The organism is Flavobacterium saccharophilum (assembly GCF_900142735.1).
Taxonomy (GTDB): domain Bacteria; phylum Bacteroidota; class Bacteroidia; order Flavobacteriales; family Flavobacteriaceae; genus Flavobacterium; species Flavobacterium saccharophilum.
In genome coordinates this window covers 1-57,671 of the sequence record NZ_FRBY01000007.1, presented here as the reverse complement: position 1 = coordinate 57,671, position 57,671 = coordinate 1, and the positions used below count along the sequence as shown (strand labels likewise).

The following is a 57,671-nucleotide window of genomic DNA, read 5'->3' as shown; positions in this document are numbered from 1 at the left end:
AGTTTTACGAATAGGACCAGCGGCCATATTATATTTCACGTCAATTTTTCCTTTTTTTCCTGGCTGAATTGCAGCTGCAGGTTTGGTCACAATAATAGAGCTTACCGTAGATTCGGCGCCTAAAATTAATAGCGGCGCATCTCCAGTGTTTGTAAATTCGAAAGAACGAACGGCATTATCACTCTTAGAAATTTTTCCATAATCAATTGTATTGTCCTGAGCCGAAAATTCAATTTTCGGGCCATTTTGTGCGTAACCTATTGCACTAAACAATACGATTGCAATAAAAGAGGCAACATTTTTCATTTGAAATTGTTTTAAATTGTAAGTAAATATACATTCTTTTAATTAACACACAAATTTATAATTCGCTTTTTATAGTGTCTTTAATTATTTACTTTTGCTGTCAGTTATAATTACAAAAATTGAACCAAAGTGAATTTCTGACATAGTTACTTGTTTAACAGTAGTTAGGAATATTAAATTAAAGAAATAAACATATCCACGATAAAATGACAATTCCAGCACAATTTGACGCTAAAACGATCGAGAATAAATGGTATGATTACTGGATGAAAAATAATTATTTTCATTCGGAGCCAGATCATAGAACACCTTATACAATTGTAATTCCACCGCCAAACGTGACAGGAGTCCTTCACATGGGGCATATGTTGAACAATACAATTCAGGATGTTTTAATTCGTAGAGCGCGTCTTAAAGGTTTTAACGCTTGCTGGGTTCCGGGAACGGATCACGCTTCAATTGCGACCGAGGCTAAAGTTGTAGCAAAATTAAAAGCAGAAGGAATCAATAAAAATGATTTAACCCGTGAAGAATTTTTGGCACATGCCTGGGAATGGACCGATAAGTATGGTGGAGTTATCCTTGACCAACTTAAAAAGTTAGGAGCTTCTTGCGACTGGGAAAGAACCAAATTCACGATGGATCCTGATATGTCGGCATCCGTAATTAAATCGTTTGTTGATTTATATAACAAAGGTTTAATCTACAGAGGATACCGAATGGTAAACTGGGATCCTGAAGCCAAAACAACTTTATCTGACGAAGAAGTAATTTACGAAGAACAACAAGGAAAATTATTTTTCTTAAAATATAAAATTGAAGGTTCAGAAGATTTCTTAACGATTGCAACAACACGTCCTGAAACTATCTTCGGGGATACAGCAATCTGTATCAACCCAAATGATGAGCGTTTTACGCATTTAAAAGGAAAGAAAGCGATTGTTCCTATTTGCGGAAGAATAATTCCGATTATTGAAGATGAGTATGTTGATGTTGAATTCGGAACCGGATGTTTGAAAGTAACTCCGGCGCATGACATGAATGACAAAACGCTAGGAGAGAAGCACAATCTGGAAATCGTTGATATTTTTAATGAAGATGCTACATTAAATAGCTTTGGATTGCATTATCAGGGAAAAGATCGTTTTGTAGTTCGTACTGAAATTGCAAAAGAATTAGAAGAAATTGGAGCTTTGGCGAAGACCGAAATCCATTTAAATAAAGTAGGAACATCTGAAAGAACCAAAGCGGTAATCGAACCAAGATTATCAGATCAATGGTTTTTGAAAATGGAAGATCTGGTAAAACCGGCAATCCAATCGGTATTGGTTGATGGTGATATTAAATTGCATCCAAAACGTTTCGAAAACACTTACGCGCATTGGTTAAACAATATACGTGATTGGAATATCTCTCGTCAATTATGGTGGGGACAACAAATTCCGGCCTATTATTATGGAGACGGAAAAGAAGATTTTGTAGTTGCAGAAAACATCGAAGAGGCGCTAGTATTAGCAAAAGAAAGAACCAACAACCAACAACTAACAACCGACAACCTTAAGCAGGATGTTGACGCATTAGATACCTGGTTCTCCTCTTGGTTATGGCCAATGTCTGTTTTCGGTGGAATAATGGATCCTGAAAGTGCAGATTATAAATATTACTATCCAACGAACGATTTGGTAACAGGTCCGGATATCTTATTTTTCTGGGTGGCGAGAATGATTATTGCAGGTTATGAATATGCTGGTGAAAAACCATTTACAAATGTATATTTGACTGGTTTAGTTCGTGATAAACAACGTCGTAAGATGTCTAAATCATTAGGAAATTCTCCTGATCCTTTAGATTTGATCGAAAAATTCGGTGCCGATGGTGTTCGTGTAGGATTGCTTTTGAGTGCTTCTGCAGGAAACGATATTATGTTTGATGAAGAATTATGTAACCAAGGAAAAGCGTTCTCAAACAAAATTTGGAATGCCTTTAAATTGATTAAAGGTTGGGAAGTTTCTGAAACGATTCCACAACCAGAATCATCAAAAGTGGCTATCGAATGGTATGAAGCGAAGTTGCAGCAAACCTTAGTTGACATTGAAGATAACTTCGAGAAATATAGAATTTCAGATTCGTTAATGGCGATCTACAAATTAGTTTGGGATGATTTCTGTTCTTGGTTTTTAGAGATGATCAAACCGGCATACCAACAACCAATTGATAAAGCTACATTTGATAAAGCAATTGAAATGTTAGAAAGTAACTTGAAGTTACTACATCCTTTCATGCCTTTCTTAACGGAGGAAATTTGGCATTTAATTGCTGATAGAATCCCAGAAGAAGCTTTAATTGTTTCAACCTGGCCAGAATTAAAACCGTTTAATGCGAACTTGATTTCTGATTTTGAAAGTACAATTGAAGTAATCTCTGGAATCAGAACGATTAGAAAAGATAAAAATATTCCGTTTAAAGATGCTATTGAATTGAAGGCAATCAACAGCGAGAATCTTTCGACTTATTTTGATTCAATCGTAACGAAATTAGGAAATATTTCAGTTTTCGAATATGTTTCAGCTAAAGTGGACGGAGCATTATCTTTCCGTGTAAAATCAAATGAATATTTCATTCCTATCTCAGGAGGAAATATTGATGTTGAAGCTGAAATCGCAAAACTGACTGCAGAGTTGGTTTATACGCAAGGTTTCTTAAAATCGGTTCAGGCAAAATTGTCGAACGAGAAATTTGTTGCCGGAGCACCTGAAAAAGTTTTGGCTAACGAAAAACAAAAAGAAGCTGATGCCTTGGCAAAAATTGCTACTATTGAACAGAGTATTGCGGGATTGAAATAAGAGTCAATTACGTTTAAATATAAAATCCCAATGCTGAATTTCAGTTTTGGGATTTTTTTATTTTTCGTAAAAAACATCTTTAAGATAAAAAACGGTATCAATAAATTTTAAAACGCCATTTTCTGTTAAGACATTTTCATCGTGGAGATCTTCAAGAATAATTCCTATATCAGGATTGTAATAATCGTTGTTTTTAGTGTTGAGAAAGCCATTTGAAAACATGAATTTTTTAACTAATTCTAAATCGGTTTTTTCGGTTGCTTTTACAAAAGGTTGCTCAACAACTGCGTAAATTATATTTTCATTTTTATAAAATCCTATTAGATTATAAGCAGTATCAGGGAAGAAAAAATTATTTAAGAGTAAGTTATTGAAATAATCTATCCATGAATTATAGTAAATAGAATCATTTAATTTTATTACATTTTTTCCATCTTTTAGATATACTTTTTGCTCAGCACCTTCAGAAACATAGTTTTCAATGTTAATATCTAAAATCCAAAGATTGTTTTCGGTTGCAAATTTTTCTAAGGTTTCTGCTTCTTGTTTTTTGAAGTGCTTGAACTTTTTAGCCATTTCGCTTGAGCTTTTGCTTCTGCTAAGGTAACCGGTTGCTGCTTGGATAATTGTTCCATGCTTAACTTTGCTCTTTCCTGAAATGATAAGTTGTAATTCATGTTTCATATTGTAAAATGTAAAAGTATTACATTTTATTAAGTTATCAAAAAATCTTAAAAATTTGTAGTTTAATAATTACAAATTGTCATTTCTTTTCCTCTTCAAAATCAAAAACAAAGGATAAGAAATAATCGTAATTCCAACAATAATTACAAAGCTTTTAGGATCACTGAAAATAAAACCAAGTAGTAAAGCTAAAGACGCGATAATAGCCAAAATAGTAGTCCATGGATACCAAACCGAACGATAGGGACGGGGTAAATCAGGTTCCGAATTTCTAAGTTTTATCAGGGAGCAATACGCTAATCCCCAAACAATAATAGAAGTAAAGGCCGCAAATGAAAATAGGACTTCAAACGAACCAATACAAATCAAAAATAAACTGAATACAGAGGAAACCAAAAGTGCCGTAATTGGAGTACCGCCTTTGTTTACGTTAGTTCCTTTTTGAGTAAAAAAACCATCGCGGCTTAAGCCATATAAAATTCGCGGCGGAATCATCATGAAAGCATTCAGAATGCTGATTAAAGAGAAAATAGATATTACCGTTACGATAACAGCGCCATTTTTTCCGAAGATAATATTGGCAACATCGGCTGCAGCCAAATTTGATTTTGCTACGTTTTCAAGTGATAAAACATGAAAAAAAGCAACGTTTACCAAAACATAAATGGCAATAACCAGAAGCACACCACTATATAATGATTTGGGAATGTTTTTACTTGGATCATCATTCTCCTCAGCAAAAAAGCAAACGCTGTTCCAGCCGTTATAAGTTCCGATGATAAGCTGTAAGGATTTAAAAAAGCTAAATATAAGTCCAAGTTGAAAGGCTGCATTGTCTTTAGGAATCGGTGCTAGTTGTACACCCGAATACATAAAACAGGCTACGACTAAACATACAAAGCAGATAACTTTAAGGAAACTTGTTATTTGTTGAATAGTACTTCCGTTTTTTACGCCGCTTAAATGTAACAATACAAAAGCAATCAAAAGAGAAATCGCTATTACAGTAGAATAACTTTCTAAGCCGGGAAACAAAATGATCAAATATTCGCTTATAACAATACAGTAAAAAGCAGGCGGAATGGCATTGGTAATATAATCAAACCAACCTGATAAAAAGCCGGCATAATCGCCAAAAGCCCTTTTGATATAATTGTAAGATCCTCCAGCTTTTGGAAGCATTGTAGCCAATTCTGCATAAGAATTAGCACCAATTAAAACATATATTCCACCAAAAAGCCAAGAAGCAATAATAAGCCAATAATTATCTAACATTCCGGCTATTGTTCCCGGTGTTCGCAGAATTCCGACTCCAATTGTTCCTCCAATTAATACGGCAATGTTAAAACTTAATCCGAGTGTTTTTTTTAATTGGTTCTGTTTGGAATCTGACATAGAATTTTGTTTTGTTGAAATTGAAATGCTTTGTGCAAAAGTAAAGATATTTAAAGCAGTCTCCTCTATGAAAATAAAAAACCTCGTCTATTTCTAAACGAGGCTCTTTTTAAAATCTAATTCAAAATTTTAGAATTTGTATCGCAAGCTTGTCATAATCTGACGAGGCGCAATAGGGTTCACACTATAATTTTCGTGAACGGTGTAATTTAATTCGTTTGTTATGTTTGATAGTTTACACAAAATCGAGATTTTTTTCCAGGTATAACCAGCTGAAACATCAATTGTCGTGTAACCTTCTAATGGAATTTCTCTGTCCCAGATTCCTCCTGGCTTTGTCGAATCATATTGACTGTTCCAACCACCAATTCTATCTCCAATATAATTTCCGATGGCACCTACAGACACACCTTTTAATAACCCCTCTTGTAAAGTATAAAAGAAACTTAAATTTGCAGTGTTTAAAGGTGTTCTTGCTACACGGTCACCTTCAATAAAACTTCCGTTTAATCCTGATGTTTTAGTATAACGCATGTCATTATAGCTGTATCCGGCGATTACGCTTAAGCCTTCAACTGGTTTAGCTGTAACGTCAATTTCGACACCCTTACTTTTTGTTCCACCACTTAATATTTTTATGTTTGTATCTGTGTTAGGCGTTCCATCCGCTTTAAATTCGGCCATTTGAGCTAAATTGCTATTTGTAATTTGATAAACTGTAACATTTGTACTTAATAATCCTTTAAGGAAATCTGTTTTAATACCTGCTTCTACCTGATCAATAATAGAAGGTTTAATAGGTTGTAGATCTGCAGTTGTTCCTGTATTTGGCGTAAAAGAGTTAGAATAACTTCCAAATAGCGAAACATCTTTAGTTGGCTGATAAATTAATCCGGCTTTAGGCGAAAATGCGTTATCTAAACGTTTTGGAGTAACAGTTGGTATTGCATTTTCAGGCGCTACAGTTTGTTTTCCTCCCGTGAAAGTTTCTTTGTAAGTGCTTACTTCAGATTCCTGCCAAGACCAACGAACACCGGCAAGTACTTTGAATTTTTCAGTAATAGAAATTAAATCCTGAAAATAAACCCCAAAACGATTGGTGTCTGTTTTTGCTATTTGTGTTGCACGGTCTGTAGTTGGAATATCTTTTCTTTGATTATTTGGATCGAAAGTAAAAAGATTTATAGTATCGTAAAGAGTTGGTCCGTAAACTGGTAAACCATCTTTTGTACCTGTCTGAACATATTTTTCATCGAATGTATAAGTATATGCTGTGGCAAATGAATTCTCCCAGTCAGCCCCGGTAAAAATTTGATGTTTTACAGATCCCGTATTGAAATCCCCCTGTAAACTCAACTGATCTCCTAATATTTGCTCCAGGTTTTTATTCTTCGCTAATCCTCTGTTCCAATCACCAGGAGTTGCGTAAGTATCTAAGTTTGATAATTGAGCAGTAGAATTACTTCCTCTATTATAGCTTTGGAAAGAAGAGTTGAAATTTAATTTCCAGTTTTTGTTAAAATCGTGATTTAATAATAAAGATGCACTGGCAGATTTAGTTGTACCGTTTGACCATAATGATCCGTAAAAAGCATTACGTGGCAAGTCTAAAATTTCTTTTCCGATAATTCCAGTACCAAAATCAGGAGTCCAATCTGCAGATAAATAATCTCCCTGAAGTGTTATTTGTGTCTTTTGAGTGATATCAAAAAGTAAAGATGGATTAATGTATAAACGTTCATTTTTTACAACATCTCTAAAACTTTCTGAGTTTTCATATGATCCATTAATTCTAAAAGCAATAGATTTAGTTAATGGACCATAAAAGTCAATAGATGGCTTGTAAAAAGCATAACTACCCATTTGCATTGATATTTCACCACCACTTTTGAATGATGGAGTTTTGGTTACAAGATTAAGGATTCCACCCGGAGCGACATTTCCAAATAGCAATGCTGAACCACCTTTAAGGAATTCTACTTTGTCTAAACCAGAAACATCAGGTATAGAACCGGCATTATAACGAAAACCATTTTTAAACATATTATTGGCAGACATGTCGTATCCTCTTGAGAAAAAAGACTCCTGCGCACCACCTCTTGCAGAACTTACATAAACACCATTTGCATTTTTTAAGACCTCACTTAACCTGATAGCTTGTTGTTGTTCGATAATTTCAGAACCAATAACTTGTATCGCTTGTGGATTATCCATTGGTTTTAATCCAGAACGAACTGCCGTTACAGGTTTTGGCTCTCTTGCTTTAGTAACAATTACCTCATTAAGAATTTCTCCTTTTTTATTTTTTACAGTATCATTTAAAGTAGTCGTATTTTCTGCACTTGTGTATTCCTGGCTATAAGCACCAAAACTTAGAAAAGACAACGCAAGTAGTAAACTATGTTTCATGTTCTTTATTTAGATTTAATAAAAATAATATTTTTTGTGCAAATATAGGTTTACTAATTAGTTTTAACAAAATTTAACAATAGATTTTATGGCTTAATTTTGTATTATTTTTATCTTAAGATTAGCTTAAGATATTGCGTTTTTTATTTTTATTAATTATAAATAGGTGAAATATATAAATTCAAAAAAACATTTACAGATTAAAATGAAAAAACCTTGCTCAAAGGAACAAGGTTTTAATTATTGCAAATAGATCAGGATCTAAATAAGGTATGTTATTTAACAGAAATTAAGTAAGTAGCCATTTTCCAGATTTCATCGTATTTTTTGCCATTATGTTCTCCTGCTGCTTTTTCAGTATAAGCAAATTCAACCATGTAGTTTCCTGGCCAGATTGGTGTAAATGAAACTTCTCCGTTCTCATTACTCCATAATTCTTTTTCCCATCCGTTTGGAGCAATTACTTTCATTTTTTGCTCTTTGGCAATTTTACCTTCGTATAGAGCATTTACATTGATTTTTGTATTTTGTTTTGCCGTTAAAACATCTTTAGAAAATAAACTGATAACATTTGTGTTCGCTACAGCTTCATTTCCTTTTGCTGCAGTACCAACAGTTACGTTAGCGCTTGAGTTATAATCTAAAACCATAGTACCATAAACATCTTTTACTTTATGATGCATTACAATTGTATATACTCCTTCTTCATCTGGTGTAAAAAAGGCCTGGTATTTATTATCTAATGCTTTTGCTGAAAGTTTAGTTTCTTTTTTTGATGGGCTAATCACAACCAGCGAAAAATCTTTTAGATCTGAAAACCATTTGTCAGCTTTAGTAATATCGTTATCTGAAAATTCTCCAAAGTAAACAGAGATTTCCTGTGCTTTTCCTTTTGTTCCAGTTGCTTTAGTTTCGATCCAAAGGGCATGTGCAAACAATTGCGGACTTGCAACTAACATAAAAAGAAAAAGGCTGACTTTTTTTAAAGTATTTGATTTCATAAGATCAAGGTATAAAATTGTTAAGTATGATATTTTTCACAAATTTAAAGCTTATTTAGAATAATTAAAAATTAAATCAACAAAAAAATAGAGTATTTAATTTAGAAGTGACTTTTGAGTTATATAGAATGCCTTAAAAAATTAAAAAGAGTATCGTAGAATAGAATAGGTGTAAAAGCCTTAATTTTGCAGCCGAACAAAATGACACAACTACATGATCATTCCTTTCTTAAAAAAAATACACGGTTCCCCAAAAGGGTTTAGACTAGCCAATACTGTATTTTTTTTCCTTTCCGGATTTGGATATTCTTCCTGGGTATCGCGAATTCCGCATATACAAGCAGAATTACATTTGTCTGAAGCTGAATTTGGAGCGGTTTTATTTGCATTTCCGATTGGTTTAATGCTGACAATGCCTTTTACCGGAATGTTATTAAATAAATACAGTAGTCGTTATATTATGTTGCTAGGCGCAATCATGTTCAATATTGCCCTGTCCTTGCCCGGTTTAGTAGCTTTTGTATGGCAGTTGGTAATTGTGCTTTTAATCTTTGGAGCTTCGCGTAATATTTTTAATTTATCCATTAATGCACAATCCCTGGAGGTTCAGAAATTGTATCCAAAATCAATCATAACGCGTTTTCATGCGGTTTGGAGTATTGCCGTTTTTTCCGGAGCCGGTTTAGGTTATGTGATGGTTACACAGCATATAGCACCATCATACCATTTATTAGGAGTGAGTGTTTTTATGATGGCTCTTACTTTCTGTTTTTATCCCATGAGTATTCATAATCAGCCTGTACCGGTTAAAAAGAAATTCTTTTCGATGCCGGAAAAAAATCTGGTTAAGTTTGCCCTGATCTGTTTTGTGTCTATGGCTTGCGAAAACACGATGTACGACTGGAGTGGTATTTATTTTAAAAATATCTTACACGCTTCTCCAAAGTTAACCAGTGCTGCCTTTGTGTTTTTTGCAACAGCGGTAACGTTAGGACGTTTGTTTGGAGATTATGGTGTAATGAAATTTGGTACAAAACGAATTCTGTTTTATAGTGGTATTTTGATCACTGCTGGATTTGGAATCTGTTTTATTCTGCCTTATGCTTACCCAACTATTTTTGGTTATGTTTTGATTGGTGTAGGGGTTTCCTGCGTGGTTCCGCTAGTATTTGCTATTGCCGGCAGATCGTCAAAATTAAGCAGCGGTTCTGCCTTAACTTCTATATCTACTGTTGGTTATCTTGGTTTTTTACTTGTCCCGCCAATGGTGGGTTTTATCTCGGAATATTTAAGTATGAAATGGGCGTTTTTAATTATGGCGCTTTTAGGAATACTGATGATTTTGATGGTGAATAAGATTGGAGAAAACGAGTAATTAGTTTTTGCCACGAAGGCACGAGGACGCTAAGAATTTTTGTTACAAATTTGGTAGAAACGATGGTTCTTTTTTATTTTTAAAATTCGTTTAAATAATCTTTCCATTTTTGTTTTTCAATGGTATAAGAGTATTGTAAGCCCTTTTCATAGATTCTTACCTTGTTTTTAAATTGAAGCGTATCAACATAAAATAGATCCAGTTCTTCTTTTTTATTTAAAAAATGAATAGAATAAATAGCTAGAGGACAACAACAGTATCCAGTTTTTTCAGCATTTATAAATAATCTGTCAAAGTTTTCAAGTTGTTGCTTGTTTATAGCTTTGAATTCTTTTTTTGAAGCGAAAAATTCAACATCTGTTATTCTTCTTTTGGTAATTGTTGTATCGTATAGCTTGATAATTATTTCTTTACTGTTAGATTTTGTTTTATTAAAGGAATAATTATCAATAAAATCTTCTAATGTATTTTCAAATTTTGAATTACAACCAAATATTAGGATTGCAATTAGAATTAAAATTAAATTCCTTCTCACTTATAATTCTGTAGTTACTGACGGTTTTGCATTAAATAAATTCTCAATTTGAATTCTTTCAGCGAAATTCTCCAGCTTTATTTCAGAGGTTGTTGAATTAAATATTGATTTAATTTTACGAGCATTTTCAGGATTGATTATTTTGCAATTTACAAAGTTGTATTCATCAAAATAATCTCCAAAGATTGAAATTAAATTTTCTCGTGAAATAAATACATTTTCTTGTTTAGTTCTGAATAGCTTCTTTTGAACTTTTGTCAATAAATAATAATCAGCTGGTGGAATTAAATTTGGAATATGCTCTGTCCAACTTGAAACGGTTATTATTTTATTATCCTCTTTAGTTTTGAAAAAAAACATTTTAGGGACAAAATAGTCATTTCCTAATTTATTTTGGATTTGACTTCGGTGTAAATTATAGTTCCAAATACTATTAGATTTTTCAATTTCTAAATAACTGCATTGTTCTGAAAAGTGTTCTGAACTAGCATTTAGGTTTGTTGTATTCCAATTTTCATATAATTCCTCTTGAGATGGTTTATATGGATCAGCTTTATCAGATTGTGGATTGAAGATATATAAATCTAAATCCTTTACTATTTTTTCAATAAATTGAAATGCCTCAATTCCAAAAAAACTTGGGCGTAAAAAGTTTAAAATAAAAGCAAAATTCAAATTATCAAATTCTTTGAAATTTTCAATCATTTGATCTTCGTCATCACCAACAATTTCAGTTCTTTCGAAAATGAAATAAACTTCAGTATCTGGATTTTGAAAAAACCATTGATTATTATCTTCTTCTACTAAATTTAGAGATAGGTAATTTGCGATGTCATTCTCGTTTATTTGGCTTTCTTTTCTTTTGAAAAAGTATAAGTCGTAACTCATTTTTAGTATATATATTATTGATTTTTTTCTACTTCTTACTCATAACAAACTTCTCCTTAGTCATCTTCCCTTGTAAATTCCCGGAAATTTCAGCAGTCAAAGTATTATTTGCTCCTTTTGAATACGTGATTTTTTGAGGATAATCGTGTGATGGATTTTCAAAAACCAGTTTGTTTTCGCTTTCTGTAGTCGAACCAAAATCGACAGCTTTGTCATTGTTTTGCCCGTTTACGGTTGCGCTATATAACAACATTTCGCCTTTTTGAGCCAGGGTTATTTTTTCTGAATGTAAAGTGTCATCGTTTTTTATAAAATATGAAGTCGCGCTGAAAGTACTGTCGTTTACCTTTTGCCAGCTTTCGGACAAAACACCGTCTTCTGTTTTATTTTCCCAGGTTCCAATAAGCCAGTCGGCTAGTTTAATTTTATCTTTTTCGACAGTTTCTTCTTTTTTACAAGACACAACGGCTAATAAAACAAGTAGAAGAGTGGTTTTTTGAAACATTTTTTTTGGTTTTAGGTATTAAATAGTGGTACTAAAGTATGAAAAAAAAGCTTACCACAACTCAACCGAAGGGAATAGGTGAATCAGATTCAATAATTTTTATTTCACGCAGATTCTGCAGATTTAGGCAGATTAATTTTGATTTTAAAATATATAAATCTGCGTATATCTGCTTAAATCTTTTTTAAATCTGCGTGAAATAAAAAAATCATTTTAATCCTTGATCCCGATAGCTATCGGGAGTGGCAAAAAAACTTTAAAAACTTTCCGTTAAAATCGCATAAACCAATTCTTTACTTGGTTTTTGATCTTTTAGCTTCGCTCTTACCTCATCAAAGGTTACTTTGAAATCACAGCCTAATTTATAATCGCTGCAACCGTAGGCTGTATTTCCTTTAAGTACCGTTCCTTTTTTACATTTCGGACAGGTTAGGGCGTCTGAAGCGGTTTCTGATTTTGCTTCTGATTTTGCTTTCGGAGCTGTTTTTTTTGCTTCTAATTTTAGTTTATAGTTTTCTTCAAAACGAATTAAACCTTCTACGGTACCAGCTTCGGTTTTAAAGCCTTTTATGTTAACAGTTGAACCTTTTTGAAGCAAACGCATATATTGGCTCTCCGTTATTTTTTTATCTGAAAAAACATAAGGCAATACAAAGTCACAACCTGATTTATATTCAGAACAGCCGTAAGCTGATTTTCCTTTTATCAGATTTCCTTTTTTGCATTTCGGACAGGCTTCCGCCAAAATTCCAGCCGCTTTCTTTTGCTCGACTTTGACCGCTTCTTTTTGAACATTTCCTGCATGCGAAATGTTAGCGTGTCGGGTTTCACTTCGCACTTCGGTGACCAAAGCTTCAACCATGCGTTTCATGTTTTTTATAAAGGCGCCGGCGGTATAAGTTCCTTTCTCGATATCTTTCAATTGCTTTTCCCAGGAACCTGTCAATTCAGCCGATTTGATTAATTCATTCTGAATCGTTTCAATAAGCTGAATTCCCGTTGGTGTTGGTAAAACCTGTTTTTTGTTTCGAACGATGTACTGACGTTTAAAAAGCGTTTCAATGATATTCGCACGCGTTGACGGACGACCAATTCCGTTTTCTTTCATCAATTCGCGTAAATCTTCGTCATCTACTTGTTTTCCTGCAGTTTCCATGGCACGCAGTAAAGTCGCTTCGGTAAACTGATTGGGTGGTTTGGTTTCTTTTTCTAAAAATGAAGGTTCATGCGGACCCCTTTCGCCCACAACAAAACTTGGTAATATATCCGCTTCTTTTTCTTTAGCATTCGGATCTTCAAAAACAACACGGAAACCTTTTTTTAGGATCTCTTTTCCAGTAGTTTTAAATAGTACATCAGCTGCTTTTCCAACTACTGTGGTGTTGGCAACCAAACAATCATCATAAAAAACAGCAATAAAACGCTTTACAATAATATCATACACCTGTTGTTGATTGTACGGCAAATTGATTTCTATTCCGGTTGGAATAATAGCGTGGTGATCGGTAACTTTTTTATCGTTGAAAACCTTTGGCGATTTTTTAATCTTTTTCTCTAAAAGCGGTTGGGTTAACGTACTATAATTCGATAATTTTTGCAGAATTCCCGGTACTTTCGGATAAATATCACTTGGTAAAAATGTCGTATCAACTCTGGGATAGGTAACCACTTTTTGTTCGTACAAACTCTGCGCAATTTTAAGCGTTTCATCTGCCGAAAATCCGAATTTGGTATTGCAATAAACCTGTAAACCTGTTAAGTCAAATAGTTTTGGAGCAAATTCGTTTCCGTTCTTTTTGTCTACTGAAACAATTTCGAAATCACTTTCCTTGACTTTATTAGCTAAAAGCTGTCCGTCTTCTTTATTCAAAAAACGGCCTTCTTCATAACTAAAAAGTGTTTCTCTGTATAAAGTCTGCAATTCCCAATAGGGTTGGGGTTTAAAATTCTCAATTTCTTTAAAACGATCTACAACCATTGCTAAAGTCGGCGTTTGCACACGACCGATAGATAAAACTTGTTTGTAACCACCATGTTTTACGGTATACAAACGGGTAGCATTCATTCCGAGTAGCCAATCGCCAATCGCTCTTGAGAATCCGGCGTAGAATAAATTATCGTAGTTCTCAGATGGTTTTAAGTTGTCAAAACCTTCTTTTATGGCTTCTGTTGTCAAAGACGAAATCCACAAACGCTGCACTTCGCCTTTATAATTGGCTTCGTTCATCACCCAACGCTGAATCAATTCTCCTTCTTGCCCGGCATCCCCGCAGTTTATGACAACATCGGCTTTGTCGAATAAGCTTTTTACAATTTTGAATTGCTTTTGAATTCCTGAATTTTCAACCACTTTGGTTTCAAACTTCTCAGGAAGCATTGGCAGGTTGTTCAAATCCCAGCTTTTCCAGTGTGGTTTGTAATCGTTGGGTTCTTTTAAGGTGCATAAATGCCCAAAAGTATAGGTCACTGCATAACCATTGCCTTCGTAATAACCGTCATACTTGGTATTGGCGCCCAAAACGGATGCGATTTCACGTGCTACACTTGGTTTCTCGGCAATACAGACCTTCATTTTCTCTTTCTTAATTGGAAAGCGAAATTAGGGAATTAGAAATTGGTATTGAAATTTTTTGCTACTAAGGCACAAAGACACTAAGATTTTTTTTGAGCTTGATTTTTTAATCTCGCAAAGCCGCTAAGGCGTAAAGTTTTTTATTGCAACTTATTTAACATAGATTTTAAAAAGATTTTAGCAGATTTTTTTACTTAAAATCAGTTGTAAAAAATCTGCGTTTATCTGCTAAAATCTTTCTAAAATCTGCGTGAAACAAACATTTGCGAGTCATTGACTTTACGCGAAAATTCCGTACTGTCATTGATTAGTTTTTAGCTCAACAACTTAGTGATTAAAGAACTCCAACATTGTTTTTAATGCGTCTTTAGAATGCATTTTTTCACCGTTTTCAAGCGATTCCTTTGCTGCTTCAGCTGCTCTTTCACGCATATTTGATTCGTAAAAAGAAATAGCTTCCTGAATGGTTTTGTATTTATCAGAAGTTAAACATTCGCTTAATTCCAGAGCATCAAGCATGGCCATATTAGCACCTTCACCAGCAAAAGGAGGCATTACGTGTGCAGCATCTCCAATGATGGTTACATTAGGTAAAGCTTCCCAGGCCTGATCTAAAGGCATGCAATTAATAAGACGGGGAATAAAAGGTGCCGAAACATTTTCGAATAGTTCATGCCAAACAATGCTCCATTCCGGATAGGCGTTTTTAAACCATTCTAAAATTTGCTCTTTGTCAGCGAAATCTAAACCACTTTCAATAGACCAGTTTTCATCCGCTTTAAAGCTGGCATAAAAACCAAGAGCGCCGTCGCCTTTTTGTCCCATCAATATGTTTTTTTCATTTCCGAAGGCCATTATTTTACCTCCCTTTATTACCGAATGCAGATGTGGTGCGGCTTTTTCAGAATCGTAAATATTGCCCTCCAGCATGGTTATGCCCGAATAAAAAGGTTTTATATCTGTGATGTACGGACGGATTTTTGAATTGGCACCATCAGAACCAATTACAATATCAGCGTAAACCGACAAACCGTTTTTGAAATGCAGCAGCCAGCCTTCGTTTTGGAGTTCCATCGAAATAAAATGACTGTCCCAAACTATTGTTTCAGGCTGTAGCGATTCGATCAATATTTTTCGGAGTACACCGCGGTCAATTTCAGGACGAAAATATTCATTGTCAAAATCTTCTTCAAGATTCGTTTCGTGGTCGCTGTAAAATACTGTTGCCTGCTCATCTAAAAGCAGCGTTTTATCTGCGCCAGGCATAAAATTAGTTCTGAATTCTTCAAATAAATTGGCTTTGCGAATCGCGGCTAAGCCTGAATCATCATGCATATCCAAGGGAGAACCTTGTACTCTTGCATTTTTATTTAAATCTCTTTCGTATACTTTTACATTAACATTTTGCAGTTGTAAAAGTCTGGCTAAAGTAAGTCCGCCGGGACCGCCGCCAATGATAGCGACTTGTTTATTTTCTAGTAACATTTCCGTTCCATTTTAAGTTAATTTGATTCCGTTTGGCTTTTCAGCCTTTGATCGGAACAAAATTATTGTTGTTTTAGAACGGATAATAGTATAAATCGGTCATCTTTATTTTTCAGCAATTCGCTGGGTACAACGCCTGAGAATTTTTTTATTTCTTTGATGAAATGTGTTTGATCGGTGAAGTTTAATTCGGGAAAAAGTCTGCCTTTTGCAATATGTTCTAATGATGCCTTGAAACGCAGTATTTTGCAAAACGCATTTAAAGAAAGTCCGAATTGTTTATTGAAATACCGATTGATTTCGCGGCTGCTCCAAAATATTTCTTCTGAAAGCTGTTGTATTTTTATTTCGCCATTTGATTCGTAAACCAGTTTAAAAAGTTTACGTTTTCTTTCGTCGATTTTAGCGGGTAAAAGTTCTTTTAATTTTTTGGCTATTTTAGAATGAAAAGCCTCAAAATCTTTTACATCATCAGCGGTAAATTCCCAAAAATCATTAGGTAAAACTTTGGCACTATTTAAAATGTCGGCAATAGAAGTCTGCAAAAGATATTCGGCGCCCAAGGGTTTAAAACTAATTTTGAAAGCCAGTGCATTTGCCGGAATAATTTGTTGTTCAGGCACATTTTCAAGACCAATAAGTGTAATTTCAAATGGCTCTGATTCTGTTTTCATAAAAAACAAATCTATTCTTCCGTCTGGCATTAAGACCACTTCCATGGCTTGGTCTGACGGATTATGAAACATCCCAATATTTTCTACAAAGTCAGCAAGTGACTCGTCTGGTTCTACAGCTTTATAATAGAAGTTATTGTTCATTGGAAAATTATTTAGCTGCTTATTTCTTCTTTAAAATTAAGCTTTTTCTTCGCTCCGTTAAATACTTTCGAATTGGAGTATCATAAAAAAACATTGTTAAATAAGCGAAACCAAGCAAAAGAAGTGTTCCGATGATTATAATAAGAGCCAATTGCCCCGTTGCAGGTTTGTACTTCGCATAATAGCCAGCGAAGATCCACATCACAGCATAATGCGTCATGTATAACGGATAAGATATTTTTCCGAAGAAGATGCAGAGCTTTCTGAAACCTTGCGTTAGTGTGGCTCCGGCTCCCAATGCAATTAATAATGGGAAATAAACTAATACAACTATAGGTTCTGTCAGCCAGTTCCAACTAGTAAAAGGCAATAAGAGCGCAAACAACAATAATACAGACAACGCAATAAAACCAAGTTTTGTTTTGATGATCCAATTAGAACGATAAATCAGCATACCGGCTAAGAAGGAAAACGAAATACGACCGCATCCATCCCAAAAGGTTTCTCCGCTCCATCCGCCCATTAATGAACCTCCCGCACGATGGCTAACAAAACAAATTCCTGCTGCAGCAAAAAGGGTCAATACAAAGAGCGCACGACGGCTTAGTTTGTGAAGGAAAAGGGCATAAAAAATATTGGCAACATATTCCCAAAATAAAGACCAGGCGGGTGCGTTTAAACCAAATATATTGAAATAACGATCGGGCATTGCCGGAAAAGGAATCAGCAGAAGTGTGCTCAAAATTATCAGAATCAATTTTCCGGTTTCATAATTTGTGGCATGATCGCTAAACGGATCAAAAAGAAAAGTCAGCAAGCCCAAAACCGAACCAAAAATCACCAATGGATGCAATCGAATTAATCGTAGTTTAAAAAACTCAGTAAGACTCATTTTCTCCATACGATCATGATAGGCGTAGGCAATAACAAATCCGGAGAGGCAAAAGAAAAAGTCAACGGCTAAAAAACCGTGAGCAATGAAATTTTCAGCTGGCGGATAAACGATTTCCATAAAATGGAAAACAACAATGGCTAAAGCGGCTATTCCTCTTAAACCGTCAAGGATTTCAAAATGTTGTTTTGGTTTTAAAACTTCGGTAACTGTTTTGGTCATTGTAAATTCTGATTTTGAAGCTGCAAAATAGGAATTTAGAAATTAGGAACGAAATTTTTTGTTGTTAAGGAGTTGGCATTAAGTCTTTTTATTTTCAGATTTTAAAAATATCAATTCTCTCCATCCAGAAGATTCCTGACTCCAAAAAAGTAAGTCTGGTTTTAACAATTTTGTCCGACTTATCTCTTGGGTTTTTAGTTACAAATCTCGCCGTAGACTTATTAAAATCTAAAGTATATTTTGCATCAAAATCCTCTTGTTTGTTTGAAGAAAAAGTAATCAGATTGTCTTTTGCGGTCCATTTTCCTTTTCCGTATTTATTGACTTCTGGTGGAACACCTCCATTAATCTTTGAATACGAATGAAATAAAAATGTTCCGTCTTGATTTAGCGTTAATTTGTATTCGATCAAATGTTTATTTTGTGTGTCTTCAAGTGTACGCTGATATTCGCCAGCAAATTGATTTGATTGGGCGAATAGGGTTAAGTTGAAGATTAAAAATAGGATGGTAGTGATTAGTTTCATTGGTTTGTTTTTTTAAAGAATCAGATTAATATTTTTACTCAATTTCCAGATATTCAGATCTTCCTTTTGCATTTTCTTCGTCGAGCCATTCCCAATCTAAAGTCAATTTAATTTTGCCGTTTTCTGTCAATCTAATTTTTGCTAAAGCCTTACCCGCTTTCAATTCATTGTCTACTGTTAAACATTGATAAAGCATGTGTAATCTATCGTCTTTTAAGTCGGCAATAATTTTTCCGTAGGTTATTGTTCCTCCAGAATAGTCTGCCGTTACAAGATTGCCTTTCTGCTGATAGTGGAAAACGGTTTGTGTGTTTACTTCTCCATTATCGGAATTTTCAATAACGGCAAATCTTTTATTATTAAAGTCAAATTTACTCATTTGGCGTTTTGGTTTAATTTCAGGTTTGTTTGAGTAGTTCTTCTGAAGCGATTTTTACTCGCTCTTTTTTTGCAAATTAAAAACCGTACCAGAAGGATCCATAATCCAATGCATGTTTTGCGGAATTTCTTCAATTTCATCGCAAGTCGATACACCATTTTGTTTTAAGTAACTTGTTGCTTCTTCTACATTTGGCACCGTTAATTGTAACCAGGTTTCAGAATGTGTATAATTATCAACGCAATCGAGCCAAATAACATTATGTCCAAATTGCACCGAATGTGTTCTTGAAACGGTCAGATTAGTTATAGGCACTTCTTTAACTTCCAGTTTTAAAATGTCACGGTAGAATGCTACGGTTTCGTCGTATTTATTTTTTGGAAGTTTAATAGCGATGTTAATTCCTGCTTCAAATTTTGTTTCCATAATTAAAATATATTTTAATTAATAACTAATTACGGAATGAAATATAAGGATTTATCCTATAGATAATTAAAAAAAATGCTTTATCCTTCAATAGTATAAGGGAAATTACCACTTTCCGGAATGGTCAAAAGTCCTTTCTCTTTCATTTCGTTTGTCGCCTGCGTGTAAATAAGGTGGTACCACCAGATAAAAAATTCTTCGAAAGTTATTTCTTTATCGTAGCCCAATTGAACGTATATTTTTTTGCTGTAGTTTCTTTCCTCTTCTAAGATTTTTAATAATTCAGGCAAAAAGCTTTTGGCCATTTTATCAAAAGTTTCGTTGTCTGCAGTTGAAACCAGATTTTCAGAAACAGCCATTTTTAAATGATCACGGTTATTTCCGTAGACACTTACATAACGGCCTTCAATTTGTTCGGTTTGATTGCCGTAAATTCCAAAAGATTCTATTTGCTGATTGGTATTTTCAGTGATTCTAAAATAATAATGTTTGCCGTTTCGTAAAGGTCTGTCATCTTGTTTAAGAAATTCTTTTTCCACATTATCAATTTGCCAGGAATCTAAAAGAACGTCACTTAAAATAAAAAACGACCAGGTTTGAAAATCCTTTTTTTTTGCTATTTCTGTTTTGCCAAATTGCTCTTTTATTGCGGCTAAATTTTTATGTATAGATTTTGTTATTTTTCCTGAAATTGGTTTTGCATATTTAAAAAGCAGCTCACCATCTTTTGAATCGGCAATAAAAACAGTTGGTTTGTATTGATTGTTAACTTTATGAAGCCAGTTTTTAGATTCTAAAAGTGCAATTGAACTATTCATTTTTTCATCACTAAACTTCACATACTCCTGAAAATCTTTTGGTGAGAAGCCTTTGTGAAGTGCAAATAAAAATTTATCTAAGCTGTCCTTTTTTATTTTAAAATCGGGAAAATTATCTCCTCTCGAGATCATAGCCCTTTCAATTTTAAGTTTAAAAATTTCGTCAATTTTATTTTGCGCTTTTACAGATTTTGCAAGTAATAGTAAAAAGATAATGATGAGTAGGTTTTTTGATTTCAATGGTTTGTATTTTGGTTTGTAATTTGGTTTTGAACTTCGCCAGCGCGAACTTTCATTTTGTTTGAAATTAATCTAATTTTTCTAAACCGAAATTTACATACTTTCCTTCAAACAAAGCTTTTCCTTTAGCCGTATTTCCATTTATATTGAATATTTCTACAGACATCGTTCTTCCTATAAGCTCTGGTACAGGACCTTTCGTAAAGATAAATTCATAAGTACAATTTGATTTCCAAACGATTGTACCTTGAATAACTTCTGGCGATTCTTTAATGGTTTCCGTTTGAGTGGTTTTGGTTCGGGTTACGGTTATGTCTGGAAGTCCTTCACTGGTATAGAGAAATTTTCCGATTTTAAATTTTTCGCAAATAGATTCCTGAGAAAAACCGATGTTAAAAAGTAAACCAAAGAAGAGGAGGAAATAGAATTTTTTCATGATTGTAATTATTGTTATGTTTTAGAAAAGAATACTTCGCAAAGCGGAGTTATTTATTTAACTGATATAAATTCTCTAAAAACAAGACCTTTTTATCTTCATCCCAAATATTGGAGTAAACCAGCAGATTTAAAAAATTATCTTTAGCAGAACCGAATAGAAATACATTATCCAGTTTCCCATCATTGTATTTCCAAATGATATATTCTGATTCAGCATTCTCTTTGATCTTGTCCGTTTTATATTTGTTTTCTTTAATATAATCGGAATCCCAGACATAAAATAATTTTACGTTTTCGAAACCAGATTTATTGCTTTTGAAAAAAGAATATGCTTTTCTAGGATTTTGGGCAATGGCAATTATTACGCCTTCACTATTTTTTAAGTACGTCTGACCAGAGTCATTTATTGAATTTAATTGTTCCCAGTTTCCTGGAATTTTCACATCAGCAGTTTGTGTTTTAACAGTCGAAAATTCTGTAGGCGTTTGAGCATTTGTATTTAAAGCAAAAGCAATAAAAAGTAGAAATGTAATTTTTTTGATCATAATTTTGGTTAGGATTTAGTTTTGATTGGGATTTGATTTTTGAAACCTTTTGAAGCTTGCGCCAGCGGATGCTTATTCTTGATCAATTTTATAAATTCTTGAGTAGTCTGCAAATTGGGTTCCTTTCAGTTTTTCTTCGATTACTTTCTTTGCTACATCAAAGTCAACAACAATACAACCCACTTCCATGGTTCCGCTGCCTATACTTCCTCCATCAGTATGTCCAAGTCCCGTCCATCCTAAAACTTCGTCCATTTTAGCTTCGAGTTTATGTCTTTTCTCTAAATCTTGTTCTGTTCCAAAACCATCAATAATATATTCTATTTCTAAAAATGAAATTTTATCTTTATCAAATTCGGCATAACCTTCTTTTACTTTCTCAGCAATTTCTTTTAGAACTTTCTTTTGAAAATTTGAAAAAAAGTTCCCTTTCACTTCTTTGTTTTCGCCACGTTCTCCAACTTTTCCCCAATGAAAAATAGCTGTTTTTTCATCTTTGTTCCAAGTTTCCCAGTAGTAAAGTTGATTGTCTCTTACTTTATAAAGTTTAAACATAGTATTTAATTTTCTGTTGAATTTGAATTGTTTGTTTCCCTTGCTAGTGCAAGCGTTTTGCTCTGCGGGAAACTTTCGCCTGCGAGAGGAAAATCATTTTTCAAAAATAAGCACATTTAATTCAAAAGCCTTACGTGAAACCGTAATTATAATTTTAGAGGATTTGTAAAAAGTCTCCAACTTTTACCGAATTTGTATTGATTTTTTTTTAAGTAACTTGATTGTCATAAATACTATTTTATTACAACGAATCGTTAAAAGTCGGGAGACTTTTATCAGTTTTATAGTTTCTAAGAAGATAAAAAAATTACGCAAAGTCGAGACATTTGCGTAACGCTTTGGAAGGAAGACTTCGGAGAGCGGAGGGGGGAACGCTTAGCAGAGCGGAATCATTTAAAAATAGTTGAAAATAGAATTGTAATTTTATTAGAATTAAAATCTAGTGTTACAATTAAAGCAATAATAAATAAGAAAATATAGAGTGGCCAAATTGAAGAAGCCCAGAAACACTTTTTAATCTTGTTTTTTCCGTTTTTGTAGCTACTAACATTCATTGAAAAATCTATCTCATTTTCTTTTTTGATTCGAACGTCGTTATATAGAGATCGAAATTTCCTTTCTTGTAATAAAAAGTATGCATTTAAATACCAAAAAACGGGAACAACTATAAATATTAAATATATGTAATTTTGATTAGTTTGTTTATCAGCTAACACAAATATTGCTGAAAGTAATGTAATCACCCATCCTTTTATAATAAATGAATTTGCACTCATTCGATTAATAGTGTTGTGTAAAAATTCAAGATGTTTTAATTTGTTTTCATTGCTCATATTAAAAATTTCGGTTTAAGTGGGAATTGATTATAAAGTAAATCTAAAGCTTCTTCAGCATTTTCTGTTTGATTTTGTATCCAAATATTAAATTCATTAGAATTAATATCTCTTAAATGAGACAATTCCAAGTCATATTCAATGGTAAGACTTGATCTTTGACTTTCGTTAAGATCCAGTGCTTTAAATAGTTTAGTTTGAGGTTTTAACCTTTCTGGCGTTTGTTTTCTTATAATTTGAGTAGTAGAAATCTCTGAAAAAATCCAAGGGGAATTTGTTTTTTGACTTATTTCAGTTTCTGTAGAAATTGAATTCGGAGAATTTAAAAAGAAAACTGATTCAGAAGAATCTATCATTTTGTTTAAAGCGGTTGAAAGCATTAAATGAACATGAGCTGTTGTATAATTTCTTCGCTCATAACTATAATGTAATTTATCATCGTTTAAACTATAATTATCATCTATCTGTTTTAAAAGATCATTACAATATGACCATACTATTGAATCTATAAAGGTGATTATTTTGAAATTTTCATAAAGCATTCCTGCAATTAAAATTGCTTTTTCAATGTCTTTATGTGAGTGTGATAGAAATATATGAGAAGGAACATTTGGAAACCAGCTTTCCATTATTTTGTTGCCATCTAGAGAACCATTTTTTAAAAAAAAGTTGTCCAAAGATTCAATAGCTTTATCTTTTAAATATTTAAAAACAGTATATCCACTAATAAGGTATCGTTGTTCTAAATCTTCAGTAATCTTCAGATTAAATCCTCTATACATAATATTAAATTTTGATGGTAATTTATATTTTTTTTGATTTTTAGCACTTTATGCATGTTGAAAGTTTTAAGAACTTAACTTTTAATTTGGTAATTTCATTAACTATCTAGTATGCTATTATTTTATGAACTTAGCTTTTGTTTTAATAAGTCAATTGTTTTTTCTATCCCGACTTGGTTTAGGTCAATATATCCCACTGTTTCGTTTAAGCCATCAATTTCCGTATTATCAATTCTTAGGGGTAAAATGTATTCTTTATTATTTAAAAATGCTTTTGTTTGTGCTGCTTTTCTTTCATGTGTTGTCCATACTTTTTTTGAATAATTTTCGGAAATTATAATTAAGCAATATCGAGCTCGATTTTTATAAACATCATTTAAGTGTGAATATAAATCTTTCCCCCATAAACTGGCCTGTTCATATTCATCGTAAAATACTTTGTAATTTTGTTTTGTTAATTCGTCAGCAATTTTTTTTGCTATAGCTCGATCCTCGCCAGCGAACGAAAGTGCGACATCATAATTTTGATCTTCCTCTTGATTAGAAATAATTTTCATGATTTTAATTTGATTTTTTAAATCGGGATATAATAAATTGAAGATTTTTTTTACATCGCCTTTACTTATAGTTTTTGTGTTTATACAATTTTCATAAATGTCTATCATCTCAAGAACATTATAAATTTTTTTTTGGATTATTGTTTCGTGAAAAATAGTTATATCGCCTCCATTAATTCTAAGAGCTGACAGGCCAGCAATAAATTGATATAACATCATTTGGACAATAGAAACTTGTTGGTAATATTTTATTAATTCACGAATATCATCATGCGTTAAATATTGATTTTTTAAAATTAAATCAACTTCCAATGAATACTTTAAGCTCTCGATTATGTCACAAATCACTGTTTCGGTCGAATCGGTTTGTTCAACTCTAAGTTCTTGTAATATTTGCTTACCTATTATTTTAATAGGTTCTGTTTCATCTTCAAACCATTGGTCTTCTTTTCTTTTTATTGTTACTAAGGCAGAAACAAACATATATTTTTCTAAAGGTGTTCCTTTAATTCTTTGATATATTTGAATATCCCAATTTTTTTTTTCATTTTTATTAAAATATATATCAGAACCTAAATAAACTTCATAATTGACTTCTCCAATTTTTAAGTTTAAATCTTTAATGATTTGATTATATCTTTTCTTCATCATTTTTTTTCATAAATTTTACTATGTTAAGTGCTAGTAATTGATAATTATTCGTTCATAAATTGTGATTGAACTCGTATTCGGAATTGATTATAATAATCTCTTAATTTAATGAAATTTACGTTTTCAATGGATCTAATGATTAGAATTTCATTGTTTAAAAAAGTGGATAATTCGGGAATGGATATAGAATTCTTTTCACTAAGAGTATACTCTAAATATGCAGGAATGTGTGCTCCTCGAGCTCCATGCGAAATTATATTATTAATATCCATGGAGATATTTCCAAACAGCATATTTTCTAACATCATACCTTGATTTCGTGTCAGTCTTGCTCCAGGTCTTGCAAGATTTATTTGTTCAACATAATGATTTAATTGATTTATAACAGAATATTTAGTTTCTTCACTTTGACTTTTATCTGCAATATCAATTAGGTCAGTAGTTACTAAATCAATTTTATGTTCAATTTCTTTTTGAGTTTGATATGCAATCTGTTTTGATTCTGTATCATTCGCATATTGAACATCCATCTTTGCAGATTGCAAATTGTGTTCAATGGTAATTAAGAGATTTAGGAGTTCGAGTTCATTCATATGAGGAGATATTTATATACATTCATTTTTTACTTATAGATTAGTGATTATGACTAATGCCATTTTTATATTATATTTAAATTAATCTTGGTTATATTTTTAATCTTTTATTACATCTTCATATGTGTAAATTAATCGTAAAAAAAACTGATTTAAAGTTCTATAAGTATAACTTTTTATAATTCAAGCTGGATGGAAAACTGTAAAGGATTGTGAAATTTAATAGCAAGAATTATAAATTGAACCATCTTAGTGAAAAATTATAAAGTAATGGGGCATTATTTAGTTTCACAAATTTTTAAGATTTATAAATCATATTAAATAGTTAAATTTTATAAAAACAAACATCGCCTTTAATTTAAATTAATCAATACGTAAAAACACCTGATTTTATTTATAATAGTTTTATCAAAAGTAAATTCTTTCAAATCAATAATTTTACGGAAAACCATAAATCTCTAAATAAAATGCATAAATCGCTGATAGAAGTGGTATTCTTTTTTTAGGAAAATGAAATTTCCTTGTTTGCTGAAAATTTTATCTAAAATATATAGCGTTCTCAGAGCTTCGGAGCAAAGATAAATCTGATATTAGTTACAAATTGATTTAGAGCAGGTATTTGATTATTTTAGTGTACTAAATAAATCAGCTTTTGCAGAACATTATGTAGAAATAAACCAAAGCTTATTCCGACAATATACAAAAGGTTTAGCAACTTTTTCAAGTGACAAAATGTTGTAAATTTCTAAACAATTACACAAATTAGCCGATGAATTAAGTGATTTGACTTTGGTGTAAATTTGAGATAAAAGGCATAATTAAAACCAAAACCCCTAGCCCTGATAGCAGCGGCATCCTTTTTAGGCAACCGAAAATTTCTAATCCAAACGAAAACAATCTGCCTAAAAAGATATAGCGGATAGCAGGAAATAGCTCCAGATAATGAACATAATTCCACCAAACAATCTCAAGAAACCAAGCCTAAAAAACTCAAAAAGTTAATGATAGAATTTTCAACAAAAATTTTGTAATTTTGCAGTCCAATAAAAAGGAATTAAAAATGTTAGATAGACTTCAAATAGTAAAACAACGTTTCGACGAGATTTCGGACTTAATTATCCAGCCGGATGTTATTGCTGATCAGAAACGTTATGTGCAATTGAATCAAGAGTACAAAAACCTGAAAGCATTGGCTGAAAAGCGTGATGAATATGTGCTTTTGATGGCTAATATAGATGAGGCAAACGAAATTATTGCGGATGGAAGTGATGCAGATATGACCGAAATGGCCAAAATGCAACTAGATGAAGCAAAAGAAAGATTGCCTGAACTGGAGGAAGAAATTAAGTTTATGCTGATCCCTAAAGATCCTGAGGATGCTAAAAACGTGATGGTCGAGATTCGTGCCGGAACGGGTGGGGATGAAGCGAGTATTTTTGCCGGAGATTTGTTCAGAATGTATACTAAATATTGTGAGAATCAAGGCTGGAGAACTTCGGTTGTCGATATGAACGAAGGAACTTCAGGAGGTTTCAAAGAGGTTATTTTTGAGGTTTCGGGAGAAGATGTTTACGGAACTTTGAAGTTTGAAGCAGGTGTTCACCGTGTACAGCGTGTTCCTCAGACTGAAACACAAGGACGTGTGCATACATCGGCTGCAACGGTTATGGTTTTACCAGAAGCAGAAGAGTTTGATGTACAAATTGATATGAACGATGTTCGTGTGGATTTCTTTTGTTCGTCTGGACCTGGAGGACAATCGGTTAATACAACAAAATCGGCTGTACGTTTAACGCACATTCCAACCGGATTGGTGGCGCAATGTCAGGATCAAAAATCGCAACACAAAAATAAAGATAAGGCGTTGAACGTTTTACGTTCTCGTTTATACGAACAAGAGTTAGCTAAGAAAGAGGCTGAAGATGCTACAAAACGTACTTCTCAGGTTAGTTCTGGTGACCGTTCGGCTAAGATTCGTACTTACAACTATGCTCAGGGTCGTGTAACGGATCACAGAGTTGGTTTGACACTTTACGATCTAGGAAACATCATGAACGGTGATATTCAGAAAATTGTGGCTGAGCTGCAGTTGGTGAATAATATGGAGAAATTGAAGGAAGCTTCTGAAGTGTTTTAATCTGAGATGCTAAGATACTAAGACGCTAAGGTTCTAAGGTTTTTTTCTTAGAGAATAGAAGAAAGAAGCAACAATAAAGAGAATAGAAATAGAGAAAGCCGGACTACTGTGTAGTTTGGCTTTTTTGTTTTCAATTCTAAAGCTCGAGGTTTTAACTTTAGGGACTTTTTTTTAGAGTGCAATACTACTTGAAATGGTGATGAAGTAGGAGAAGTAATACCTTTTCAAAAACTTAGAACCTTAGAGTCTTAGTATCTTAGCATCTAGAAAAAAAAGCCTTTTTTTTTCATTTTTTTTGTTAAATATTTGCAAACTTTTAAACATGACAAAATAAACTTAACCAACCAATTTATGAAGAAAACTTTACTTTTATTATGCTTCCTGGGAAGCTTTTTTTATGCCCGATCGCAATCGTATTTCGGATTTAGGGATGATAATTTTGCCGGAATTCAGGGGGCTTTATTTAATCCGTCAGTTATTGTAGAGTCCAAATACAAGGCTGATGTTACTCTTTTTTCTGTGAGTTCCACGGCACAGAATGATTTGTACGGCGTTAATTTTGCCGAGGTATTAGATGGTAATTATGATTTACAGGCTGATGCAAATAAAAACATCAAATCGAATAACAGAGGGAATTTTAATGTTGATATTATGGGACCTTCGTTTATGCTTAATATTACGCCGAAACACAGTATTGCTCTTTTTTCGCGCGTAAGAAGTGTTACCAATCTTGTGGATGTAAACGGAGAACTTATTGACGAGGTTAATAAAGAAATTGACATGTCGAATAGTTTTATGATTAGCGGAGGAAGTCCGAATGCAGTTAGTAATTCGTGGGCTGAAATTGGTGCCAGTTATGCTACTGTATTATGGGATGATGATTATCATTTTGTAAAGGGGGGAATTACATTAAAATACCTGATGGCTGGCGTTAACGGTTATATCAACGGAAATGATTTGAATGTCGTCTTTAATAAAAATGAAGTTGATCCGGCTTTGAGTCAATATTACTCTACAGGAACATTAAGAACTTCTGCAAGTTATGATTATGAAAACGGACAAGACCCGGAGTTTGACGCTACATCGGCTGGTGTGGGTGTCGATTTGGGTTTTACCTATGAGTATCGTACCAATTGCCATACTTGTGTTGGAAATCGTTATAAATATAAAGCAGCTATTTCGGTAACAGATATTGGTAAGCTAAACTACAAAAACGCGATTGAAAACACCTATGATTTAACAGGTGCTGTTACACAAGACGATGTTGATAGTGCTGATGATATCTTCGAGTTTTTTGATGCAAACTATACCAAAACAGCGACCAGAAAAGGAATGAAATCTAACTTGCCAACGGCTTTGCACACGAACTTTGACTGGAATATAGATCAAAGATTTTATTTGAATTTAAGCGGTGATTTTAATTTGGTTGACGCTAAGAAGATAAACGCAACTGCTATCGCCAACTCGGTGACTTTTACGCCACGATATGAAACAAGACAATTCAGTTTTTATCTTCCGGTAACGTATATGCAATACAGCGGTACACAGGTTGGAACTGGTTTTAGAGCAGGACCATTATTTGTCGGTTCGGGTTCTTTGATTTCAAATTTGTTTTCGAACACTTCAAAAGCTTGTAACCTTTATGTTGGTTTGAAATTGCCGATTTATCAAAATTATAACTAAGTTGCTAAGGCTCTAAGATATTAAGATTCTAAGTTAAGAAGCAAGAAGCAAGAAGCAAGAGAAAAGAACTTAGAAAATAGAAAATAGAAAATAGAAAGAAAGCTGGATTACTTTGCAGTTTGGATTTTTATTGTCTTGTTATCTTAGAATCTCAGAACCTTAGCATCTTAAAAATAAAAAGAGACTATTTCATATTGGTGAAATAGTCTCTTTTGTTCTTAGAAGCTTAGTAACTTAGAGTCTTAGCATCTAAAAAAATATAGTGAAGTATTAACTGTTTAACCGTTGTTAAAGTAAAAACGTATAAACGAGTTAGATACCTAGAAATACTCTTGTGAATTCAAAACATTTATATAGATTAGAGTACATGAATACACCATTTTTTATTATTATTTCTTCGATCTTTTCCATAATACATAATATTTAGTTTAGACAATTACTCTTCTGATGATTCGTGTTGAGATGATTCTTCGGGTGACGATTCGTGCTCGTGTTGTGGCTTAGCAACTAAGGTTGTTACAGCAAGCTGTACTAATGAACCGAATATATTTTTAAATATTCCGTCGCTTTTCCCAATTACTAATTTTTTTGCCAGGAACCCAATTCCGATACTGATTGCTGATTGCGCTATATCGCTTTTAAAACCAACAGTTTCATTAATTTCTGCCACCGTGTTTCGAATAAGATTAAGAGGTTTTAAATTCTCTTTAATTTCATCGATTTCATCTTTTATTGCAATCCATTCAGCATCTTGTTGTGCTTCTAATTGCTTTATTCTCTGATTTAATGCATCAATAGTATAAACAGCTTCCATGACAGTTTTATTTATTATGTAGTTAAATCAGTTTTTGTTTCTTTTAAAATACTGGAAACAATCATGTTTCCGATAGGCGTTTTGATAAGCTTATGTTGCGCAGAATGTAAAATAATTGCAACGATAAGATAAAATAGCGCCATGATAAAAAAACCGTAATAATACTCCCCAAGCTCTTTTCCAATCCATAAACTAAGTCCGATATTCAGGAATAAAGTAAAAAATGCAACAACAGCGCCAACCGCAATTTTGGATGTTAGTGATGATAATACATCTGCTGATGCTTCTACTGTTTTCAGCTTGATTAACTCAAGACTGGTTTTGGTATAGTTCTCAGCTTTTTCATACATATTAAGGTTCTCGGTAGTTGTTGCATTTGGTTCCATGATAGGGTATTTTTATGGTTGAAAAATTTCACTATTTAGTAGTTCGTTTTTACTGTTTTAGCTTCGTCTTTAATTGCATTGTAATCTTCTTTTACCTGATTGAATTTTGCTTTTCCTTCATCAAGGATGTCTTTTCCATTTGAAGTAATTGTGCTTAAAATTCCATCAACTTTGCTTTTTAGGTTATCTCCGTAATCTTTTGATTTATCTGAGATTTTTTTTCTTGTATTTGAACCTTTGTCCGGTGCAAACAATACTCCTAAAAATGCTCCTGCCGCTGCGGCTCCTAAAATTCCTAATAATGTGCTACTCGTTTTCATAATATTTGATTTAGTGATTAATATAAATTTGTATAATTTTTAATTTTTTAAATTTCTCGACCTTTAATAAGTCTGAATAGTATTGCGATAATGGCAATGACTAATAATATGTGTATGATACTTCCGGCGCTATAAGCAAAGAACCCAATGGCCCAAAGTATAACTAAAATAACTGCGACTGTATATAATAAATTTGACATGGTTTTTATTATTTAATGGTTAATAATTTGTTTTTATTAATTCAGCTTATACGATAAGTATAAGGTAAGATTGCTGTTTTTTGCATCTGGAAACGTATAAGTAGTTCCGGCAACTGTTCTTTCTTTACCAACGGTTGTTAAACCATAATTGTAACGTAAACCAACACTAATTGGGTTAAAATCTACTCCAACACCAGCTGAAAGACCAGCATCAAATTTGTTCAAATCATCAGTATCAATTGCTTCATCAAAATTGATGTCTCCGTCACCTGTAACTTTAGAACTTACCAGGTATGAAGCATAACCACCGGCATGAACATTAAAGTTTTTAGTAATATTAACTCTCACTAATAAAGGAACTTCAATATAGTTTAATTTGAATTTTGCATTTCCGTCTACAAAAGCATTGTTATAGTCTAATTCGGCACCTTTTGTAGTGTACAAAATCTCTGGCTGAATCGCGATAAAATCGGAAATTGGCAAAGTTGCATAAACACCGGCATTGAATCCGTAAATTACATTGTTATCATCAGCTTCGCTTTGATAAAGGTTTGACATGTTAAATCCTCCTTTTACACCAAACTCAGTGGTTACTTTTTCTTCTTGTGCTTGCAGCATTCCAAATGAAGCTGTCATAAAAAGGGTTAAGGCGCATAAAAAATTTGATTGCATTTTCATTGTTAAAAATTTTAGTTGTTAAAAAATATATATAAAGGCATTTAATAAAATTCATTCTTAATTTGTTCTGTTTCTCGTAAAAGCTGGTACTGTTCAGGCAGATACTGAAGGACTAATTTCAAAATCAACTGATCATTTGTTCTTTTTGAAATCTGTTCCAGCAATTTGATTTGTTGGTCCAGTGCTGCTGTCATCGAACTTAAATAAGCGTCATTAAAACTGGAACCAGTTGTATTACTCAATTCTGTTAACTCCTGTTTATGAGCTGCGTTGATGTCGGTAATTATAATGAGCTTTTTATTGGCCATTTCAGTTACTTGCTGCAACAATTGAATTTGATGATCCGCAATCTTTTTACTTACTTCCACTATTTTATTGTCAGAACTTTTTTGTTGTGCAACTTGACTTTTTGAAATCATTGAATTCATAACATTTCCCATTTCTATAAAAAAAGAATTTTCTAATTCTTCATTATTACTTTTATTAAAAGCTTCTTTCTTAAATGAGTTTGTCTGTTGGTTTTTTTTTCCGCAGGAAGAAAAACAAATTGTAAAAATCAATAAGAAAAGAACTTTAAAAATGGGTGCTTTTGATATGCGTATTGTTTTCATTATTACTTCATAAAGTATTACATTACAAAGATGCTAACGAATGAAAGGTTTTGCTTTACAGCATAAAAAAGAAACGTTATATAATTCCCATAATGGCTGTATATCAGGTTTTTTAAGGGATTTAGAAGAAATAAAAAAAGCGTTTACTGAAATGAAGTGGTATCATTTTGCAGTAAACGCTCTCTTACAATATTGTATTTGTTATTCTGGTAGAAATACAGTAAAAACGGATCCGACATTTGGAGTGCTATCGGCTAAAATATGTCCTTTATGATTTTCGACAATCTTCTTGCAAATCGCTAAACCAATTCCGGTTCCCGGATAATCTGTTTTAGAATGCAGACGCTGAAAAAGAATAAAAATGGTTTCTTTGAATTGCGGATCAAAACCCATTCCGTTATCTGTAAAAGTTATTTTGTGAAATTTCTTCACAGACTGTTCTAAAAATTCAGGATAATCTGATGATAATACTTTTTCACTTTCAATAGAAATTTCAGGCGGAACTCCTGCTTTATTATATTTTAAAGAATTTCCAATTAAGTTGATGAAAAGCTGTTCAATCTGATAGGGTATAACTTCAAGCTTCGGCATTTTTGAAGCTTTAATTACGGCTTTATTCTCATGAATAACTTCAGCTAATTCTGATTCGGCATTTTGAAGCAATTCATTCAGATTCGATTTTATAAATTCTTTTTTAGTCGTATTTGTTCTCGAGAATAAAAGTAAATCGTCAATTAATACTCGCATTCTCTTCGCAGAAACTGCAATTTTTGAAATATAATCCCTGCCGCTTTCAGACATAACTGCTTTATCAGCCTCAGAAACTCTTGAAATAAACGTTTGAATTTTTCTAAGCGGTTCCTGTAAATCGTGACTTGCCACATGATTGAAAGAAGCCAGCTCTTTATTGCTTTTTTCTAATTCTCTGTTTCGTTCCTGAAGTTCGATATTAAGTAAATGCTCATCAGTAATGTCAAAATTGATTCCGAGTAGAATTTTACTTCCTTGCTGATCGGTCAATAATTTGCCAGTTGATTTAAAATATCTGATTTCATTATTTGGACGTACAATTTTATAATAAATAAAAGGAAGATTTTTTTTCTCTATTATTTTATCCATTGATTCTGAAACAGCAGCTCTGTCATCAGGATGCACGAAATCAAGAAAAGTTTCTATGACGGGTACAAAAGAGTTTGGTGTAACGCCTAATAATCGATACTGATTGTCAGAATAAGTAATTTTATGAGAATCTAATTCCCATTGCCAGGTACTAAATTTTCCAATGATTTCAGACTCGGCCATTAGACCACCAGAAATTAAAAGTTGTTTGTTGAATAATTTTAAGCGCTGAAAATCGCGGCTGATTTGACGATAAGCTAATAAAATAAAAAGTAATGCGGTTAAGAATAGAGAAATAGAGAAAACCGGACTTAGTGAAATTTCCTGATCGTAAATTTCTAATCTTTTTTTAAGATATTTTCTTTCGATATCATTCATTTTATCCACCTGGAAACGAATGTTCTCCATCAATATTCGTCCGCCAAACATATGATTGTCCAGTTTTCGTTTATCGTATGTTTTTGGATCGCTGTATTTCAGGCAATTTTCAAACGAAACAAAGCGCTGAATAATTAGTTTAAAAAGATTTTCGAGATTTTTCTGCTGAACGGCATTGTCAACAGTGAGTTTTTTCAGGGTAACAAAGGAGGCATTTACTTTGTCACGCGAATAAAGATACGGAGTCAAGAACCTGTTGTTTCGTGTGATGATATATCCACGCTGGCCAGTTTCCGCATCTTTAATCGCCGACATTAATCGTTCTAATTGTATGTTGATCTCATACGTATGCATTGCCAGCTTACTGGATTCGTTTAAATCCTGATTGTGCTTATAAGCAATAGAAGATAGAAATAACAGAATGAAAACTGCGATGACAAAAATAACTCTCAAAGAGTTTGAAGAATTAAAATTTGGTATCCATTTCATTTAGCATGCGTATTATTTTAGTCGTAACAAAAAGTTATCACGATTCAGACCTGAAGTATGATAGTGCCAGTTAACGGTCACGACTTCGTTGATGATTTTTTTAAGCGTATTAAAATCGCTTGGCTTTTTAATGTAAATATTAGCTCCTTGAACAAATGTGTCTTCAATATCTTCTTCAGATGATGAAGTGGAGTAGATGGCAATGATAATGTTTTTTAGACGATCTGATTTTTTAATTTCGATCAAACATTCCTTACCCGTTTTTTTTGGCATATTCAAATCCAGAAACAAGATGTCCGGTAATTTGTTTTCAGGATCCAATAAGTGATCCATTAACTGCATTCCATCATGAACAAATTGTACTTTGGTTTGTATTTTGATTTCTTCAAATGCGTCTTTGAAAAAAAGACGATCATCTTCATCATCATCCGCCAATAAAATATTTAATGCGTTTTTTTGCATTTTAGTATAGTATTTAAGTTTTATTTTAAATTTTCTCTTCGTTTTTTAATGATTCTCTGAAAAGCCGATGGCGTAATTCCGGTAGTGTTTTTAAACTGTGTACTTAAATGTGCAACACTTGAGTAATTTAGTAAAAAAGCAATTTCCGTCAAACTCATTTCATTAATAATAATTAATTGTTTGGCTCTTTCAATTTTTTGTAAAATGATAAAGTTTTCGATAGAAGAATAGGTTACTTCTGAAAAAACGTTCGATAAGTAGCCATAACTATGATTTAGTTTTTCTGCTAAAAATACAGAACTTTTATAATTATTGCTGTCTTCCAGGAAAACAAGTTCAATTATAGCATCTTTAATTTTTTGCACTAAAACACTCTTCTGGTTTTCAACAACTTCAAAACCATGAGGAGCTAAATTTTCTTTTAAAGCTTCAAGCGCTTCAACGTTCAGATTATCTTCAATTTCGATCTCACCAAAACCTAAAGTTTTAAAGTTTACATTTTGTTCTTCCAGGTTTTGCTTTAAATAGAGAGAACAAATGGTGTTTATGTCGAACTTTATAAATAGTTTCATTTTATAAAAATTTGGTTAAAGATAATTAATTTATTTTTGGTTCCGGGCGTAATAACTATCGGATAGTTCAAGTAATTCATGAATATACTAAAAAAAATCAAAAAAATACCGTCTAATGTTTTTTTTATTAGACGGTACCCTGGTTGACCTCGAAGATTTTATAAATCTGAAATGATTTTTTGAACCTCTTCTTTGGTCTTACCTAATTTTTGCTGAACTTTTCCGTAGAGTTCATCTTCTTTTCCTTCTTCGTAAAGTAGATCATCATCTGTAAGATCAGCGTATTGTTGTTTAAGTTTTCCCTTCAACTCGTTCCAGTTACCTTTTAGTTCAGTACTATTCATGATATTTATATTTGTATTAATAGTTTTGTAAAATTGCAAATTATCGATTGGGCAGTTGTTACACTTATTCTGTTAACTGTTGTATAATTCACATTTGTATTTATTATTAAACCTGATAGCGTCTTAAAACCCAGGCCATTTTTTCATGTTCCTGCAATAAGCCTGTAACAAAATCAGCCGAACCAATATCGTTGTTTTCATTTTCAAAAACGGGAATATAATCCCTGAATTCAGTTACTAACTGCTCGTGATTTTCTAAAAGTTCTCCCAGCATATGTTTTTGTGAGGCATATTCTTTTGGAGATTCTTTTAAGGTTGAGTTTTCAATAAACTCGTTCATTGTACCAATTGTTTTTTCACCAAGCTGGCTAATGCGTTCTGCAACTTCATCAATATTAGCTTCCAGAATTCGGTATTGATCTTCAAACAATTTGTGTAATTCCATGAAGCTGTTTCCTGAAATGTTCCAGTGAAATTTTCTTGTTTTCACATACAAAGTCATTTCGTTAGATAATATAGTGGCTAATATACTGGTGCTCTTCTTTAAGTTTTTTGTACTAATTCCGATATTTGGGCTCATAAGTGCTTCATTTAAGGTTGTTTTACAAAAATAGGTTAGGGGGTAATTTTTTTTCTTATACAATTTTATGAAGATGTTATAGGAATTCAATGTTTGAAAAATAAAGTGCAACCAGTATTTAGTGTAATTTTTAAATTAGAGCAACTGAGATCAGTTAATTCGTGAATTCGTGGCGGAAAATCATTCGCAAACCAATAATATTATTTGTAATTTTGCCGCACTAGTAAAATACAATATGACAACACAACAACTACACGAACAAATTCTTCAAAAAAAATCATTTTTATGCGTTGGCTTAGATCCTGATTTAACTAAAATGCCTCCTCATTTATTAGAAACAGAAGATCCAATTTTCGAATTCAATAAAGCCATAATTGATGCAACTCAAGATTTGGCTGTTGGGTACAAACCAAACACCGCTTTTTTTGAAGCATATGGAATAAAAGGGTGGATGTCATTACAAAAGACAATCAATTACATCAATGAAAATTTTCCTGAACAGTTTACAATTGCCGATGCAAAACGTGGCGACATAGGGAATACTTCAAGTATGTATGCAAAAGCTTTTTTTGAAGATTTAAATTTTGATAGTGTAACCGTTGCTCCTTATATGGGGAAAGATTCAGTTGAACCTTTCTTAGCTTTCGAAAACAAACATACCATCATGTTAGCCTTAACATCTAACGAAGGTGCATTTGATTTTCAAACCTTAACTACCAACGGAACAGAATTATACAAACAAGTTTTAGAAACCTCTAAAACATGGAAAAATAGCGAAAACCTAATGTACGTGGTTGGTGCTACCAAAGCGGAATATTTCGCAGACATCAGAAAAATTGTTCCTGACAGTTTTTTATTAGTTCCGGGAATTGGCGCTCAGGGTGGAAGTTTGTCTGAAGTATGCAAATACGGAATGAACGATAAAGTTGGTTTATTGGTAAACTCTGCAAGAGCTATTATCTACGCCTCAAAAGGAACTGACTTCGCTGAAAAAGCAAGAGAAGAAGCATTGAAAGTACAACAGGAAATGGAAGAGATTTTAAATTCCAGGTTTCAGGTTTAAAGTTTCACGTTGCCTTACTTTGAACATAATTTAACCGCAAAGTTCGCAAAGTTTTTTCGCAAGGCTCGCAAAGGGAATAACTTTGCGTTCATAGCGTAAACCTTAGCGAACTTTGCGGTTAATAAACATTCCAACAAAACTTGAAACCTGAAACAAAGAAAACCTGAAACAAAAAATAAAATGAAACAACTCACAGATCAACTTGGTACATTACATTCTTTTGAGACGGCTCCAAAACGTATTATTTCGTTGGTTCCTTCTCAAACCGAATTATTATTTGATTTAGGTTTAGAAGAAAAAATCATCGGGATAACGAAGTTTTGTGTACATCCTTATCATCTAAAATCGACTAAGAAAATTGTTGGCGGAACCAAGAAGATTCATTTTGAGAAAATAAAATTATTGCAGCCCGATATTATCATTTGCAACAAAGAAGAGAATACACTTGAAATCGTCGAGCAATTAAGTGCAATTTGTCCGGTTTGGGTAACGAATATTGTTTCTGTTGAAGATAATTTTCAGATGATTTCAGATTTCGGGCAATTGTTTAATTGTAGAACCGAAGCCCAAAAATGGAATGACAAATTAACTTTCGCCCTAAACGATTTCAAAAAATACATTCACGATATTCCATCAAAAAAAGCCGCTTATTTTATCTGGAAGAATCCTTATATGGTTGCGGGAAAAGATACATACATTAATGAGCTATTAAAGCTGAATCATTTTCAGAATATCTACGAAGAGAAAGGACGCTATCCTGAAATAGAACTAAAAAAAATGAGATTGGAAGGCGATCCCGATTTGGTTTTCCTTTCATCAGAGCCGTATCCTTTCAAAGAAGAAGACGCTTTCGACATAGGAAGATTTACTCATCACGCTAAAACCATCTTCGTAGACGGAGAAATGTTCTCCTGGCACGGCAGCCGACTTTTAAAAGCTTTCCCATATTTCAAACTACTACACGAAAGACTAAAAAATTAGTTTCAGGTTTTCTTTGTTTCAAGTTTCAAGTTTTGTTGGAACGTTTTTTTAACCGCAAAGTGCGCTAAGATTTTACTTAACCGAGATGTTTTAAACGCAAAGTTCGCAAAGCTAGATCAACATAAAGCTTTGCGAACTTTTCGTTTCTATAAAACCAAGAGAATAAAAATCTTAGCGCACTTTGCGGTTAAAATTTATGTTCAAAGTAAGTCAACCTGAAACTTGAAACCTGAAACTAAAAAAACAAAATTGTCATAAAAAAAGAATGCCGGCATCTCGAAGACGCCGGCATCATTTAACTAACCAAAACCAAAATAATAAATAACCAGTTTATTACACTACAAAGATCTAACATATATGAATGTTTTGCTGTTAAGGTTTTGTTATTACTTTGTTGGACATAAGTTAAGATTTTTTAAGAGTTCATTTTGAGGATTTTATTACGGTAAATTGTTTTTGATTATTATAATATAATAACTATCAATTTTACTTATGAATATGATAAGTATTAGTTTGTATATTTGATAAAACATTAAATATCAGCAAGATGGAATCAGACAAAAAATTAACAACTGCAACCGGAACGCCGGTTCCAGACAATCAAAACATTCAAACAGCAGGACCTCGCGGACCTGTTTTATTACAAGATTTTTGGTTTTTAGAAAAGATGGCGCATTTTGATCGTGAAGTAATTCCGGAACGTAGAATGCACGCTAAAGGTTCTGGTGCATACGGAACTTTTACGGTTACACATGATATTACAAAATACACAAGAGCCGACTTGTTTTCGGAGATTGGTAAAAAGACCGAAATGTTTGTGCGTTTTTCTACTGTTGCAGGAGAAAGAGGTGCTGCTGATGCTGAAAGGGACATTCGTGGTTTTGCCATGAAATTTTATACCAATGAGGGAAATTGGGATTTGGTAGGAAATAATACGCCTGTTTTCTTTTTTCGAGATCCAATGAAATTTCCGGATTTAAATCACGCCGTAAAACGTGATCCAAGAACCAATTTGAGGAGTGCTGATAACAATTGGGATTTTTGGACTTTATTGCCAGAAGCGTTACACCAAATTACAATCGTAATGAGTGACAGAGGTATTCCGAGATCGTACAGACAAATGCACGGATTCGGGAGCCATACTTTTAGTTTCATAAACCATCAAAACGAAAGACATTATGTCAAATTCCATTTTGTAACACAACAAGGAATTGATAATCTTTCTGATGAAGAAGCGGCTAAATTAGTGGGAGGTGACAGAGAAAGCCATCAAAGAGATTTGTATGATGCGATTGAAGAAGGAAACTTCCCAAAATGGAAAATGTTTGTGCAAATCATGACAGAAGAACAAGCTGAGAATTATCGTTTTCATCCTTTTGATCTCACGAAAGTTTGGCTAAAAGGCGATTATCCTCTAATTCCAGTTGGTGAATTCGAATTAAATAAAAACCCTGAAAACTATTTCGCTGAAGTAGAACAGGCTGCTTTTAATCCTGCTCATGTGGTTCCCGGAGTTAGTTTTTCTCCGGACAAAATGTTGCAGGCGCGTTTATTCTCTTATGGAGATGCGCACCGTTACCGTTTAGGTGTAAATAATTTCCAGATTCCGGTCAATTCATCAAGATGTCCTTATAATACTTTCCACCGCGATGGAACAATGCGTGTAGATGGTAATAACGGAAGCCGTAAACACTACGAACCAAATAGTTTTGGAGAATGGCAGGAACAACCGGAATTTAAAGAACCACCATTGAAACTTCATGGCGATGCTTATGCACATAATTTCAGGGAAGATGATACGGATTATTTTACCCAACCAGGCTTATTGTTCCGCTTACTAACAGACGAGAAAAAACAATTGTTGTTTAAAAACACGGCCGGACAAGTAGGAGGAGCCCAGAAATTTATTCAGGTTCGTCATATCCGTAATTGCTACAAAGCCGATCCTGCATACGGAGAAGGTGTAGCAAATGCCTTAGGATTAACAATGGATGAAGTCAATAACTTCGATGATCCAAGATTGGCGATTGTAGTTAGGTAAAAGAAAGGTTCAGAGGCTCATAGGTTCAAAGGAACAAAGGTTTATGAGTTGTAAATAGAATTTAAAAAGCAAACCCGACAGGTTTTTAAAACCTGTCGGGTTTATTGTTTGTTATAAAAACGTTTAATTTATTTTATTTAAACCGAACTGCAGTTCAGCTTTCTCTATAGACAACAGTCTTTGCGAACTTTATAAAGTTTCAGTAAAGACAAAGAAATATAACCTTAGCGCACTTTGCGATAAACAGTGCAGCTTTCTCTATAGACAAAAGCCTTTGCGAACTTTATAAAGTTTCAGTGAAGACAAAGAAAAATAACCTTAGCGCACTTTGCGGTAAAAAATCTTGCAGTAAAAAACTTAGAACCTTTGTACCTCTGCCTCTATGTACCTAAGAAAAAACAACTGTCTTATTACTATAAACCATCGTCTTACGCTCTGCATGCAATTTAATAGCACGAGCTAAAACAATACGTTCCAAATCGCGTCCTTTCATAATAAAATCATCAACAGAATGAATATGAGAAACCCTTGCAATATCCTGTTCGATAATTGGACCCTCGTCCAATTCTTCTGTTACGTAATGACTTGTTGCACCAATAATTTTCACTCCACGTTTAAAAGCCGAATGGTAAGGTTTGGCACCCGGGAAAGCAGGTAAAAACGAATGGTGAATATTAATAATTTTATTCTCGTAAAGCGATATCAATTTTGGTGTAATAATCTGCATATAGCGCGCTAAGACAATAAAATTGATCTTATATCTGTTGAGAAGTTCAATCTGTTTAGCCTCGCCTTCTTCTTTATTATCTTTTGTAAATGGTACGCAATGAAAAGGTATATCAAAACGCTCTGCAATCGATCTTAAATCATTGTGATTGCTAATGATTACCGGAATCTCAACATTCAATTCATCAGCGCTGTAACGTCCTAAAATGTCAAATAAGCAATGATCATATTTAGATACAAACAAAGCCATTTTTGGCTTTTGTTCCTGATTGTATAATTCCCACGACATATTAAAATCAGAGGCAAGAGATTTGTCAAAATCTTCTTTAAAGCTTTCAACAGTAATTTGGCTGTTGGTTAATTCACATTCCAATCGCATAAAAAACACATTTTGTTGTACATCAACGTGTTGGTCGATATAGATAATGTTGCCTTCCATCTTTGCAATAAAAGTTGTAACAGCGGCAATTATTCCCTTTTGGTCTTTACAGTGAATCAGAATGGTAATTTTTTGCATTTTTGGTTAGTTTTTTTGGTTTGGTTAGTGACAGAGTTGCAAAGGCTCAAAGTAACAAAGGTTCACTCTGTACCTTTGTTACTTTGTCCCTATGAACCTTCAAGAAATTTATTTTCCGTCCTGCATTGCAAAAACACTTTTTAATAAAGGCGTTGTTCTTGCGCTGATGTTATTTCGGATTTCTTTTTCTTCAACAGCAATCATTTTAAAAACACCTGACAAAGCTTGGTTTGTTGTATAATCTGTCAAATCAGGATTTACCTTTTTTACTAACGGAATCGTATTGTATTTTGTAATAATCTTTGTCCAAACGACATCGGCACCTACTTTTTCGAAGGAGCTTTTAATCACCGGATTAAATTTTCCGTATAAAGCTGTTGTTGTACTTCCTTGTAAATAACTTGTTGCAGCACTGTCGTTTCCTAATAGAATGTTTTTAGCATCTGTAAAAGTCATGTTTTTCACTGCAGATACAAATATTGGAGTTGCTTCTTTTACCGCATCTTCAGCAGCACGATTTAGCATTTTCACACCTTCATCAGCCAATGAACTTAAACCTATTTTTCGTAAAGTAGCATCTACTTTTTGTAATTCCGCCGGAAGCAAAATTTTTACAGCTTCATTTTTATAAAAACCATCAACAGCAGTTAGTTTGCTTACTTGCTGGGTAATTCCTTTGTTTAGGGCTTCTTTCAATCCAGAAGCAATGTCTACACCGCCCACTCCGGGAATCTGTGATGAAATTTGTGGGAACTGATTTAATGTTTGTTGCATCTCTGCGCAGGATGTAAGCGAGAACGTAAGGGCTAATAATAAAATCTTTTTCATGTTTGGGGTTTTATGAGTTCAAAAATACTACTTATTCAAAAACAAAGCCACAATTTTATTTTAGGAGCACACGTAATTTGTTTCATAATTAACATTAGTCCCGCTATCCGTTCCAATCTTTTGTGCCGAACCCCGGCACAAAAGGATTTACACTACTATCGGGGCTAGTTTAGAGGTTTCGGTTTTTTCAATTTTAGAGGAAAGAGGAAAGAGGAAAGAGTATAGAAAATAGAGAATCTGCGCTGATCTTCTAAAATCCGCCCAAATCTGCGTGCAAGAAAACTCCAACGAGTTAACTATTTAGCCAGTAAATCAATTTCTTCATCTGTTGATTCAATATAAACAGACATTTGACTGTATTTCCATTTGCCTCTTTTTTCGGCAACTACAAATAACGTTCCTTTACCTTTAGAGCCTTTTATCGGGATTTGTAAATCGCAGTTTCCCGTATCATTCTGAATACTGATATTTCCACTAACCATTCCGTCACCTTCAATAGGAGATCCTAGTTTATCATTTACTGATTTATCATGTTGTACGATAGTCATCGATTCTTTATAAGCATCAGAATCTTTCATCATCGAAGTTACACCAAAGAATATTCCGGCTATAAACAATCCAAAAAGAACTAAAAGGCCTAAACATCCCGTCGGAACAAACCATTTCCAGTTTCTGTCCCACCAATTTTTTCTAACTTCTGTGTAGTTATCTTCCATAATAAAAGGGTAATTTTAGATTTGAGTTTAATATTTGAAAGATATTCTTTTTCTTCCAAATTCTAATCAAATTCTAAAATTACCCCCGAGTTTAAAAAAAATGTATTTTAATTGCTTACAACATTATTTTCAGGAGAAAGGTTTTGGTCAAAATCACTATCTTTTTCATAAACGTCCTGAAAGAAACTTACCTGACCAGCGTCGTTTACCCATGTTGTAAAATAAGTAATATAGATAGGAACTGAAGTCGGTAATTTAAAAGTAGTTTCTGCTGTTCCATCCATAGCCTGATCGATTTTTTCAGTGGTCCATTCCGGATAATCTTTCACCATTGCAATCGCTAGTTCTTTGGCATCACGTACATTAATACAACCGTGGCTAAAAGTTCTTTGTTCAAAATCAAACAAGGTTTTAGATGGAGTATCGTGCATGTAAATATCATCCGGATTTGGGAAAATAAATTTCACTAAACCTAATGAGTTATTCGGACCCGGTTTTTGTCTCACCATACCATTTACCATTTCCATATTGCGCTCTGCCAAATAGTTTGGGTCGGCAGCTATTTTCATTTTTAATTCATTTTCAACAATACTTTGCGGAACTGTCCAATAAGGGCTAAAAACCACTTTTTCAATTTTTCCACTAAAAATAGTTGTTTTAGTTAAAGGCGCACCAACAAAAACTTTTGATACCAGTTCTACTTTACCATTTTTTACATAAATCAACTCAAATGAAGGAACATTGACCATTACATATTCTGTGTCTGTTAATAAGGTTGGGTAAATCTCTTTACAACGCTCCATATTAATGGTAATTTTTTTAATTTTTTCCTGTATCGACTCGTTCATGTCTTTAATATTGGCTTCAGAAATAATGTAATTTGGTTTTAAACCGTTACGTACTTTATATTTCATTACACCTTCCATTAATTCCTGATCATAAAAATCACTTTTAGAGTCGTTTTGTAAATCTCCCATCACAAACAATCTGTTTCTGATTTGAGCAATTGTAGCTGATTTTGCATCAGGTCTAATATCTTTAAAAGGAGTTTCAACTGTTATTGTTTTCCAGGTATTGTCTCTTTCTATTTTTCTATATTTGTTTAGAACACTTTGAAGTTTGTTGTATTGATCAAATTTTACAATTTTATTATTGTTCTCCGCAACAGGTTTTGTCGTTGCAACAGCTGTTAAGGTATCAGCAGTTAATTTTTTCTTAGGCAATAACCATTCTGAATTTTTAACGGTTTCAATATCTACTCCTTCAAATGTATGGTGGGCATATATAATGTAAGCGGCACTTAATAACATGTCAGAATCCGTTTTTGAAGGTTTTTCGGTTGCTGTTTTATTAAAAATCTGGTCAATTTCATTTTTGTACGGAAATTCAAGAGGTACTTCAAAACTAGCAGTAGTTATTTTTGAATACAATAAAACTCCGTATTGAGTAATTTTTCCATTTTCAAACCAAATAGTTCCGTACGATCTGTCCTTGTATAAAGAGATCACATCGTTTTGGTATTTTTTTAGGTTAGTGTATTTTTTGAAAAAATCACTCAAAAGTTCACTATCAACTACATCATCATTTTGATTAGTAGAAAGGTAATTATGAGTTAATGTTTTCTTCTTCTCTAAATCATTTTTGTCCACGCTATTAAAAGAAGAAAGAAAGAAACTTGTAATTAAAATTGCGGTGATTGGAAATAATGTTTTCATTTTATTTTGAATTTTTACGTTATTGCTTGAATAAGTAAGTTTTGGTAAAAATTTGGGGCTTTTCTACGATGTAAAATTACTTTAGCATGCTGGAAAACACGTTGTTATATTTTATTTTAATGTTGCGAAATTGCCATGTCTTGTAGGTTTATATTCACTATATTTGATTAGTACTCAAATTGTTACCCTACTGGTCAAAAAAACTATTCTTTTTTTTGTTAACATAAAGCTATTGCAATGATCAAATATTAAAATATTTTGTAAATTGCTCCCTTAAAATTATCATATTCATAAAATGGAACAACAAATACCATATATTCCTAAAAATAAAGTAAGAATTGTCACCGCAGCCTCTCTTTTTGACGGGCACGATGCCGCGATTAATATTATGCGTCGTATTATCCAGTCAACGGGTGTCGAAGTGATTCATTTAGGTCACGACAGAAGCGTTGAAGAAGTGGTGAATACCGCCATTCAGGAAGATGCAAATGCCATTGCAATGACATCATATCAAGGTGGGCATAATGAATACTTTAAATATATGTATGACTTGCTTCACGAAAAAGGAGCGGGACATATCAAGATTTTTGGTGGAGGCGGAGGTGTAATCCTGCCAAGCGAAATTTCTGAATTACATGAATATGGTATTACCAGAATTTATTCTCCAGATGATGGCCGTTCTTTAGGTTTACAGGGAATGATTAATGATTTAGTACAACGTGCCGATTATCCAATTGGAGATAAACTAAATGGAGAAATTGATCATATTGAAAATAAAATTCCAACTGCAATTGCACGTTTAATTTCAGCAGCAGAAAACTTCCCTGAAATTGCAAAACCCGTTTTTGATCAGATTCATACCAATAATGCTGATTCTAAAATTCCTGTTTTGGGAATTACCGGAACAGGAGGAGCCGGAAAATCTTCTTTAGTTGACGAATTAGTTCGTCGTTTTTTAATTGACTTTCCAGAGAAAACTATCGGATTGATTTCTGTCGATCCATCAAAAAGAAAAACAGGAGGTGCTTTATTAGGAGACAGAATCCGAATGAATGCAATTAATAATCCTCGTGTTTATATGCGTTCCTTGGCAACTCGTCAATCTAATTTGGCTTTATCTAAATATGTTGCCGAAGCCATTCAGGTTCTAAAAGCTGCAAAATATGATTTAATTATTCTTGAAACTTCAGGAATTGGTCAGTCTGATACAGAGATTATGGACCATTCTGATGTATCCTTATATGTAATGACACCTGAGTTTGGAGCTGCAACACAATTAGAGAAAATCGACATGCTTGATTTTGCTGATTTGGTAGCTTTAAACAAGTTTGATAAAAGAGGTGCTTTAGACGCCATTCGTGACGTTAAAAAACAATACCAGCGCAATCATAATTTATGGGATAAAAATCCGGATGAAATGCCGGTTTTCGGAACTATTGCTTCGCAGTTTAATGATCCGGGAATGAACACGCTTTACAAAGCGATCATGGATAAAATTGTCGAAAAAACCGATTCAGATTTAAAATCGACTTTTGAGATTACGCGTGAAATGAGTGAGAAAATCTTCGTGATTCCGCCACACAGAACACGTTATTTATCTGAAATTGCAGAGAACAACAGAAGCTATGATGAAATTGCGCTGTCACAACAAAAAGTAGCACAGAAATTATATGGAATCTTCAAAACGATAGAATCGGTTTCGGGTAAAATTCCGGAAATCAATAAAGCTGGAATTGATGATGCAACTGTTTTGCCAGCCGGAATTCAGGAACACGATGAAAACAGAATTTTCTTAAACCTTTTACTAAATCAATTTGATAAAGTAAAAATGGATTTAGATCCGTACAATTGGGAAATTATCCTAAATTGGGATGAGAAAGTAAATAAATACAAAAACCCGGTTTATACCTTTAAGGTTCGTGATAAAGAAATTAAAATCGCGACACATACCGAGAGTTTATCACACCTGCAAATTCCGAAAATTGCTTTGCCTAAATATGAGGCCTGGGGGGATATTTTACGTTGGAGTTTACAGGAAAATGTTCCGGGTGAATTTCCTTTTGCTTCAGGATTATATCCTTTTAAAAGAGAAGGAGAAGATCCATCAAGAATGTTTGCAGGAGAAGGCGGACCGGAGAGAACAAATAAACGTTTTCATTATGTGAGCGCAGGATTGCCGGCAAAACGACTTTCGACTGCTTTTGACAGTGTGACTTTATACGGAAACGATCCCGATTTACGTCCGGATATTTACGGAAAAATTGGAAATGCAGGAGTTTCAATCTGTTGTTTAGATGATGCTAAAAAACTGTATTCCGGTTTTGATTTGGTTCATGCTTTAACATCAGTAAGTATGACGATCAACGGACCAGCACCGATGTTGTTAGGTTTCTTTATGAATGCCGCGATTGATCAGCAATGCGAGTATTATATTAAGGAGAATGATTTAGAAAAAGAAGTTGAAGCTAAAATCAACAAAATATACAAGGAAAAAGGAACGGAGCGTCCGAAATACCAAGGCGATTTACCGGAAGGAAACAATGGTTTAGGATTAATGCTTTTGGGTGTTACCGGAGACGAAGTTTTGCCTTTAGAAGTTTATAATGAAATAAAAGTTAAAACATTATCACAAGTTCGTGGTACTGTTCAGGCCGATATTTTAAAAGAAGATCAGGCGCAAAATACCTGTATTTTCTCAACTGAATTTGCACTTCGATTAATGGGTGACGTTCAGGAATATTTTATTACCAAAAACGTTCGTAATTTCTATTCGGTTTCGATTTCTGGATATCATATTGCAGAGGCGGGAGCGAACCCAATTACACAGTTGGCTTTCACACTTTCAAATGGTTTCACTTACGTGGAATACTATTTGAGCCGCGGAATGAGCATCAACGATTTTGGACCTAATTTATCGTTTTTCTTCTCGAATGGAGTAGATCCGGAATATTCAGTAATTGGTCGTGTGGCACGTAAAATTTGGGCGAAAGCCATGAAAAACAAATACGGAGCCAACGAAAGAGCACAAATGCTGAAATATCATATTCAGACTTCTGGTCGTTCATTACACGCTCAGGAAATTGATTTTAATGATATTAGAACGACTTTGCAGGCTTTGTATGCGATTTACGACAACTGTAATTCATTGCATACAAACGCTTACGATGAAGCAATTACAACACCAACAGAAGAGTCAGTGCGTCGTGCCATGGCGATTCAGTTGATTATCAATAAAGAATTAGGTTTGGCGAAAAATGAAAACCCAATTCAGGGATCGTTTATCATCGAAGAATTAACCGATTTAGTGGAAGCAGCTGTTTTACAGGAATTCGACAGAATTACAGAAAGAGGTGGCGTTTTGGGTGCTATGGAAACCATGTACCAACGTTCTAAAATTCAGGAAGAAAGTTTGTATTACGAAACCTTAAAACACAACGGAGATTTTCCAATTGTGGGTGTAAATACTTTCCTAAGTTCAAAAGGTTCTCCAACGGTAATTCCGGCAGAAGTAATTCGCGCCACCGAAGAAGAAAAACAATATCAAATTACAATGCTGGATAATTTGCACCAATTTCATGAAGCAAAAGTAAACGAGCATTTAAACAAATTACAGGAAGCTGCTATTAAAAACGAAAACTTATTCGACCATTTAATGGAAGCTACAAAAGTTTGCTCGTTGGGTCAGATTACTTCGGCTTTGTTTGAAGTGGGTGGGCAGTATAGAAGAAACATGTAATCTATTTGAAGAAAAAATACAAACAAAAAGCAGCTCTATTTTAGAGCTGCTTTTTGTTTGTACACAGATGTGCTATATATTTTTGATAGTTCTATTTCTTTTTAGCTGATACTTTAGATTTCCGTTTCAATCGCTCAATCAATGCATCGGCCTTTTCATTTTGAGAAATGAATCTTAACGATTCTGCATATCGGTAATAATACATTTGATCTAAATCGTATGTCATGGCAAATAACTCACCGTACCATTTTGCAGCTTTTTCCAGATTACAAATAGCGTAAGAAGAATTTCCTAGTTTCTGAAACAGATCTATAGATTTATAGCCTTTTGCGGCCACTTTTTCGTAAGTTTTGTTTACATCAACATAAGCGTATTTTTCGCCAGTTTTCTTGGTTACATAATTTTCATTTTGAGCAGAAAGCTTTAAACAAAAAAGAGTGAATGGTAACAAAATGGCTAGCTTTCTTTTCATATGCCTTTGATAATAAGTAACTTAATTGTACAAATGTATTTAAATCTATTGATTTTTGGTTGTTTTAACGGTTAAATGAAAATTTAACGGTCATAGTAACAGTTTGTTAAGACTAAATATCAAAACGTAAAAATCATATTATATTGTATCGTAAGAAAACAAAAAAAGCAGCTCGTAGGAAGAGCTGCTTTTAACTTTTTGGGCAAAAAGAGTGACTAGCGACGAAAACCAGGACTTTCGTTTACTGATTCGTCTAATGCAACTTTTTTTACTTTTTTAGCTACAACTTTAATTTCATGTTTGGCAACTTTACCGCTTTCTGTTACTTCTAAAACGTAAGTTCCGGCTGGAAAACCTTCTAAACTTATTGTTTTTGAAATCTCTAATTTGTCTGCAGCAGAATCTCCTGTGTAAAGCAAATTGTGATTTTCATCATAAATAGAAAAAACTGATTTTTCAACGGTGTGTAAAGTAAAACTAACTACTTTTCCGTTTCCGGTAATTATATTCAAAATATAATCTCCTTTTCCATCAATCGCGTAGGTAAAAATTGTTGTTAGAAATAAGGCTACAACCATGCCCATTTTGGTAAAATTTGTCATGTTTTTTTAAATTGTTTTTAAATTGTTTAATACTAAATAGTGGAACGGTAAAACTAACAAAAAAAATTAATTTTGTGCAAAAAAATGCCGTTTTCAAACGGATAAGTTGCTGAATTAAAGATGTTTCGACGTTTTTGTTAAAGTATGTACGTAAAAACTTAAGGATTGGATGTTTTTTTTAGCTATTTTTTAAAAGTGTAAAAATCAGACTTTTAAAATTATTAAGAATAGTTTTCCAAAAATAATTCTGAGCAGAAATTTTTCTAAAAATATGGCATAAAAAAACAGCTCTTTAACCACAAAGAGCTGTTCCTAAAACTTTTTAGTTTTTAAACTTTACTAACGATCTAACCTCATTTTTATACTGTATGTATAAACTTTTTAACGTGTTGCTACACTTGTATTTTTATTGTAGAAACCAGCTTTGTAAACTGATGAAACTGCTTTTTTTGACAAAACAGTAGCTTCATCAGTAATTGTAATTTCATGTTTTACTTTTTTCACATTATCTTCAACTTCTAAATAGTAAGTTCCTTCCGGAAATTCCTCTAAGCTAAAAGTTCTCAAAATTCCATCTTTACCTGAAGCATTTTCAGAATAAATTAGATTACCATCTTTGTCGTAAATAGACAAGCTTGCTTTTTTCACCTGATTAAGGGCAAATGTGATAAGCTTTCCATTTGTTTTTAAAACATGAAGATTAAAATCTTCATTCCCGTCGATTGCATAAGTACTCATTCCGGTGAAAAGTACAGCACATACTAAACTCAATTTTAAAATCTTTTTCATGGCATTAGTTTTAAATTAATAGTTCTAATTCTCTGATGCTAAATTACTTAAGTTATTGTGTTTTTCTCACAACTCTATTTTCCAATTTCGATGCTGTATTCTCATTTACGAAACCGTTATAGGTTAAAAGTTGAATTATTTTTATTGTTTTTGTTAATTCACTTATTATTTTTTAATGTTTTATTTAAATTAAGAGAGTGTAAATTTATCTGTAATTCTTACAAAAGTGACTTTTAAATTTAACCGCAAGGAACGCCAGGTTTTTACATATCAGGTGTTATACAGACGAAAAAGTTCGCAAAGCTTTATCAATAAAACTTTGCGAACTTTGCGGTTAAGTAGGAAACAAAAAAAACAGCTCAATAACCACAAAGAGCTGTTTATAAACAATCACGTTTTTACTTTACTAACTATCTAACCTCATTTTTATACTTTATGAGAGTATAAACTTTTTTAGCGTACTGCTACGCTTGTACTTTTTGCAGTTGAATCTGCTTTATAAACAGATGAAATTGCTTTTGATGATAAAACAGTAGCCTCATCAGTTATTGTAATTTCATGTCTCACTTTCTTTACGCTATCTTCTACTTCTAAGATGTATGTTCCTTCAGGAAATTCCTCAAAATTGAAGGTTCTTAAGATTCCATCTTTACCAGAAGCACTTTCATAATATAATACAGAACCATCTTTGTCATAAATAGTTAAATTTGCTTTCTTAACCTGGTTAAGCGCAAAAGTCACTAGTTTACCATCTCTTTTTAATACATGAAGATTAAAATCTTCATTCCCGTCGATTGCATAAGTACTCATTCCTGTGAAAAGTACTGCACATACTAAACTCAATTTTAAAATCTTTTTCATGGTATTAGTTTTTAAATTAATAGTTCTAATTCTCTGATGCTAAATTACTTCTGAAATCCATTTTTCAACACAACTCTATTTTCCAATTTCTATGCTATATTCTCATTTACGAAACCGTTATAGGTTAAAACTTGAATTATTTTTAGTGTTTTAGTAAAATAGCCGATTATTTTTCAACGTTTTGTGGTGTTTAAGAAAATGTAAAATTATCTGTTTCTTACAAAAAAGCTACTTTGAAGTTTAACCGCAAAGTGCACAAGGTTTTTTTATATACCGGATTTATACAGACACAAAGTTCGCAAAGCTTTGTGTTGATAAAGCTTTGCGAACTTTGTGTCTGTTATAAGTAAGCCGGAATAAAAACCTTTGCGCACTTTGCGGTTAAATTATTAAGTTAAAAGCAAAAAAAAAACAGCTCAATAACCACAAAGAGCTGTTTCTAAAACTTTACAGTTTTTAAACTTTACTAACTATCTAACCTCATTTTTATACTGTATGCGAGTATAAACTTTTTTAGCGTGTTGCTACGCTAGTATTTTTTGCAGTTGTATCTGCTTTATAAGATGATGAAATTGCTTTTGATGATAAAAAAGAGCCATCATCAGTTACTGTAATTTCATGTTTTACTTTTTTTACACTGTCTTCCACTTCTAAGATATAAGTTCCTGCTGGAAATTCTTCGAAACTGAAAGTTCTTAAGATTCCGTCTTTACCTGTAGCGTTCTCATAATAAAGTACTGAACCATCTTTATCATATATAGTAAGAGTTGCTTTTTTAACCTGGTTAAGAGCGAATGTTACTAATTTTCCGTTTCCTTTTAATACATGAAGAGTAAAATCTTCGTTACCATCAATTGCATAAGTGCTCATTCCTGTAAAAAGTACTGCACACACTAAACTTAATTTTAAAATCTTTTTCATAACCATTATTTCTTTAAATTATTAGTTCCTTTTTCTGATGCTAAATTACTTCAGTGGTAGATTTTTTTTCACAACTCTATTAGCCAATTTATATGCTATATTCTCATTTACGAAACCGTTATAGGTTAAAATTTGAATTATTAAAGGTATTTTGGTTAATTCAGTTGTTATTTTTCAATGTTTTTTTAATTTTTAACATTTTATAAATATTCTGTAATTCTTACAAAGAATACTGCATGCATATAAAAAACGGGAATAAAATGCGATATATTAAAAAAATCACGGATAAAAATAGGAGTCTTGAAAAAAAAGGTAAAATAGTGAAATTTTTGTGGTTTAACGCAAAGGAAAAATTATGATAAATTATCAATTACGAAACCGTTATAGGTTAAAATTTGAAGTATTTTAGGTGTTTTTGTTAATTTTGCTATTATTATTTAAAGATTTTATCATGAAGACAATAGCCCCAGCTCTTGAAGTGATATCAAACTCATACGGAAGTTCTTTTACCTACACTAAACACGCCGAAAAGACCAATAGCAAAGCTCATTTATGGCATTATCATCCTGAAATTGAGTTGGTTTATATAAACGGTGGGGCAGGGAAAAGACAAATAGGAAGTCACGTTTCTTACTATACGAATGGTAGTTTGATGCTTATAGGTGCAAATTTGCCTCATTGTGGTTTTACAAATGAGCTGACAGGAAATATAAACGAGACAGTTATTCATATCAAACCTGAATTTTTAGGCAGCGACTTTTTTAGTGCTCCGGAGATGAGAAGGGTTCAAAATGTCCTTACACAGTCTAAAGGAGGAATTGCTTTTGGAGGGAAAACTAAAAAGCAAATTGGCGATAAAATAGAAAAGATGGAAAAACAACTTCCATTTGAACGTTTATTGACCCTCTTAAGTATTTTAGACGAGCTTGAGGCATCAGAAGAATACACCATTCTTAATGCAGATGGTTTCTCACTCGAACTGAACACGCAGGATAATGACAGAATGAAGATGATCTTTAATTTTGTGAAAGATAATTTTCAGGAATCAATTGCTATCGATGAGGTTTCAAGCATGGTTAGTATGACAACACCTTCATTTTGCAGGTATTTCAAGAAAGTTTCGAACAAAACATTTACCGAATTTGTGAATGAATATCGTTTGGTCCATGCGTCAAAACTCTTAGCAGAGAAACCAATAAGTATAAACGAGGTTTGTTACGAAAGTGGTTTTAATAATTTTAGTCATTTTAGTAAATCATTTAAGCATTATACTGGTGTAAGTGCATCTCAATATCGTCAGGAGCATAAAATTATAATTAGCTAATATAAATAACATACTTATATTGAAAGCCATTCGCTACAAACGAATGGTTTTTTTTTGCCACAAATTTCACAAATTTCCACGAATTTATTTCTTTAGAGTTTGTGCTTAAAATTTGAACTATTTGAAATATATTTTAAAAATTAAACTCATTTTAATCATTGGAAATTCGTGTAATTTATGCTAAACCTTATCACAACAATAATAAAAATTAATTCGTGAATTTCTGGTAGCCTTTTATCACAAACACAATAAAAATTAATTCGTGGAAATTTGTGTAATTCGTAGCAAACCTGATCACAACAATAAAAAGAATTAATTCGTGAATTCGTGGCAAACCTTTTTATCACAAACAACGAGTCGGATTTTTCATATAATTTACTGGGAAAAAAGTATATTTACAATCCCTAATCAAAAAAATACCAATATGAAAAACTTTAAAATTTTAGTATTTACAGCTTTTTTATGCGTTTCGTCTCTGAGTTATGCTGCAAAAGTTGATACTTTACAAATTGCCAGTACAGCTATGAGCAAAACCTACAAAGCTGCAGTTGTATTGCCAAACTCTTATACAAAAAGTAAAACGGCTTATCCGGTAATGTATCTGCTTCATGGTGCTTACGGACACTTCAGTGATTGGTTAAAAAATACACCCAATAAAAAACTAGTTCAGGGATTGTCTGATCAATATAATATGATCATTGTGATGCCTGAAGGTGAAACTTTTAGTTTTTATCTGGATAGTCCGGTAAACAAGGAGAGTCAGTTTGAAACTTTTATTACCCAGGAAGTGATTCAGAAAGTAGATAAAACATACAGAACCATTAACAATAGAAATGGAAGGGTAATCACCGGACTTTCGATGGGAGGTCACGGTGCGCTTTATTTATCGGCCAAACATCCTGATCTTTTTTGCGCTGCAGGAAGTATGAGTGGGGCAGTAGATATGAGTACAATGCTGAATCGCGAATCATCAGCTCAGGTGGTTAAATTAATGCAGCCTGTATTTGGAGATAAAAGTGATAGTTCTGAAATGTATGCAAAATATGCTGTTATGAACATGCTGGATAAAATCAAAGAAAATAAGTTGCCGTTGATTATTGACTGTGGTGTTGATGATTTTTTAATAGAACCAAATCGTGAATTGCACCGCAGATTGGTTTATAATAAAGTAGAGCACGATTATACGGAACGTCCTGGTGCCCATACGTGGGATTATTGGGATAATTCATTGCCTTATCACGCTTTATTTTTCAGTAAAATATTGTTTAAAAGTAAAACAACCAAATAACAACCTTTAGTTATTTGGAACGAATTAACTTAATATAATGTTATCTTTTTGAGATATCTGTAAAAATCAGGGGCTTATTTTTTGTTTTTAACAAATCATAAGCCCTGATTTTTTATTTTCTCTAAATTTTAAAATTTGAAAATACTATTTTTCCTATTGTTTGATTCCATTCATCGATTATTTCGGAATGATATCGATTATATCTGGTTCTGAGTAAGCTGAATTATGTTATTAATTAATTTTAACAAATGTTTTTCACCCCTCATCGTTTGTGTCAGAATTTATTTCTGAGGGTTTCTTCTTTTTAAAAGATTTTTTTTGATTTTGTACTTCAGAATTTTTTGAAGATGGTTATTATTTTCATGTAATTCCCAAATCTGTAAACTTTACCGTTTCACTAATTAATGGTATTCTAAATACTATTATTATGAAAAAAACTATTTTTTATCAGATGAAGATTGCACATGAATTTTGCAAAATCTTTTGTTCTTCAATTTATTTAATTTTCTCAAATTTTAATTTGACGGAAATATTCAAGTATAAGAAACATCAATTTTACCTGATTGTGTTTTTTATGCTATCTGCTTTCCATTCTAATCTGTATTCCCAGGCGGTTTCCGGAGCAGCTGTACAGGCTAATTTTGGTATCGATGCTGATGTTTATGCGAACAAAGAGCAGTTTTTAGTTCCCCCAACGACTTCAGGCATTTATGATGACTGGTTTTATAGTGCTGCTTTTGCCACTGGAACTGGAGAAAATGTGATCGATCAGACCAATGCAGCAAGTCTAAAAACTTCAATTCAGGCAAACAATAATTTTACATTCGAAAAAAGAATGTCAAAACCCAAAAATACCACTGTTGGTAATTTTTTGTGGATAGATGCTGTATATGGTCGTGATGGAAATTCTACACAAAGTAACAATGATTCTAATGTTTTTTCAGGTAATTCTAATAAAAACGGAGACAATCCCGCTACATGGGCTTTAGGAGTTGGAAGTATACCTCAAAAAGATGATATCGTAGATGTGTATGGTTACTTAAAAAGAGATGTATCTCCGTTGGCCTTAGCTACAAATCCCAATGGGATTTTATGGGGATATGGCGGGGCATCTAAAATATCCTCTGACGGGAATTCGCATTTTGATTTTGAATTTTTCAGAACAGAAGTTAGCTATAACGGAAGCGCTTTAATTGGTACAGGTGGTCAGTCGGGGCATACAGCCTGGACTTTTGACGCAACTGGAAAAATTCTCGTTCCGGGAGATATAATAGTTGCTGTTGATTTTGAAAATGGAGGTACAAAACCAATTGCAAGTGTAAGGGTTTGGATATCGAATGCAGATAGAGCTGCTTTTAATTCAAAACCAAACAGACCTTTTGATCTTACCGGTGTTTATGACCAGGGTAATGGTGCACCTCCTTATGGATATGCAGAGATAAACGCAAAAGGTGGAGGAATAAATGGAGACATTTTTGCAGTTGTTAATGTAACAGCTCCGACTCTGGGACCACCTTGGGGAACCTTAAGAGGTTCACAGGCTTCTTTTCAAAATGATTATGAAGCTTTGCAATTTGCTGAGTTCGGAATTAATTTGACTGCTTTAGGGTTAGATAGCCGAAATATTAATCAAAGTGCTTGTTCGAATTTATTAGGATCTCTGTTAGTAAAAACAAGATCATCTTCGTCCTTTACTTCAGAATTAAAAGATTTTTCCGGGCCATTTTTATTCGGAAATATTACCGATGTAGCGGTAGTGGGAAATGTTAGTAATCCACTAACCTGTACTAATCCTAATGCTACTTTAACAGCTACACCAACACCTTTAAATGCTACTGTTAAATGGTACGGTCCATCACCAGATGGTATCGCCGATGGACCACTTTTAGATGGAATTGCACCGGTTGTATCCGTTAAAGGGATTTATACCGTTTATGCTTTTACCAATTTAGAAGGTTGTTTTGCTAAAAAAACGGTTACGGTTATTGAGGATAAGGAACTACCGAATGTTAATGCGGGAGATGATAAGGCATTAACGTGTTTAGTCACCTCCATACAATTGTCGGGATCATCGAGCACACCTAATGCTACTTTTTTATGGACCACATTGGATGGAAATATTGTTTCAAATGAGACTACTCTGACACCAACAATAGATAAGGCCGGGACTTATACCTTAACAGTTACTAATCCGTTAAATGGATGTCAGAAAGCGGACACGGTAGTTATTACAATGACGCCGCCAACACCTATTGTTATAGTTTGCCCTCCGGATAACATAAAAAGTTCCTGTGATTATGTCGATCAGGCAGCTGTAGATGCAGCCTTTGAAATATTTAAACAAGGCTTTACAGTTTCAGGCGGGGATGGTACTTTAACACCTTCGGGATTAGAAAACCTAACAGCTCCACTTTTATGTGGCGGATCTGTAACTGTAAATTACAGTGTTACTGATGCTTGTGGTCAACAAAAATCTTGTTCTGCAACTTTCACGATTACCGCTCCTGCAGCTGTAGTTCCGCAATCACCAGATCCTGTAAACGCATCTGCTTGTGCTTATGCGGATCAGGCTGCTTTGGATGCTGCATTTGAAACTTTCAAATCAGGTTTTGGAGTAAGCGGAGGTTGTGATGCCAAAGGGGAATTCATAGGAAATCCTGTGGCACCAACTTTATGTACAGGCGGAACGGTTAGTGTTAGTTACAAAATAACCGACAAATGTTATAGTGAAACAATCACCAAAGACTTTATCATTACCGCTCCTGCAGCTGTAGTTCCACAATCACCAGATCCAGTAAACGCATCAGCTTGTGCTTATGCTGACCAGGCTGCTTTGGATGCTGCATTTGAAACTTTCAAATTAGGTTTTGGCGTAAGCGGCGGTTGTGATGCTAAAGGGGAATTCATAGGAAATCCTATGGCACCAACTTTATGCGCAGGCGGTACAGTAAGTGTTAGTTACAAAATAACCGACAAATGTTATAGTGAAACAATCACCAAAGACTTTATCATTACCGCTCCTGCAGCTGTAGTTCCACAATCACC

The 57,671-nt window shown here is 33.3% G+C and carries 53 protein-coding genes and 1 pseudogene (1 of these 54 running past the window's edge); 11 read left to right on the top strand and 43 right to left on the bottom strand.

Annotation, left to right across the window (positions count from 1 at the left end; translation table 11 throughout):
- Window positions 1-306 carry the 5' portion of a DUF1573 domain-containing protein gene (locus tag BUA98_RS20745; RefSeq protein WP_072975691.1) on the bottom strand. Its footprint begins 75 nt before the window's first position, so only the first 306 of its 381 coding nucleotides appear in the window; its start codon is at window positions 304-306; the stop codon falls past the left edge of the window.
- Window positions 307-512: 206 nt separating this feature from the next.
- On the opposite strand from BUA98_RS20745, the gene BUA98_RS20740 reads away from it, so the two are divergent.
- Window positions 513-3,149: a valine--tRNA ligase gene (locus BUA98_RS20740; RefSeq protein ID WP_072975689.1), complete on the top strand. Its 2,637-nt coding sequence runs from the start codon at window positions 513-515 to the stop codon at window positions 3,147-3,149.
- A 57-nt stretch (window positions 3,150-3,206) separates the two neighbouring features.
- Here the strand turns inward: BUA98_RS20740 and BUA98_RS20735 are convergent, their stop codons facing one another.
- The 4 genes from BUA98_RS20735 to BUA98_RS20720 form a co-directional block, all read right to left on the bottom strand.
- Window positions 3,207-3,833: a putative polyvalent protein kinase domain-containing protein gene (locus BUA98_RS20735; RefSeq protein ID WP_072975687.1), complete on the bottom strand. Its 627-nt coding sequence runs from the start codon at window positions 3,831-3,833 to the stop codon at window positions 3,207-3,209.
- Between the two features lie 69 nt (window positions 3,834-3,902).
- The gene (locus tag BUA98_RS20730) at window positions 3,903-5,228 is read right to left on the bottom strand and encodes an APC family permease (RefSeq protein WP_072975685.1); all 1,326 of its coding nucleotides are present in this window, start codon (window positions 5,226-5,228) and stop codon (window positions 3,903-3,905) included.
- A 129-nt stretch (window positions 5,229-5,357) separates the two neighbouring features.
- The gene (locus BUA98_RS20725; protein WP_072975683.1) at window positions 5,358-7,637 is read right to left on the bottom strand and encodes a TonB-dependent siderophore receptor; all 2,280 of its coding nucleotides are present in this window, start codon (window positions 7,635-7,637) and stop codon (window positions 5,358-5,360) included.
- A 275-nt stretch (window positions 7,638-7,912) separates the two neighbouring features.
- A complete protein-coding gene (locus tag BUA98_RS20720) occupies window positions 7,913-8,638 on the bottom strand; it encodes a DUF4198 domain-containing protein (RefSeq protein ID WP_072975682.1) in 726 nt (241 codons plus the stop codon).
- Between the two features lie 214 nt (window positions 8,639-8,852).
- Between BUA98_RS20720 and BUA98_RS20715 the strand changes: the two genes are divergently transcribed.
- Window positions 8,853-10,013, top strand: a complete 1,161-nt coding sequence (locus BUA98_RS20715) for an MFS transporter (RefSeq protein WP_072975680.1) — start codon at window positions 8,853-8,855, stop codon at window positions 10,011-10,013.
- Window positions 10,014-10,092: 79 nt separating this feature from the next.
- Here the strand turns inward: BUA98_RS20715 and BUA98_RS20710 are convergent, their stop codons facing one another.
- The 18 genes from BUA98_RS20710 to BUA98_RS20625 form a co-directional block, all read right to left on the bottom strand.
- On the bottom strand, window positions 10,093-10,548 hold the full coding sequence (locus BUA98_RS20710) for a hypothetical protein (protein ID WP_072975678.1): 456 nt from the start codon (window positions 10,546-10,548) through the stop codon (window positions 10,093-10,095).
- Window positions 10,549-11,436 carry a hypothetical protein gene (locus tag BUA98_RS20705; RefSeq protein WP_072975676.1) on the bottom strand — a complete coding sequence of 296 codons (888 nt, stop codon included), beginning with the start codon at window positions 11,434-11,436 and terminating at the stop codon, window positions 10,549-10,551. It lies immediately after the preceding gene.
- Between the two features lie 28 nt (window positions 11,437-11,464).
- Window positions 11,465-11,941 carry a DUF6265 family protein gene (locus BUA98_RS20700; RefSeq protein WP_072975675.1) on the bottom strand — a complete coding sequence of 159 codons (477 nt, stop codon included), beginning with the start codon at window positions 11,939-11,941 and terminating at the stop codon, window positions 11,465-11,467.
- A 256-nt stretch (window positions 11,942-12,197) separates the two neighbouring features.
- Window positions 12,198-14,513, bottom strand: coding sequence for a type IA DNA topoisomerase (locus BUA98_RS20695; RefSeq protein WP_072975673.1), 2,316 nt, complete (start codon window positions 14,511-14,513; stop codon window positions 12,198-12,200).
- 327 nt (window positions 14,514-14,840) lie between these two features.
- Window positions 14,841-15,998, bottom strand: a complete 1,158-nt coding sequence (locus BUA98_RS20690) for an FAD-dependent oxidoreductase (protein WP_072975671.1) — start codon at window positions 15,996-15,998, stop codon at window positions 14,841-14,843.
- Window positions 15,999-16,060: 62 nt separating this feature from the next.
- On the bottom strand, window positions 16,061-16,816 hold the full coding sequence (locus BUA98_RS20685; RefSeq protein ID WP_072975669.1) for a helix-turn-helix domain-containing protein: 756 nt from the start codon (window positions 16,814-16,816) through the stop codon (window positions 16,061-16,063).
- Window positions 16,817-16,835: 19 nt separating this feature from the next.
- Entirely contained in the window at window positions 16,836-17,930 is a 1,095-nt protein-coding gene (locus BUA98_RS20680; RefSeq protein WP_072975667.1) for an acyltransferase family protein, read from the bottom strand.
- A gap of 94 nt (window positions 17,931-18,024) precedes the next feature.
- Complete coding sequence (locus BUA98_RS20675) at window positions 18,025-18,456, bottom strand: hypothetical protein (RefSeq protein WP_072975665.1); 432 nt, start codon at window positions 18,454-18,456, stop codon at window positions 18,025-18,027.
- 34 nt (window positions 18,457-18,490) lie between these two features.
- Window positions 18,491-18,835 (bottom strand): avidin-fold protein, encoded by a 345-nt coding sequence (locus BUA98_RS20670; protein ID WP_072975663.1) that lies wholly within the window; start codon window positions 18,833-18,835, stop codon window positions 18,491-18,493.
- Window positions 18,836-18,889: 54 nt separating this feature from the next.
- Window positions 18,890-19,261: a VOC family protein gene (locus BUA98_RS20665; RefSeq protein ID WP_072975661.1), complete on the bottom strand. Its 372-nt coding sequence runs from the start codon at window positions 19,259-19,261 to the stop codon at window positions 18,890-18,892.
- Window positions 19,262-19,341: 80 nt separating this feature from the next.
- Window positions 19,342-20,319, bottom strand: a complete 978-nt coding sequence (locus BUA98_RS20660; RefSeq protein WP_072975659.1) for a hypothetical protein — start codon at window positions 20,317-20,319, stop codon at window positions 19,342-19,344.
- Between the two features lie 67 nt (window positions 20,320-20,386).
- A complete protein-coding gene (locus BUA98_RS20655) occupies window positions 20,387-20,755 on the bottom strand; it encodes a hypothetical protein (protein ID WP_072975657.1) in 369 nt (122 codons plus the stop codon).
- A gap of 49 nt (window positions 20,756-20,804) precedes the next feature.
- The gene (locus BUA98_RS20650; RefSeq protein ID WP_072975655.1) at window positions 20,805-21,302 is read right to left on the bottom strand and encodes a hypothetical protein; all 498 of its coding nucleotides are present in this window, start codon (window positions 21,300-21,302) and stop codon (window positions 20,805-20,807) included.
- 72 nt (window positions 21,303-21,374) lie between these two features.
- Entirely contained in the window at window positions 21,375-21,857 is a 483-nt protein-coding gene (locus BUA98_RS20645) for a WGR domain-containing protein (RefSeq protein WP_072975653.1), read from the bottom strand.
- Window positions 21,858-22,246: 389 nt separating this feature from the next.
- Window positions 22,247-22,690 (bottom strand): hypothetical protein, encoded by a 444-nt coding sequence (locus BUA98_RS20640; RefSeq protein WP_072975651.1) that lies wholly within the window; start codon window positions 22,688-22,690, stop codon window positions 22,247-22,249.
- Window positions 22,687-23,472 (bottom strand): hypothetical protein, encoded by a 786-nt coding sequence (locus BUA98_RS20635; protein WP_072975649.1) that lies wholly within the window; start codon window positions 23,470-23,472, stop codon window positions 22,687-22,689. Before BUA98_RS20635 ends, BUA98_RS20640 begins: the two co-directional genes overlap by 4 nt.
- Before the next feature lie 122 nt (window positions 23,473-23,594).
- A complete protein-coding gene (locus BUA98_RS20630; protein ID WP_086065476.1) occupies window positions 23,595-24,680 on the bottom strand; it encodes a toll/interleukin-1 receptor domain-containing protein in 1,086 nt (361 codons plus the stop codon).
- Window positions 24,681-24,724: 44 nt separating this feature from the next.
- Window positions 24,725-25,273, bottom strand: coding sequence for a hypothetical protein (locus BUA98_RS20625; RefSeq protein ID WP_139257034.1), 549 nt, complete (start codon window positions 25,271-25,273; stop codon window positions 24,725-24,727).
- A gap of 1,060 nt (window positions 25,274-26,333) precedes the next feature.
- On the opposite strand from BUA98_RS20625, the gene prfA reads away from it, so the two are divergent.
- Window positions 26,334-27,410 carry a peptide chain release factor 1 gene (prfA, locus tag BUA98_RS20620; RefSeq protein WP_072975643.1) on the top strand — a complete coding sequence of 359 codons (1,077 nt, stop codon included), beginning with the start codon at window positions 26,334-26,336 and terminating at the stop codon, window positions 27,408-27,410.
- Window positions 27,411-27,761: 351 nt separating this feature from the next.
- Window positions 27,762-29,093 (top strand): DUF5723 family protein, encoded by a 1,332-nt coding sequence (locus BUA98_RS20615; RefSeq protein ID WP_072975641.1) that lies wholly within the window; start codon window positions 27,762-27,764, stop codon window positions 29,091-29,093.
- 436 nt (window positions 29,094-29,529) lie between these two features.
- On the opposite strand, the gene BUA98_RS20610 is transcribed toward BUA98_RS20615, so the two are convergent.
- The 11 genes from BUA98_RS20610 to BUA98_RS20565 form a co-directional block, all read right to left on the bottom strand.
- Window positions 29,530-29,907, bottom strand: a complete 378-nt coding sequence (locus BUA98_RS20610) for a hypothetical protein (protein WP_072975639.1) — start codon at window positions 29,905-29,907, stop codon at window positions 29,530-29,532.
- 14 nt (window positions 29,908-29,921) lie between these two features.
- On the bottom strand, window positions 29,922-30,293 hold the full coding sequence (locus BUA98_RS20605) for a hypothetical protein (protein WP_072975637.1): 372 nt from the start codon (window positions 30,291-30,293) through the stop codon (window positions 29,922-29,924).
- Between the two features lie 35 nt (window positions 30,294-30,328).
- The gene (locus BUA98_RS20600; RefSeq protein WP_072975636.1) at window positions 30,329-30,613 is read right to left on the bottom strand and encodes a YtxH domain-containing protein; all 285 of its coding nucleotides are present in this window, start codon (window positions 30,611-30,613) and stop codon (window positions 30,329-30,331) included.
- Window positions 30,614-30,660: 47 nt separating this feature from the next.
- A complete protein-coding gene (locus BUA98_RS22310) occupies window positions 30,661-30,813 on the bottom strand; it encodes a lmo0937 family membrane protein (protein WP_139257033.1) in 153 nt (50 codons plus the stop codon).
- Between the two features lie 36 nt (window positions 30,814-30,849).
- Complete coding sequence (locus BUA98_RS20595) at window positions 30,850-31,491, bottom strand: porin family protein (RefSeq protein ID WP_072975634.1); 642 nt, start codon at window positions 31,489-31,491, stop codon at window positions 30,850-30,852.
- A 41-nt stretch (window positions 31,492-31,532) separates the two neighbouring features.
- A complete protein-coding gene (locus BUA98_RS20590; protein WP_072975633.1) occupies window positions 31,533-32,102 on the bottom strand; it encodes a DUF4142 domain-containing protein in 570 nt (189 codons plus the stop codon).
- 201 nt (window positions 32,103-32,303) lie between these two features.
- Window positions 32,304-34,088, bottom strand: coding sequence for a sensor histidine kinase (locus tag BUA98_RS20585; RefSeq protein ID WP_072975632.1), 1,785 nt, complete (start codon window positions 34,086-34,088; stop codon window positions 32,304-32,306).
- A 12-nt stretch (window positions 34,089-34,100) separates the two neighbouring features.
- A complete protein-coding gene (locus tag BUA98_RS20580; protein WP_072975630.1) occupies window positions 34,101-34,550 on the bottom strand; it encodes a response regulator in 450 nt (149 codons plus the stop codon).
- Between the two features lie 20 nt (window positions 34,551-34,570).
- Window positions 34,571-35,122 (bottom strand): helix-turn-helix domain-containing protein, encoded by a 552-nt coding sequence (locus BUA98_RS20575; protein WP_072975628.1) that lies wholly within the window; start codon window positions 35,120-35,122, stop codon window positions 34,571-34,573.
- Window positions 35,123-35,280: 158 nt separating this feature from the next.
- On the bottom strand, window positions 35,281-35,466 hold the full coding sequence (locus BUA98_RS20570) for a CsbD family protein (protein ID WP_072975626.1): 186 nt from the start codon (window positions 35,464-35,466) through the stop codon (window positions 35,281-35,283).
- Between the two features lie 106 nt (window positions 35,467-35,572).
- Window positions 35,573-36,046, bottom strand: a complete 474-nt coding sequence (locus BUA98_RS20565) for a Dps family protein (RefSeq protein ID WP_072975624.1) — start codon at window positions 36,044-36,046, stop codon at window positions 35,573-35,575.
- 235 nt (window positions 36,047-36,281) lie between these two features.
- Between BUA98_RS20565 and pyrF the strand changes: the two genes are divergently transcribed.
- The 3 genes from pyrF to BUA98_RS20550 all read left to right on the top strand — a co-directional run bounded on the left by pyrF (window position 36,282) and on the right by BUA98_RS20550 (window position 40,131).
- Window positions 36,282-37,109, top strand: coding sequence for an orotidine-5'-phosphate decarboxylase (pyrF, locus tag BUA98_RS20560; RefSeq protein WP_072975622.1), 828 nt, complete (start codon window positions 36,282-36,284; stop codon window positions 37,107-37,109).
- Window positions 37,110-37,289: 180 nt separating this feature from the next.
- Entirely contained in the window at window positions 37,290-38,090 is an 801-nt protein-coding gene (locus BUA98_RS20555; RefSeq protein ID WP_072975620.1) for an ABC transporter substrate-binding protein, read from the top strand.
- Between the two features lie 547 nt (window positions 38,091-38,637).
- A complete protein-coding gene (locus BUA98_RS20550) occupies window positions 38,638-40,131 on the top strand; it encodes a catalase (RefSeq protein ID WP_072975618.1) in 1,494 nt (497 codons plus the stop codon).
- 388 nt (window positions 40,132-40,519) lie between these two features.
- Here the strand turns inward: BUA98_RS20550 and purU are convergent, their stop codons facing one another.
- The 4 genes from purU to BUA98_RS20530 all read right to left on the bottom strand — a co-directional run bounded on the left by purU (window position 40,520) and on the right by BUA98_RS20530 (window position 44,633).
- Window positions 40,520-41,374: a formyltetrahydrofolate deformylase gene (purU, locus tag BUA98_RS20545; RefSeq protein WP_072975616.1), complete on the bottom strand. Its 855-nt coding sequence runs from the start codon at window positions 41,372-41,374 to the stop codon at window positions 40,520-40,522.
- A gap of 108 nt (window positions 41,375-41,482) precedes the next feature.
- Window positions 41,483-42,202: a DUF4197 domain-containing protein gene (locus BUA98_RS20540; RefSeq protein WP_072975615.1), complete on the bottom strand. Its 720-nt coding sequence runs from the start codon at window positions 42,200-42,202 to the stop codon at window positions 41,483-41,485.
- Between the two features lie 296 nt (window positions 42,203-42,498).
- Window positions 42,499-42,918, bottom strand: coding sequence for a cytochrome c oxidase assembly factor Coa1 family protein (locus BUA98_RS20535; RefSeq protein WP_072975613.1), 420 nt, complete (start codon window positions 42,916-42,918; stop codon window positions 42,499-42,501).
- Window positions 42,919-43,025: 107 nt separating this feature from the next.
- A complete protein-coding gene (locus tag BUA98_RS20530) occupies window positions 43,026-44,633 on the bottom strand; it encodes a L,D-transpeptidase family protein (protein ID WP_072975604.1) in 1,608 nt (535 codons plus the stop codon).
- Window positions 44,634-44,928: 295 nt separating this feature from the next.
- On the opposite strand from BUA98_RS20530, the gene BUA98_RS20525 reads away from it, so the two are divergent.
- A complete protein-coding gene (locus BUA98_RS20525) occupies window positions 44,929-48,369 on the top strand; it encodes a methylmalonyl-CoA mutase family protein (protein ID WP_072975602.1) in 3,441 nt (1,146 codons plus the stop codon).
- Between the two features lie 91 nt (window positions 48,370-48,460).
- Here BUA98_RS20525 and BUA98_RS20520 read toward each other — a convergent pair whose 3' ends face one another.
- From BUA98_RS20520 to BUA98_RS20500, 5 genes are all read right to left on the bottom strand, one after another.
- Window positions 48,461-48,841: a flagellar motor protein MotB gene (locus BUA98_RS20520; protein WP_072975600.1), complete on the bottom strand. Its 381-nt coding sequence runs from the start codon at window positions 48,839-48,841 to the stop codon at window positions 48,461-48,463.
- 215 nt (window positions 48,842-49,056) lie between these two features.
- Window positions 49,057-49,443 (bottom strand): secretion protein, encoded by a 387-nt coding sequence (locus BUA98_RS20515; protein WP_072975598.1) that lies wholly within the window; start codon window positions 49,441-49,443, stop codon window positions 49,057-49,059.
- 381 nt (window positions 49,444-49,824) lie between these two features.
- Window positions 49,825-50,232, bottom strand: coding sequence for a DUF3244 domain-containing protein (locus BUA98_RS20510; RefSeq protein WP_072975597.1), 408 nt, complete (start codon window positions 50,230-50,232; stop codon window positions 49,825-49,827).
- Between the two features lie 453 nt (window positions 50,233-50,685).
- The gene (locus BUA98_RS20505; RefSeq protein ID WP_072975595.1) at window positions 50,686-51,093 is read right to left on the bottom strand and encodes a secretion protein; all 408 of its coding nucleotides are present in this window, start codon (window positions 51,091-51,093) and stop codon (window positions 50,686-50,688) included.
- Window positions 51,094-51,606: 513 nt separating this feature from the next.
- Window positions 51,607-52,014 carry a secretion protein gene (locus BUA98_RS20500; RefSeq protein ID WP_072976039.1) on the bottom strand — a complete coding sequence of 136 codons (408 nt, stop codon included), beginning with the start codon at window positions 52,012-52,014 and terminating at the stop codon, window positions 51,607-51,609.
- A gap of 451 nt (window positions 52,015-52,465) precedes the next feature.
- On the opposite strand from BUA98_RS20500, the gene BUA98_RS20495 reads away from it, so the two are divergent.
- The 3 genes and pseudogenes from BUA98_RS20495 to BUA98_RS20485 all read left to right on the top strand — a co-directional run.
- Window positions 52,466-53,338 (top strand): AraC family transcriptional regulator, encoded by an 873-nt coding sequence (locus BUA98_RS20495; protein WP_072975593.1) that lies wholly within the window; start codon window positions 52,466-52,468, stop codon window positions 53,336-53,338.
- 424 nt (window positions 53,339-53,762) lie between these two features.
- Window positions 53,763-54,626, top strand: coding sequence for an alpha/beta hydrolase (locus tag BUA98_RS20490; protein WP_072975591.1), 864 nt, complete (start codon window positions 53,763-53,765; stop codon window positions 54,624-54,626).
- Between the two features lie 574 nt (window positions 54,627-55,200).
- A pseudogene (locus tag BUA98_RS20485) lies at window positions 55,201-57,671 on the top strand (hypothetical protein); the annotation flags it as partial.

What these genes read in the sequence shown, in the direction of transcription:
- purU (WP_072975616.1), bottom strand. Translation starts at nt 41,374, where the DNA reads ATGCAAAAAATTACCATTCTGATTCACTGTAAAGACCAAAAGGGAATA.
- BUA98_RS20570 (WP_072975626.1), bottom strand. Translation starts at nt 35,466, where the DNA reads ATGAATAGTACTGAACTAAAAGGTAACTGGAACGAGTTGAAGGGAAAA.
- BUA98_RS20550 (WP_072975618.1), top strand. Translation starts at nt 38,638, where the DNA reads ATGGAATCAGACAAAAAATTAACAACTGCAACCGGAACGCCGGTTCCA.
- BUA98_RS20490 (WP_072975591.1), top strand. Translation starts at nt 53,763, where the DNA reads ATGAAAAACTTTAAAATTTTAGTATTTACAGCTTTTTTATGCGTTTCG.
- BUA98_RS20580 (WP_072975630.1), bottom strand. Translation starts at nt 34,550, where the DNA reads ATGCAAAAAAACGCATTAAATATTTTATTGGCGGATGATGATGAAGAT.
- BUA98_RS20535 (WP_072975613.1), bottom strand. Translation starts at nt 42,918, where the DNA reads ATGGAAGATAACTACACAGAAGTTAGAAAAAATTGGTGGGACAGAAAC.
- BUA98_RS20505 (WP_072975595.1), bottom strand. Translation starts at nt 51,093, where the DNA reads ATGAAAAAGATTTTAAAATTGAGTTTAGTATGTGCAGTACTTTTCACA.
- BUA98_RS20585 (WP_072975632.1), bottom strand. Translation starts at nt 34,088, where the DNA reads ATGAAATGGATACCAAATTTTAATTCTTCAAACTCTTTGAGAGTTATT.
- prfA (WP_072975643.1), top strand. Translation starts at nt 26,334, where the DNA reads ATGTTAGATAGACTTCAAATAGTAAAACAACGTTTCGACGAGATTTCG.
- BUA98_RS20540 (WP_072975615.1), bottom strand. Translation starts at nt 42,202, where the DNA reads ATGAAAAAGATTTTATTATTAGCCCTTACGTTCTCGCTTACATCCTGC.
- BUA98_RS20740 (WP_072975689.1), top strand. Translation starts at nt 513, where the DNA reads ATGACAATTCCAGCACAATTTGACGCTAAAACGATCGAGAATAAATGG.
- BUA98_RS20515 (WP_072975598.1), bottom strand. Translation starts at nt 49,443, where the DNA reads ATGACAAATTTTACCAAAATGGGCATGGTTGTAGCCTTATTTCTAACA.
- BUA98_RS20685 (WP_072975669.1), bottom strand. Translation starts at nt 16,816, where the DNA reads ATGAACAATAACTTCTATTATAAAGCTGTAGAACCAGACGAGTCACTT.
- BUA98_RS20715 (WP_072975680.1), top strand. Translation starts at nt 8,853, where the DNA reads ATGATCATTCCTTTCTTAAAAAAAATACACGGTTCCCCAAAAGGGTTT.
- BUA98_RS20575 (WP_072975628.1), bottom strand. Translation starts at nt 35,122, where the DNA reads ATGAAACTATTTATAAAGTTCGACATAAACACCATTTGTTCTCTCTAT.
- BUA98_RS20625 (WP_139257034.1), bottom strand. Translation starts at nt 25,273, where the DNA reads ATGAATGAACTCGAACTCCTAAATCTCTTAATTACCATTGAACACAAT.
- BUA98_RS20555 (WP_072975620.1), top strand. Translation starts at nt 37,290, where the DNA reads ATGAAACAACTCACAGATCAACTTGGTACATTACATTCTTTTGAGACG.
- BUA98_RS20675 (WP_072975665.1), bottom strand. Translation starts at nt 18,456, where the DNA reads ATGAAACTAATCACTACCATCCTATTTTTAATCTTCAACTTAACCCTA.
- BUA98_RS20665 (WP_072975661.1), bottom strand. Translation starts at nt 19,261, where the DNA reads ATGGAAACAAAATTTGAAGCAGGAATTAACATCGCTATTAAACTTCCA.
- BUA98_RS20610 (WP_072975639.1), bottom strand. Translation starts at nt 29,907, where the DNA reads ATGGAAGCTGTTTATACTATTGATGCATTAAATCAGAGAATAAAGCAA.
- BUA98_RS20695 (WP_072975673.1), bottom strand. Translation starts at nt 14,513, where the DNA reads ATGAAGGTCTGTATTGCCGAGAAACCAAGTGTAGCACGTGAAATCGCA.
- BUA98_RS20525 (WP_072975602.1), top strand. Translation starts at nt 44,929, where the DNA reads ATGGAACAACAAATACCATATATTCCTAAAAATAAAGTAAGAATTGTC.
- BUA98_RS20690 (WP_072975671.1), bottom strand. Translation starts at nt 15,998, where the DNA reads ATGTTACTAGAAAATAAACAAGTCGCTATCATTGGCGGCGGTCCCGGC.
- pyrF (WP_072975622.1), top strand. Translation starts at nt 36,282, where the DNA reads ATGACAACACAACAACTACACGAACAAATTCTTCAAAAAAAATCATTT.
- BUA98_RS20595 (WP_072975634.1), bottom strand. Translation starts at nt 31,491, where the DNA reads ATGAAAATGCAATCAAATTTTTTATGCGCCTTAACCCTTTTTATGACA.
- BUA98_RS20680 (WP_072975667.1), bottom strand. Translation starts at nt 17,930, where the DNA reads ATGACCAAAACAGTTACCGAAGTTTTAAAACCAAAACAACATTTTGAA.
- BUA98_RS20705 (WP_072975676.1), bottom strand. Translation starts at nt 11,436, where the DNA reads ATGAGTTACGACTTATACTTTTTCAAAAGAAAAGAAAGCCAAATAAAC.
- BUA98_RS20670 (WP_072975663.1), bottom strand. Translation starts at nt 18,835, where the DNA reads ATGAGTAAATTTGACTTTAATAATAAAAGATTTGCCGTTATTGAAAAT.
- BUA98_RS20735 (WP_072975687.1), bottom strand. Translation starts at nt 3,833, where the DNA reads ATGAAACATGAATTACAACTTATCATTTCAGGAAAGAGCAAAGTTAAG.
- BUA98_RS20635 (WP_072975649.1), bottom strand. Translation starts at nt 23,472, where the DNA reads ATGTATAGAGGATTTAATCTGAAGATTACTGAAGATTTAGAACAACGA.
- BUA98_RS22310 (WP_139257033.1), bottom strand. Translation starts at nt 30,813, where the DNA reads ATGTCAAATTTATTATATACAGTCGCAGTTATTTTAGTTATACTTTGG.
- BUA98_RS20720 (WP_072975682.1), bottom strand. Translation starts at nt 8,638, where the DNA reads ATGAAATCAAATACTTTAAAAAAAGTCAGCCTTTTTCTTTTTATGTTA.
- BUA98_RS20630 (WP_086065476.1), bottom strand. Translation starts at nt 24,680, where the DNA reads ATGATGAAGAAAAGATATAATCAAATCATTAAAGATTTAAACTTAAAA.
- BUA98_RS20640 (WP_072975651.1), bottom strand. Translation starts at nt 22,690, where the DNA reads ATGAGCAATGAAAACAAATTAAAACATCTTGAATTTTTACACAACACT.
- BUA98_RS20700 (WP_072975675.1), bottom strand. Translation starts at nt 11,941, where the DNA reads ATGTTTCAAAAAACCACTCTTCTACTTGTTTTATTAGCCGTTGTGTCT.
- BUA98_RS20730 (WP_072975685.1), bottom strand. Translation starts at nt 5,228, where the DNA reads ATGTCAGATTCCAAACAGAACCAATTAAAAAAAACACTCGGATTAAGT.
- BUA98_RS20645 (WP_072975653.1), bottom strand. Translation starts at nt 21,857, where the DNA reads ATGTTTAAACTTTATAAAGTAAGAGACAATCAACTTTACTACTGGGAA.
- BUA98_RS20600 (WP_072975636.1), bottom strand. Translation starts at nt 30,613, where the DNA reads ATGAAAACGAGTAGCACATTATTAGGAATTTTAGGAGCCGCAGCGGCA.
- BUA98_RS20530 (WP_072975604.1), bottom strand. Translation starts at nt 44,633, where the DNA reads ATGAAAACATTATTTCCAATCACCGCAATTTTAATTACAAGTTTCTTT.
- BUA98_RS20725 (WP_072975683.1), bottom strand. Translation starts at nt 7,637, where the DNA reads ATGAAACATAGTTTACTACTTGCGTTGTCTTTTCTAAGTTTTGGTGCT.
- BUA98_RS20520 (WP_072975600.1), bottom strand. Translation starts at nt 48,841, where the DNA reads ATGAAAAGAAAGCTAGCCATTTTGTTACCATTCACTCTTTTTTGTTTA.
- BUA98_RS20655 (WP_072975657.1), bottom strand. Translation starts at nt 20,755, where the DNA reads ATGAAAAAATTCTATTTCCTCCTCTTCTTTGGTTTACTTTTTAACATC.
- BUA98_RS20605 (WP_072975637.1), bottom strand. Translation starts at nt 30,293, where the DNA reads ATGGAACCAAATGCAACAACTACCGAGAACCTTAATATGTATGAAAAA.
- BUA98_RS20615 (WP_072975641.1), top strand. Translation starts at nt 27,762, where the DNA reads ATGAAGAAAACTTTACTTTTATTATGCTTCCTGGGAAGCTTTTTTTAT.
- BUA98_RS20495 (WP_072975593.1), top strand. Translation starts at nt 52,466, where the DNA reads ATGAAGACAATAGCCCCAGCTCTTGAAGTGATATCAAACTCATACGGA.
- BUA98_RS20510 (WP_072975597.1), bottom strand. Translation starts at nt 50,232, where the DNA reads ATGAAAAAGATTTTAAAATTGAGTTTAGTATGTGCTGTACTTTTCACC.
- BUA98_RS20565 (WP_072975624.1), bottom strand. Translation starts at nt 36,046, where the DNA reads ATGAGCCCAAATATCGGAATTAGTACAAAAAACTTAAAGAAGAGCACC.
- BUA98_RS20590 (WP_072975633.1), bottom strand. Translation starts at nt 32,102, where the DNA reads ATGAAAACAATACGCATATCAAAAGCACCCATTTTTAAAGTTCTTTTC.
- BUA98_RS20650 (WP_072975655.1), bottom strand. Translation starts at nt 21,302, where the DNA reads ATGATCAAAAAAATTACATTTCTACTTTTTATTGCTTTTGCTTTAAAT.
- BUA98_RS20500 (WP_072976039.1), bottom strand. Translation starts at nt 52,014, where the DNA reads ATGAAAAAGATTTTAAAATTAAGTTTAGTGTGTGCAGTACTTTTTACA.